The organism is Streptomyces sp. NPDC029041 (assembly GCF_040637515.1).
In the GTDB taxonomy this organism is placed as follows: domain Bacteria; phylum Actinomycetota; class Actinomycetes; order Streptomycetales; family Streptomycetaceae; genus Streptomyces.
Genome location: NZ_JBEZWO010000016.1, coordinates 56015 through 113685, shown reverse-complemented (window position 1 = coordinate 113685; position 57671 = coordinate 56015). Strand labels below are relative to the sequence as shown.

General features: G+C 75.2%; 28 protein-coding genes (2 of these 28 running past the window's edge). 6 read left to right on the top strand and 22 right to left on the bottom strand.

Translation table 11 applies throughout. The features are described 5' to 3' along the window. From AB0F04_RS32735 to AB0F04_RS32710, 6 genes are all read right to left on the bottom strand, one after another. A protein-coding gene (locus AB0F04_RS32735) for an FAD-dependent monooxygenase (protein ID WP_362048324.1) crosses the window boundary here: on the bottom strand, positions 1-1010 show its 5' portion. The gene continues 343 nt to the left of window position 1, outside the view; 1010 of the gene's 1353 nt are visible here — the first part of the coding sequence; its start codon is at positions 1008-1010; its stop codon lies beyond the left edge, outside the window. 3 nt (positions 1011-1013) lie between these two features. Next, the gene (locus tag AB0F04_RS32730) at positions 1014-1277 is read right to left on the bottom strand and encodes an acyl carrier protein (RefSeq protein WP_362048321.1); all 264 of its coding nucleotides are present in this window, start codon (positions 1275-1277) and stop codon (positions 1014-1016) included. A 65-nt stretch (positions 1278-1342) separates the two neighbouring features. Then, the gene (locus AB0F04_RS32725) at positions 1343-2593 is read right to left on the bottom strand and encodes a ketosynthase chain-length factor (RefSeq protein ID WP_362048318.1); all 1251 of its coding nucleotides are present in this window, start codon (positions 2591-2593) and stop codon (positions 1343-1345) included. Beyond that, positions 2590-3855 carry a beta-ketoacyl-[acyl-carrier-protein] synthase family protein gene (locus AB0F04_RS32720; RefSeq protein ID WP_362048315.1) on the bottom strand — a complete coding sequence of 422 codons (1266 nt, stop codon included), beginning with the start codon at positions 3853-3855 and terminating at the stop codon, positions 2590-2592. The genes AB0F04_RS32725 and AB0F04_RS32720 overlap by 4 nt, the downstream gene beginning before the upstream one ends. Before the next feature lie 10 nt (positions 3856-3865). Next, the gene (locus tag AB0F04_RS32715; RefSeq protein ID WP_362048312.1) at positions 3866-4624 is read right to left on the bottom strand and encodes an alpha/beta fold hydrolase; all 759 of its coding nucleotides are present in this window, start codon (positions 4622-4624) and stop codon (positions 3866-3868) included. A gap of 82 nt (positions 4625-4706) precedes the next feature. After that, entirely contained in the window at positions 4707-5528 is an 822-nt protein-coding gene (locus tag AB0F04_RS32710) for an AfsR/SARP family transcriptional regulator (protein WP_362048309.1), read from the bottom strand. 251 nt (positions 5529-5779) lie between these two features. On the opposite strand from AB0F04_RS32710, the gene AB0F04_RS32705 reads away from it, so the two are divergent. The 5 genes from AB0F04_RS32705 to AB0F04_RS32685 all read left to right on the top strand — a co-directional run bounded on the left by AB0F04_RS32705 (position 5780) and on the right by AB0F04_RS32685 (position 10217). After that, positions 5780-6085, top strand: coding sequence for a phosphopantetheine-binding protein (locus tag AB0F04_RS32705; RefSeq protein WP_362048306.1), 306 nt, complete (start codon positions 5780-5782; stop codon positions 6083-6085). A gap of 113 nt (positions 6086-6198) precedes the next feature. After that, positions 6199-7296 (top strand): LLM class flavin-dependent oxidoreductase, encoded by a 1098-nt coding sequence (locus AB0F04_RS32700; protein WP_362048303.1) that lies wholly within the window; start codon positions 6199-6201, stop codon positions 7294-7296. An 11-nt stretch (positions 7297-7307) separates the two neighbouring features. After that, entirely contained in the window at positions 7308-8039 is a 732-nt protein-coding gene (locus AB0F04_RS32695; RefSeq protein WP_362048300.1) for an alpha/beta fold hydrolase, read from the top strand. Beyond that, positions 8036-9184 (top strand): N-methyl-L-tryptophan oxidase, encoded by a 1149-nt coding sequence (gene solA, locus AB0F04_RS32690; protein WP_362048297.1) that lies wholly within the window; start codon positions 8036-8038, stop codon positions 9182-9184. Before AB0F04_RS32695 ends, solA begins: the two co-directional genes overlap by 4 nt. 43 nt (positions 9185-9227) lie before the next feature. Continuing rightward, a complete protein-coding gene (locus tag AB0F04_RS32685; protein WP_362048294.1) occupies positions 9228-10217 on the top strand; it encodes an AfsR/SARP family transcriptional regulator in 990 nt (329 codons plus the stop codon). Between the two features lie 19 nt (positions 10218-10236). On the opposite strand, the gene AB0F04_RS32680 is transcribed toward AB0F04_RS32685, so the two are convergent. The 16 genes from AB0F04_RS32680 to AB0F04_RS32605 all read right to left on the bottom strand — a co-directional run bounded on the left by AB0F04_RS32680 (position 10237) and on the right by AB0F04_RS32605 (position 57182). Then, on the bottom strand, positions 10237-10758 hold the full coding sequence (locus AB0F04_RS32680) for a flavin reductase family protein (protein ID WP_362048291.1): 522 nt from the start codon (positions 10756-10758) through the stop codon (positions 10237-10239). Further along, entirely contained in the window at positions 10755-11609 is an 855-nt protein-coding gene (locus AB0F04_RS32675; RefSeq protein WP_362048288.1) for a 4'-phosphopantetheinyl transferase superfamily protein, read from the bottom strand. The genes AB0F04_RS32680 and AB0F04_RS32675 overlap by 4 nt, the downstream gene beginning before the upstream one ends. After that, a complete protein-coding gene (gene fabD / locus AB0F04_RS32670) occupies positions 11606-12508 on the bottom strand; it encodes an ACP S-malonyltransferase (protein ID WP_362048285.1) in 903 nt (300 codons plus the stop codon). The genes AB0F04_RS32675 and fabD overlap by 4 nt, the downstream gene beginning before the upstream one ends. Positions 12509-12527: 19 nt before the next feature. Further along, the gene (locus AB0F04_RS32665) at positions 12528-20234 is read right to left on the bottom strand and encodes an amino acid adenylation domain-containing protein (RefSeq protein ID WP_362048282.1); all 7707 of its coding nucleotides are present in this window, start codon (positions 20232-20234) and stop codon (positions 12528-12530) included. Between the two features lie 20 nt (positions 20235-20254). Continuing rightward, positions 20255-26374, bottom strand: coding sequence for an SDR family NAD(P)-dependent oxidoreductase (locus tag AB0F04_RS32660; protein ID WP_362048279.1), 6120 nt, complete (start codon positions 26372-26374; stop codon positions 20255-20257). Between the two features lie 34 nt (positions 26375-26408). Next, entirely contained in the window at positions 26409-27185 is a 777-nt protein-coding gene (locus AB0F04_RS32655) for a polyketide synthase (protein ID WP_362048276.1), read from the bottom strand. Further along, the gene (locus tag AB0F04_RS32650) at positions 27182-27916 is read right to left on the bottom strand and encodes an enoyl-CoA hydratase/isomerase family protein (protein WP_362048273.1); all 735 of its coding nucleotides are present in this window, start codon (positions 27914-27916) and stop codon (positions 27182-27184) included. The genes AB0F04_RS32655 and AB0F04_RS32650 overlap by 4 nt, the downstream gene beginning before the upstream one ends. Beyond that, positions 27913-29163 carry a hydroxymethylglutaryl-CoA synthase gene (locus AB0F04_RS32645; RefSeq protein ID WP_362048270.1) on the bottom strand — a complete coding sequence of 417 codons (1251 nt, stop codon included), beginning with the start codon at positions 29161-29163 and terminating at the stop codon, positions 27913-27915. The genes AB0F04_RS32650 and AB0F04_RS32645 overlap by 4 nt, the downstream gene beginning before the upstream one ends. 27 nt (positions 29164-29190) lie before the next feature. Next, positions 29191-30456 (bottom strand): beta-ketoacyl synthase N-terminal-like domain-containing protein, encoded by a 1266-nt coding sequence (locus tag AB0F04_RS32640; protein WP_362048267.1) that lies wholly within the window; start codon positions 30454-30456, stop codon positions 29191-29193. Then, a complete protein-coding gene (locus AB0F04_RS32635; RefSeq protein WP_362048264.1) occupies positions 30453-30704 on the bottom strand; it encodes a phosphopantetheine-binding protein in 252 nt (83 codons plus the stop codon). Before AB0F04_RS32635 ends, AB0F04_RS32640 begins: the two co-directional genes overlap by 4 nt. 23 nt (positions 30705-30727) lie before the next feature. Beyond that, positions 30728-37942 carry a beta-ketoacyl synthase N-terminal-like domain-containing protein gene (locus tag AB0F04_RS32630; protein WP_362048261.1) on the bottom strand — a complete coding sequence of 2405 codons (7215 nt, stop codon included), beginning with the start codon at positions 37940-37942 and terminating at the stop codon, positions 30728-30730. Then, positions 37939-52686 (bottom strand): amino acid adenylation domain-containing protein, encoded by a 14748-nt coding sequence (locus tag AB0F04_RS32625; protein WP_362048258.1) that lies wholly within the window; start codon positions 52684-52686, stop codon positions 37939-37941. The genes AB0F04_RS32630 and AB0F04_RS32625 overlap by 4 nt, the downstream gene beginning before the upstream one ends. 22 nt (positions 52687-52708) lie before the next feature. Then, positions 52709-54715, bottom strand: coding sequence for a thiamine pyrophosphate-dependent enzyme (locus tag AB0F04_RS32620; RefSeq protein WP_362048255.1), 2007 nt, complete (start codon positions 54713-54715; stop codon positions 52709-52711). 221 nt (positions 54716-54936) lie between these two features. Beyond that, positions 54937-55761, bottom strand: a complete 825-nt coding sequence (locus tag AB0F04_RS32615; protein WP_362048252.1) for an AfsR/SARP family transcriptional regulator — start codon at positions 55759-55761, stop codon at positions 54937-54939. Between the two features lie 180 nt (positions 55762-55941). Next, positions 55942-56841 carry a HemK/PrmC family methyltransferase gene (locus AB0F04_RS32610; protein WP_362048249.1) on the bottom strand — a complete coding sequence of 300 codons (900 nt, stop codon included), beginning with the start codon at positions 56839-56841 and terminating at the stop codon, positions 55942-55944. Beyond that, positions 56838-57182, bottom strand: a complete 345-nt coding sequence (locus tag AB0F04_RS32605) for a chorismate mutase family protein (RefSeq protein WP_362048246.1) — start codon at positions 57180-57182, stop codon at positions 56838-56840. Before AB0F04_RS32605 ends, AB0F04_RS32610 begins: the two co-directional genes overlap by 4 nt. A 41-nt stretch (positions 57183-57223) precedes the next feature. Between AB0F04_RS32605 and AB0F04_RS32600 the strand changes: the two genes are divergently transcribed. Continuing rightward, a protein-coding gene (locus tag AB0F04_RS32600) for a prephenate dehydrogenase/arogenate dehydrogenase family protein (RefSeq protein WP_362048243.1) crosses the window boundary here: on the top strand, positions 57224-57671 show its 5' portion. The gene runs 419 nt beyond the window's last position; the window shows 448 of its 867 coding nt (coding positions 1-448); the start codon lies at positions 57224-57226; the stop codon falls past the right edge of the window.

Here is a 57671-nt window from a genome sequence, read left to right as displayed (position 1 = left end):
TCGCCGGACCGCAGCGCCGCCACGAGGACGGGGTGCAGGACGGCCGCGTCCTGCAGCGCGAGGTTGATGCCCTGGGCGCCCAGGGGCCCGTGGGTGTGAGCGCTGTCCCCGACGAGCACGAGCCCGTCGCGGGCCCACTGCGGGGCCCGGGCGGCGAACACGTCGAGCAGCTTCAGATCGGCCCGGCTGGTCAGGTGCTCGGTGATGAGGTCGGCGAACCGGGGTACGGCCGCGGCGAGCCGGTCCTTGACGGCGTCGATGCCGCGGTCGGCGACGGCGGGCCAGGAGCGGTGCGGCAGCGTCCATCCGACGCGGATCCGGTCGGGGTGGGTGTCATGGACGAGGACGGCCGTACCGGCCGCGCGGTGGATGCGCACCCGCCCGGTCGCCCGGCCGGGGGCGGGCAGCGAGAACCACACCACGTCCTGGTCGAAGGCCTCGGTGCGTCCGGCGTGGAGGCCGGCGAGCGCGCGGGTGCGGGAGAACCGCCCGTCGGCGGCGACGACCACCCGGGCGCGCACGGCGAGCCGGCTTCCGTCCGGCCCGTTCGCCACCGCCCCCGTGTACCGGCCGTGTTCCCCGGTCAGCGCCGAGACCCGGTGCCCGTCCCGGTAGGTGAAGCCGGGCAGTCCCCGGCAGGCCGCGAGCAGGGTCTCCAGCAGGTGCCGCTGGGGCAGCGCCAGGAGACGGTCGTAGGGGGCGGCAAGGCGCCGGTAGTCGATGTCGAGCAGGAGGCGGTCGCCCTCCAGCACCTGGAAGCCGTGCAGGGTGCGGTCCCCGCGGGCGCGGGCGGCGGCCAGCACCCCGAGTTCGTTCAGGATCCGCTGGCCGCCGGGCTGCAGGATCTCGCCGTGGAACTCGCGTGCGAAGCGGGTCGACTTCTCCAGGAGCGTGACGCGTACGCCGGAGCGCAGCAGCATCAGGCTCAGGGCGAGACCGGCCGGGCCCGCGCCGACGACACAGACGTCGGTGGTGGCGGTGGCGGTCGGGGCGCCGTCCTGACCGGTCATGACTCAGCCCGCGGTCCTGGCCGCAAGGGCCCGGTTGACCAGGGCGAGGAAGTCCCGCGGGGTCTCGGCCTCGTCGAGCCCCTCCTCGTCCAGGACGGTGCCGTGGTCACGTTCGATGCGTCCGGTGGTCTGCAGGAGCGCGAGCGAGTCGTAGCCGAGTTCCATGAAGGGGACGTCGAGGACGTCGCCGTCCAGGTCGACGCCCTCCTCCTCGCCCGCGCACTCGCGCAGCAGGATCCTCAGATCACTCAGTTCCAGGCGGTCCATGGTCTTTCCCTTCCGGTTTCTCGAGCGGCGGTACGGGGGCGTTCGGCGACGAGGGGGCCGCGCGGTCAGGCGGCGCCGACGACCGCCGCCGAGTTGAAGCCGCCCCGTCCGCGTGCCAGGACCAGCGCGTGCCGCAGCCGTGTTCCGGTGCGGGGGACGGTGACCAGGTCGACGGGGCAGTCGGCGGCGGGCCGCACGGTGCCGGTGGTCGGCGGGATCACCTGGTCGCGCACGGCGAACAGGGCGGCCGCCAGGTCGAGCGAGGCGCCGCCGGCCAGCAGGCGGCCGGTCATCGACTTGGGAGCGGTGACGGGAACGCCGTACGGGCCGAACACCTCGGCGAGGGCGGCCGCTTCGGCTCGGTCGGCCTCCCGCGCGCCCGCCGCGTCGGCGAACACGACGTCGATCTCGTCGGGCCGCACGCCCGCGTCGGCGAGCGCGAGCCGGGCGGCATCGGCGAGGCGGGGGGTGCCGGGGCCGTCGAAGGTGGCGGCATATCCGGCGACGGTGCCGTACGCGCGGGCGCCGCGCGCGCGGGCGAGCGCGGCGTCCTCCAGGACGAACAGGGCCCCGCCCTCGCCGACGACGTGCCCCGACGCCTCGGCGGCGAACGGCAGGTAGGCGGCGGCCGGGTCCTCGACCGTGCTCAGGCCGCCGCCGGCCAGGTGCGCGGCCCAGCCCCACGGGCACAGCCCCGAGTCGACACCGCCGGTGACCATGACCTGCGCGCCCTTGCGGAGCTGACGGCGGGCGTGGGCGACGGCGTCGAGACCGCCGGCCTGTTCGGACACCACCACTCCGCTGGCGCCGCGCAGTCCGTGCCGGATGGAGATCTGGCCGCTGTTGACGGCGTAGAACCAGGCGAAGGACTGGTAGGCGCTGACGTACTGGCCGCCCTTGCTCCACAGCGCTTCCAGCTCGCGCTGGCCGAACTCGAAGCCGCCCGCCGAGCTGGCGGTGACCACGCCGGCGCCGTAGCCGGGCAGGTCGGCCGGATCCGTTCCGGAGTCGTCGAGGGCCTCTTTGGCGGCGACCAGGGACAGCCTGGTGACCCGGTCGGTCTGCGACAGCAGCCGGCTGGACAGATGGTCCTCGTCCACGAATCCGGGCACCTCGCCGGCGATACGCACCGGGTAGCCGGAGGTGTCGAAGCGGGTGAGGGGGCGGATCCCGCTCTCGCCGCGCAGCACGGCGGCCCACCAGGCCCGGGCGCCCAGACCGTTGGGGGCCGCCACGCCGACGCCGGTGACGACGGGCGCCGTGCCGGACGGCGCGAGGGCCCGGGCGGCCGGGCGTTCCAGGGTGGCCGTGCTCATGCTGCCTCCTTCAGTCGCGGCCGGGTCAGGACGATGGCGCTCTGGAAGCCGCCGAACCCGCTGCCCACGCTGAGCACCGTGTCGGTGCGCTGCCGGCGTGCGACGAGCGGGGTGTAGTCGAGGTCGCAGGCCGGGTCGGCCTCGTGGAGGTTCGCCGTCGGCGGCACGGTGTCGTGTTCGATGGCGAGGGCGCTCGCGGCGACTTCCAGGGCTCCGATGGCGCCGAGCGAGTGCCCGATCATCGACTTGATCGAGCTGATCGGAGTCCGGTACGCGTGGTCGCCGAGGGAGCGTTTGAACGCGGCGGTCTCGTGCCGGTCGTTCTGCTTGGTGCCGGAGCCGTGGGCGTTGACGTAGTCGACGTCGGTGGGGTTCAGGCGTGCCTCGTCGAGCGCGGCCCGGATGGCCTCGGCCATCTCCTCGCCGTCGGAGCGCAGTCCGGTCATGTGGTACGCGTTGGAACGCCCGGCGAATCCGGCGATCTCCGCGTACACATGGGCGCCGCGTCGGCGGGCGCTCTCGAGCTCCTCCAGGACGACGACGGCCGCCCCCTCGCCGAGGACGAACCCGTTGCGAGTGCGGTCGAAGGGGCGCGAGGCGGTCGCCGGGTCGTCGTTGCGGGCGCTGGTCGCCTTGATGGCGTCGAAGCAGGCCACGGTGATCGGGGAGATCGGTGCCTCGGTGGCCCCGGTGATCATGATGTCGGCGCTGCCCTCGCGGATCAGGTCGACGGCGTGTCCGATGGAGTCCAGGCCGGAGGTGCAGCCGGTGGACACGAGCGAGACGGGCCCCTGCGCGCCGGTGGCGAGCGCCACTTCGGCGGCCATGGAGCTGGGCACGAAGTAGTCGAAGAGGTGGCCGACGGCCTTGGTGTGGTCGACCTCCCACCTGGTGCCGTTGTCGCTGACCACTCCGTACTCGCTGTCGAGCCCGGTGGTGCAGCCGACCGCGCTGCCGAGGGTGACACCGGTGCGGACCGGATCCCGGCCGGGCTCGATCCCCGCGTCGGCGACCGCTTCACGGGCGCAGGTCAGGGCGAACAGCGCGGCCCGGTCCAGGCGGGCGGCCTCACCGGGGGTGAACCCGTGGGCGGCCGGGTCGAAGTCGGCCTCGGCGGCGATGCGCGAGCGGAACGCGGAGGCGTCGAACAGGGTGATGCCGCGGGTGGCCGTGCGGCCCGCGGTCAGCGTCTCCCAGAACGCGCCGGTGCCCACACCGCCCGGGGCGACGACCCCGATGCCGGTGATGACGACCCGTCTCATCGGTAGCCCCTCACAGTTGTCCTCCAGCAGGTTCGGGTACGAGCGCGATGCGGCGTGCCACGCGGCAGGCGCGCCCGATGAGCCGGGGCAGCTCGGGACCGCGTACGAAGAAGTGGTCGCCCGGCACGGTGCGGCGCACGCAGCGGGCGCTGGTCCAGCGCTGCCAGCCGTCGAGTGCCCGCGGCCCGACCACGGGGTCGTGGCTGCCGCCCACGGCGAGCACGGGGATCGGCAGCCGGCCCCGGGCGCCGTCCTCCATGGCGGCGGCCCGCAGTGCGCGTGCCAGCTTGAGGTCGTCCCGCAGGACGGGCAGGACCGCGCGGTGCCAGACGCTGTTCCTCTCGGCGAGCGCCCCGTCCGGCGCCGAGCCGATGTCGCTGACGAAGCCCAGCAGTTGGTCGTCGGTGATGTCGTCCGTCGCGGCGGCGGGCGCGACGGTGTGCGGGGCCGGGGAGCCGCCGACGGCCAGCAGCCGCGGGCCGGGCAGACCGGCGTCGAGCAGGGCCCGGGCGAGCGTGTAGGCGACCATGCCGCCCAGGCTGTGCCCGTAGAACACGTACGGGCCGTCGAAGGCGGCGTCGGCGATCCCGCCCAGCAGGTCGCCCAGCAGATCGTCGCGTCCGGTGGGGCGCGGCTCACGCCGCCGGGCCTCACGCCCGGGGAGCAGCACGGGGACGACGTCGACGCCGGGCCCGCAGCGCTGCGGCCAGCGGCCGAAGCTCGACACCCCCGCACCGGCGTGCGCGAAGCAGTACAGCCTTACGTCCATGACACCCGAGCCTCGCCGACCTCTCTGGAGAACGGCTCGAACCCGCCACCGGGAGGCTTCGCGGCGGGCACCGGGTGGCCCCTCAGGCGGCGTACAGGTCGAAGGTGGAGGAGCGGCGAGGCCCGCACAGGATGTCGAGTTGCGGGTCGACGGCGAGCATCGCCTGGTGCAGGCGCTGGAGCTGGGGGGCGGGCTCGACGCCGAGTTCCTCGATGAGGCGGCGCCGCAGCCGGTGGTAGACGTCGAGCGCCGTGGCCTGCCGGCCGGAGCGGTACAGCGCGACCATCGCCTGCGAGTGCAGCCCCTCGTGCTGGGGGTGACGGGCGATCAGGTCGGTGAGTTCGGCGATGACCTCGACATGGCGGCCCAGCCGCAGATCCGCGTCGATGCGGCGCTCACGGGTGACGAGCCGGCTCTCCTCCAGGCGCATCACCTCGATCGCCAGGATGGGCCCGACGCGCACGTCGACCAGCGCGGGGCCCTCCCACAGGCCGAGCGCCGTGCGGTAGGCCAGGGCCGCCCTGTCGTCCTCGCCCTCGTCGGAGGCCTGCTGCCCCTCGGCCACCAGACGCTCGTACTCGTGCACGTCGACGGCCTCGGAGGGGATCTGCAGCAGGTAGCCGCCGTGCCGGGTGGCCAGGACGTCCTTGGCGGCGCCCGGCACGCCCGGACCCATGGCCGTGCCCAGCCTGCGGCGCAGTTGGAGGATGTACGTCTGCAGGGTGGTGAGCGCGCTCTGCGGCAGTTCGGTGCCCCAGATCTCCTCCATGAGCGTGGGAACGGGCACGACCCGCCCCGGGTAGAGCGCGAGCAGTGCGAGGATCTGCCGTGGCTTGCCCGCCGTCGGAACGATCGACATCCCGTTGACGTCGGCACTCAGCGGACCCAGAACCCGAATTTTCATGGTCTCCTCCGTACCGGTATCCGATGAGCGTCGATAGTGCGCCGCGGAACGTATGCCTGTCCCGTCCTCACAAGCGTGGAACGAGACGAACCGTAGCCGCCCCCGAGCTTTCCCGGCGGTATCCTCCAGCCGCCTTCGAGCAGTTCTCCACGCCCTGCTTCCTGACACGGCACTGACGCGCACCTGACCCTTTTCAAGAGAACACCGACCATGTCTTCAACACGATCCGCAATGCCATTATTTTCCCCTCCATGGATACCCGTGAAAAGCATGATGTGCCGGCGGGCGCCGATCCGCTGACGCGGCAGCTGCTGCGTCAGATGGTGGCCCGCGCCATGCAGCTCGACCCGTCCGAACTCCCCGGTGACGAGGACGACCTGGTCGACCACGGCCTGGATTCGATCCGTGCGATGCAGTTGATCTCCGCATGGCACCGGCGCGGTATCGAGGTCGGCTTCCCCGAGCTGATGGCCCGGCCCACGCTCGGCCACTGGTGGGAACTGATGTCGCGTGCCGACGGCCCGCACGGTCTCGAGGCGGCGCACAAAGTCCCTTGAGAAGCGCTCGCGTCCGCCCCGCGATCGCTCCCGCTCCGCTTAAGGTCCGATAGCCGAAGAGCTTTCCATGGTTTTCCGGGAAGCCGGAAACGGATCACCAGACGGAGCCCCCCATGAAATTCGGCGTGAACTTCTTCCCGGTCATCGACCCGGCGAAGAAGAGTGCGAGCACCTACTACGACGAAAGCCTCCGGCTGGTCGAGCTGGCCGAGGCGCTAGATTTTGAACACGTCCAGACCGTCGAGCACTACGGCTCCCCGTACGGCGGTTACAGCCCCGATCCGGTCGTGTTCCTGACCGCCGCCGCGGCCCGCACCAGCCGTATACGACTGGTCACCGGTGCCGTCATCGCGTCGTTCGCGCACCCCGTCCAGACGGCGGCGCGCCTCGCGCTGCTCGACAACCTCTCGCACGGCCGCCTCGACGTCGGTTTCGGCCGCGGCTTCCTGCCCGACGAGTTCGACCTGTTCGGCGTGTCCATGGAGCAGAGCCGCACCCGCTTCACCGAAGTGGTCGAGGCATGCGTCGCCCTGTGGAGCGGCGAGGAGGTCCGCTTCGAGGGGGAGGCGCACCGGTTCGGCCCGGTGACCGGCTTCCCCCTGCCCTACCAGCGCCCGCACCCGCCGGTGTTCGTCGCGTCGGCGACCAGCGCCGAGTCCTGTGCGCTGGCCGGCACCCGGGGACACCACCTCCAGGTCGTGCCCTCGGTGACCAGCCGTGAGCAGCTCACGGAGATGACCGCCGCCTATCGCGCCGCGCGCCGCGCCGCGGGCCACGAGGGCCCGGGCCGCATCCAGATCAAGTACACCTGCTATCTCGGCGAGGACCGGGAGGTGGCCCTCGCGGACGCCCGGACCAACGAGCGCAACTACGTCGAGACGATGGCGGACGCCGTCGCCTCCTGGGCGAACGCGCGTTCCGCGCAGTACCCGGGCTATGAGAGGTTCGTGGACAAGGCGCGCGCCTACGACTTCGACACCGCGCTCGCCGGCCACAAGGTGCTGGCCGGGACGCCCGCCGAGGTGCGCGCGCAGATCGGGACGATCCGCGACTGGTACGGCCCGGACATCTGCCTGAGCCTGCAGTTCAATCCCGGACACATGCCCTACGAGCGCGCCGAGCGCGCCATGGAACTGTTCGCCGCCGAGGTCGCCCCCGCCTTCGCCGACACCCACGACGGCGCGGCCGGGCCCGCCGCCGTGGCCGCGTGACGGGGGCCGGCATGCACCAGCCCCTGCGCCTGTACGTCTTCCATCACGCGGGCGGATCCCATCTGCTGTACCGCGACTGGCCCGGCCTGCTGCCCGCGCACTGGGACGTCCGGCTCATGGACGCGCCCGGACGGGGCCGGCTCACGGGCGAACCCCAGATCGACGACGCCCGGGAACTGGCCGGTTTCTTCCTGCGCCGGCTGGCCGCCGACGGGCCCGGCCCGTTCGCCTTCTTCGGTCACAGCATGGGTGCGCTGGTCGCCTACGAGATGGCCCAGCGCCTCGCCGCCGAGGGCCGTGAACTGCCGGTGTGGCTCGGTCTGTCGGCGCGCGGCGCGCCCCGCCCGCAGGGCGAGGCCACCCGCCGCCACGCACTGCCCGACGAGGAACTGCGCCTGCATCTCGCCGCGATGGGCGGCACGCCCGTGGAAGTCCTCCGGGACGCGGACCTGTGGGAGATGTTCTCCCCCGCGATCCGCAACGACCTGAAACTGGTGGAGAGCTGGCGCCCGCTGCCGGACACCCCGGCGCTGACGATGCCGGTCGCGGTGTACGGCGGCACGCGGGACGTGGTCGTGGGGCCCGAGCGCCTCGCGGCCTGGGAGCGGTTCGCCGAACACTTCCAGGGGCTGCGGATGTCCGAGGGCGGGCATTTCTACTTCCAGGCCGACCCGCGCCCGCTGCTCGACCTGATCCAGAGGGACGCGACGGCCGCCCTGTCGGCGGCGGTGAGTCCGTGGTGAGCGGACCGGACGCGGACATAGCCGTCGTCGGTCTCGGCGCCTGGGGGGCGAGCGCTCTGTGGCAGCTGGCCCGGCGCGGCATCCGCGCGATCGGCGTCGAGCGCTACGGCCCGGCCAACATCAACGGTTCCTCCTACGGTGAGAGCCGGATGTTCCGCACGGCGTGCCTGGAGCACCCCGGTCTGGTGCCCCTCGCCCAGCGCTCGCGCGCATTGTGGCTGCAGCTGGAGCAGGAGAGCGGCACCCGGCTGCTCGAGCCGACCGGCGCGATGCTGATCGGTCCCGAGGACGGCCGGATCGTGGGCGGCGCGCTGCGGGCGGCCCGGGAACACGGCCTGGACATCGAGGTGGTGGACCGCGACGCGCTGCGCCGCCGCTGTCCGGCGCACGAGGACCTGTCGCCCGGCCACCTCGCGGTGGTCGAGCCCGCGGGCGGCCTGACGCTGCCGGAGGCGACGATCCGGGCGGCGCTCGGCGCGGCCCGGGCCGCGGGCGCGCGGGTCATCACCGACACCCGGGTCACGGCGCTGGAGACCGAGGGGTCGCGGGTCGCGGTGCACACGGCGGCGGGCCGCGTCCTGCACGTCGGGCAGGTCGTGGTGACGGCGGGGCCGTGGCTGGACCAGCTGGTGCCCGGCCTGCCGCTGGAGGTCGTCCGCATGCCCACCACGTGGTTCACGCCCGAGGCGCCGCACGAGCGGTTCACGCTGCGGCGGCTGCCGGTGTTCATGCGGGAACTGGACGACGGGGACGTGCTGTGGGGTCACGGCACGCTGCCGGGCGGCACCGAGGTGAAGCTGGGCCTGGAGGACGGCGGCAAGCACTTCAGGGTCGTGGACCCCGAAAGCCTGGACCGCTCCGTCTCGCCGGCCGACTGGTCGGTGCTCTCGCGCCGGCTGGCGCGGGCGGTGCCGGGCGTGGGCCGGGAGCCGTCCCGGGCCACCGCGAACATCTACGCACGCACGCCCGACGGCCAGTTCGTCATCGGCAGGCCCCGCGGCAACCCGCGCCTGGTCGTCGCCGGCGGCTGCAGCAGCCACGGATTCAAGCACGCCACGGGCATCGGGGAGGTGCTGGCCGACCTCGTTCAGGGCAAGGAGCCGGTGTTCCCCCTGGGCTTCACCGATCCCGACCGGTTCGAGTGACGCGCGGCGTGACGCGCGAGGAAGATACGAGGGAGAGATGCAGATGCAGTTCCGCATTCTCGGTCCCGTGGAGATCCAGGACGAGCGCACCGGTCTGAGGATCCTTCCGACGGGCGCCAAGCAACGCGCCCTGCTGGGCGCGCTCGTGGTGAAGTCCGGGCACGTCGTGTCGGTGCACCGGCTGATCGACGAGCTGTGGGGGGAACACCCGCCCACCAACGCGACGAACGCGCTGCAGGCGCACGTGGCCCGGCTGCGCCGCCTGCTGCCGGTGCCCGAACCGGGGTCGGGCGAGCCGCACCACGAGTGGATCGTGACGCGCTCGCTCGGCTACGTCCTGCGCCTGGGACGGAGCACGACGGACGCGGACCGGTTCAACGAGCTGGCCACACAGGGCCGGGCCGCCGCCGCGGACGACCCGCAGCAGGCGACCGAACTGCTGCGCGGCGCCCTGGCGTTGTGGCGGGGCCCGGCGCTGGAGGGCAGTGTGCGCGGGGACATCTGCGCGGCCGAGGCGGCGCAGCTGGAGGAGAACCGGCTGACCGCTCTGGAGACCCTGTACGACGCGAGTCTGCGGGCGGCCCGGCACGACGAGATCATCGGCGAGCTGGAGGAACTGACCACGGATCACCCGATGCGGGAGCGGTTCTACGACCTGCTGATGGTGGCGCTCTACCGGTGCGGGCGGCAGGGGGAGGCGCTCAGCGTGTACGACCGGGCCCGCAAGCGCCTGGTGCACGAACTGGGGGTGGAGCCGGGGCCGGCGCTGCGCGGCCGGATGAACGCGATCCTCCAGCACGACCCGGGCCTGGCGGCACCGGGGGTGTCCGGCCAGGTGGCCTCGGTGCACCCGATGCCACCGCCGGCCCGGCCGCCGGGGCCGGCCGGTCGCGCCGGGCCCGACGCGACCGTACTGAGCCTGAGCGGTGAGATCGCCCAGCTGCACCATCGCATCGAGCGGCTCTCCCTGGAACAGGAGGAGCTGATGCGCCGGTTCGACCGGCTGGTCGCGCATCCCGCGGCGGGCCTGTAGGCACGCGGCGGCGCCGGGCTCAGCCCCGGTGCTCGCGTGCCGTGTGGAAGCCGCGCCGGTACCAGAGCAGCGGAGCGGTCGCCTCGGCGCCGTGCCGGAACTCGACCGGGGTACCGAACACCAGGTCGTGGTCGCCGGCGCGGACGATCCGCGCCGTGCGGCAGCGCACGAGCAGCGCCGCGTCCGGCAGACACGGCGTGCCCGAGCCCTCCCACGGCGCGAACCCGCCGCCCGCGAACCGGTCGACGTCCTTTGCCGCGAAGCGCCGCGCGAGGTGCCGGTGCTGCTCGCCGAGCACGTTGACCACGAACTCCGGTGCGGTCGTCAGCGTCGCGTGGCAGCTGGAGGTCAGCGCCACACCCGCCATGATCAGCGGCGGGTCCAGCGAGACGGAGACGACCGAGCCGGCCGTGAATCCGCGCCGGCGTCCGTCCGGGTCGAGGGCGGTGACCACGCTGACCGGCGCGGCCAGCAGCGCCATCGCGTCCCGGAAGGTCTGCGCGGTGATCTCGGGGCGGGTCTTCTCCTCGACTGCTGTCATACGAACTCCTCGATGGTGGGTCGGTCGGCGCGTGGCTGCAGTGCGCGGTGCGGCCGGGGCAGCGGGATGTCGCGAGGCGCGGCGCGGCCCCAGGGAAATCCGTCGTGCACCTCGATCCGCCGGGGGCCGGCACCGTCCGGCCGCCGCTCCACGGCGAGGGACACCAGGACCTGCGGTCGCGGCGCGAGTTCGGTGAAGGACCAGCGGTCCGCGCTGTCGCCGTCCGGCGGGCGGAACCCCACCACACCCTGTTCGTCGTCCAGCTCGAAGGCGAACGAGTCGAACGGCAGCCCGAGGCCGAGCCCGCGGGCCTTGGCGTAGGCCTCCTTCAGCGTCCACAGCCGCAGCGTGGCCCGGTCGCGCCGGCCGCCCGCCGTGAGGCCGGCGAGGTAGGAGCGCTCCTCCGGGGCGAAGGACTCCACGATCCAGTCGAAGCCGCGCTCGCCACCCCGGTCGAGGCGCTCGATGTCGATGCCGACGCGGCAGTCGCGGGCGACGGCGACGACGTTGAAGCCGTGGGCGTGCGAGAGGTTGAAGTCCAGCTCGCGCCCGCCGCCGGGCAGACCGCCGGGCGGCGTCTGGAGGAACGGGCGGCCGCGTGAGGACCGCCACAGGACGGCCTCGGCCTCCGGAATGCCGGTCTCCAGGGACAGCACGCGGCGGACCAGGCAGTGGGCGACGAGGTACTGCCGCCGGTCCCGGTCGAAGAGGAACCGTCCGGCGGTCTCCCGCTCGTGCTCGTCCAGCCAGTGCCCGGCGAGCAGGGTGCTGGTCGCCTCGTCCAGGCCCTCGTTGGGGCAGAACCAGATGCCCACCGTGTCCTGCCCGCCGTCGGGGTGCACAGGGCTCATCGGGCGCCCGCCCCGGTCAGCACCCGGTCCCGGCCCTGGTCCCGCTCCCGGCGGATCTGCCGCAGCAGGCCGGTGAGCACCTTGCCGGTGCCGATCTCGGTGAACTCGGGCTCGGGCCCGTAGGTGCCGTCGAGGATCGACTCCACCGTCTCGTACCAGCGCACCGGCTGGTGGATCTGCTGGAGGAGGGTCGCGCCGAGGTGGTCCGGCACGTAGGGGCGGGCGGTGGCGTTGGCGATCACCGGGAACGCCAGCGGCCCGAAGGAGGTCGCCCGCACCAGGGGCTCCAGGCGCTCGGCGGCCGGGGCCATGTAGCGCGAGTGGAAGGGGCCGCTGACGTCGAGCCGCCGGACCATGCGGGCTCCCGCGTCCTCCAGGATCGGTCCCGCCTCGGCCAGGTCGTCGGCCGGCCCGGCGAGCACGGTCTGCCCGGGGGTGTTGAGGTTGGCCAGGTCCAGGGAGCCGAATCCGGCGCGCAGCAGCAGGAAGCGCAGCCGGGTCTCGGGCAGGCCGATGACGGCGCTCATGCCGCCGCCGGTGACGTCCGCCATCGCCGCGGCCCGCGCGGCGACGAGCCGCAGCCCGTCGGCGAAGCCGAACGCGCCCGCCGCGTGCAGGGCGTTGTACTCGCCCAGGCTGTGGCCGACGGCGAGGTCCGCCCGGTCGCCCCCTTCCTCCAGGTGGGCGCGGTAGGCCAGGGCGCTCACGGCGAAGAGGGCGGGCTGGGTGTAGCGCGTGTTGCCGAGCTGTCCCTCGGGGTCCTCCAGGCAGAGCCGGCGCAGGCTGTAGCCGAGGACGTCGTCGGCCTCCTGCACCAGGTGGGGGAAGCGTGCGAACAGGTCCCGGCCCATGCCGACGCTCTGGGCGCCCTGGCCGGGGAACATGAGGATCCGCGTCATGGTGGTCACTGCTTTCGGCTCAGACGGTCACGGGGGCGGGGAAGGCGCGGTCGGCCAGTTCTCCGAGGTCGGCGGCGGTGAACAGGGTCTCCAGCGGGAGCTCCCGTCCGCCGTCGGCGGCGATACGGGCGGCCAGGCGCAGCAGTTGCCTGCTGGTGGCGCCGAGGGTGAAGAGGTCCTGGTCGGGGCTCAGCCTGCCGACATCGGTCCCGAGTTCGGCGGCGACCAGCGTCGACAGGCGGGTGAAGTGGTCGCCGGCGGGCGCGGCGCCGCCGTCGGACGCCGCCGGAGCCGGCTCCTCGGCGAGGCCGATCCCCCACACCGAGCCGAGCCGGGCGGACAGCGCGTCGGTGGCCGGGGGCGCGGCGGGCTCCGCCTGGGCGGCCAGGGTGGCCGGGCCGGCCGGGAGCGGCGGGCGGGTACGGGTGAGAGGGGTGGCCGGCAGCGCCGCTTTGGACGCCGCGATCGGGGCCCAGTCGACCGGCTCCCCCGCGACCCACGCGAGCAGGGTGTCCCGCTCCCGGGCGGGAGCGTCGGCGGCGGTGTCGACGGCGCCCGCGCCGCGGGTGCGGATGCGGTGGGCCATGGTGCGCAGGGCCCCGGCCGCCGCGGCGGCGTCCGTGACCAGACCCGCGCGCACCGAGCGGTGGGTGCGGCCCTCGCGCAGGGCCCGGGCGACACGGCCGGCTCCCAGGGACGGGTTGCGTTCCCAGACGTCGGCGAGGCTGTCGGCGAGCGCGGCGAGGTTCTCCGGGGTGTCGGCGGACAGCGGCAGCGCCCAGGTGCCCTGGTCGTCGGGGCCGGGCCGCACGGCCGGCGGTTCCTCGACGACGAGGCTGCCGTACGAGCCGCCGCCCGCGAAGCCGTTGACCAGGACGCGGCGGGGCGCTCCGGGGGCGGTGCGCCATCCGCGGTTGCCGTCGGCGGCCAGGGCGACCGGGCCCGCGGCACGGGCGAGCGCCGGGTTCACCGCCGAGGTCAGCAGCGTCGGGTACACGTCGAGGCGGCGGAACTGGGCGATGACCTTGCCGAGCTGGGCGAAGACCGAGGCCGCTTCCAGGTGTCCGGTGTGGGGCTTGACGGTGCCGACCGGGACCGGTGCCCCGCCGGGGCCGTCGTCGCCGAAGAGCCGGCCGAGCGCGGTGAACTCCAGCGCGTCGGCGAGCGCGGCACCGGCCGCGGCGGCCTCGACGTATCCCACGTCGGCGGGCCGCAGCCGGGCGTCGTCGAGCGCGGCCCGCATGGTGGCCTCCTGCCGCTGCGGGTCCGGGATGCCGAACTGGCGGGTCGTGCCGGAGTGCTGGAGGGCGCCGCCCCGCAGCACCGCGTGCACGGGGTCCCCGTCGGCGAGGGCGCGGTCGAGGGGCTTGAGCAGGAGCGCGCCGACGCCCTCGCCGACCAGCCAGCCGCTGGCCCGGTCCGTGAAGGCGCAGGAGTCGCCGTCCTCGGCGAGCAGGCCCATCTCGGACAGGACGTCGAGGTGGTCGGGATGGAGCACCAGGTTGGATCCGGCGGCGAGCGCGGCTTCGCAGCGGCCGTCGGCGACGGCCCGGTAGGCGGCTTCGACCGCGGCGAGCCCGGACACGCAGCCGCTGTCGATCAGCACGCTCGGCCCGGTCAGGCCGAAGGCGTGCGAGGTGCGGTGGGCCAGGCCGCCGCGGGTGGCGTGGGTGCCGTCCTCGGCCCGCCCGTCCGCGCGGGCGGCGATCCCGTACAGCGCGTGGTCGTGCCACATCGATCCGACGAAGACCCCGACCCGGCCGCCGAGGCGGTCCGGGGTGAGCGCGGCGTCCTCGAAGCAGCGGCGGGCGACGGACAGCAGGAGGCGTTCCTGCGGGTCGATGGCGCCGGCCTCGTCCTCGGGGATGCGGAACTCCTCCGCCTCCAGGGCGAGTACGTCGTCGAGGTAGCCGCCGACGGCCGCCCCGGAGCGCCGCGCCCGTGAGCGCAGCGGCGCCCACCGTTGGGCGGGAGCCGGCCCGGTGGCCGGGGCGGCGGCGGTGAGCAGGCCGTCGAGTTCGTCGAGGGTGCGGGCGCCCGGCAGGTCGGCCGCGAAGCCGACGACGGCCACAGCCCGGCCGGACCGGTCGGCGGGCTGGTCGGCGGATCGGTCGGCGGGCTGGCCGGCGGGCCGCGGGAGCCCGGTGGCGGTGTGGGTGAGCGCGGCGCGGCGGGCGCGCGTGTCCTCGGTGAGCGCGCCGCCCCACAGGGACAGCAGCAGCTCCTGCTCGTCGGTGACGCCGAAGTCGGCGCGCACCGCGTCGAAGTCCATCTCGCCGACCGCGCACAGCCCGAGTCCGCGCTCCGGCGCCCCGGTGAGCAGCAACTGGGCGATGTGCCCGGCCTCGATGGTGGAGAAGCGGGTGGCGTTGCGCTCGCCGTAGGCGGGGGCGATGGCGGCCGGGGTCGAGACCAGGAAGACGCCGAAGCCGGAGCCGTCCACGAGCGCACGGTTGTGGTGGACGTGCAGGTCGGTGCCGTACCGGGCGTCGGGGGACAGCGCGACCAGGGCGCGTTCGGCCGGGTGCAGGTAGTACAGGCCGGGGGCGAGGTCCTGTACCGCGCCGGGGGCCACGTACACGTACACCTGGACCGGGTAGAAGCCGCCGCCGGAGGGATAGCGGCGCTTGGCGCGGCCGTCGAGTTCGCCCCAGGTGACGGTGGCGAGGAGGGCGAGCAGGTCCCCGGCGGGCAGCGGGCCGTCGGCGAACTCCCGGAAGGAGGCGGCGTCGAACAGGGCACGGGTCTCGTCGGGGTCGGCCGGCGGGACGGGGACCCGGCGCAGGGACGCGGGCAGCCGTCGCTCGGCGACCCTGGCCTCCTTGAAGGCGGCCTTCGCCCGGGGGTCCAGTGCGATGCGGACGTCCGTGCCGGTGGCGGGCGGGGGCGTGGCGGTGGTCGTGGCCGGCGGGGCGACGCTCTGCGCGATGGAGCGCGGGGTGGGGCTCTGGATGAGGACGTCCACGGGGATGTGTGCCCCTGTCGCCGCCTCGATCTCCTGGGCCAGCCGGATCATGGTGAAGGATGTCGCGCCCAGGTCGAACAGGTCGTCGCCCACCGCGACCTGTTCCACGCCCAGTACCTCGGCCGCCCGGCGGGCGACGTACTGGGCGGTGAGGGCCGGGGCGCCGCCGGCCGTGGCCGCCTCCTCCGGTGCCGGCAGGGCGGCCGCCGTGAGCGCGTCGAGTGTCGGCCTGCTGATGAGGGCGTCGACGGGCAGCGCGGTGCCGGTGAGACGTTCGATCTCCTGCGCGATGCGGATCATGGTGAAGGAGGTGGCGCCGAGGTCGAACAGGTCGGCTCCGTCGTCGACTTCGGCGACCCCGAGCACCTCGGCTACGGCGGCGCGGATGCCGGCCCGCAGATCGGCGGCGACTCCGGCGACCGGCGCCGGGGTGGAGACGGGGGCCGGCGCGGCGGGCGTCACGGGATCCGGCCGGGACGCCGGCCCGGCGCCCAGGAGCCGGGCGGCGGCCGGGCGGTCCAGTTTGCCGTTCGTCGTCAACGGAAGGTCCTCCACGAAGCAGAAACGGCTGGGCACCAGATAGGCGGGCAGCACATCGCCCAGGGCGCGGCGGATCTCCGGCACCGCCGGGGCGTGGCCGGGTGTGCGGGACACGCAGACGGCGGCCAGGACCTGTTCGCCCGAGGCCGGGTCGTCGACCGGGAGCACGCGGGCCTCCGCGACACCGGGCACCTCGGCGAGGGCCGCCTCGATCTCCTCCGGCTCGATGCGCAGCCCGCGCAGTTTGAACTGGCCGTCGATCCTGCCGAGGTAGCGGATCTCGCCGTCCTCGCCGACCAGTCCCAGATCCCCCGTGCGGTAGAGCCGCGGCGACGGGTCGAGGTCCGGGAAGGGCGAGGTGACGAAGCGTTCCGCCGTCAGCTCGGGCCGCTGGTGGTAGCCGAGAGCGACCTGCCGGCCGCCGATGAGGATCTCCCCCGCGACGCCGGGGGCGACCGGGCGCAGCCGGTCGTCCACCACGTGGATGCTGGTGTGGGCGACGGGGCGGCCGATCGGCACGGTCGGTTCGTCCCAGTCGGGGCGGCACGCCCAGTGGGTGACGTCGATGGCGGCCTCGGTGGGCCCGTAGAGGTTGTGCAGTTCGGGGCCGCCGACCTGCGGCCCCGGCGCGTCGAACACCTCGTAGAACCGCCGCATGGTGGCGACCGGGAGCGCCTCACCGCTGGTGAACACCAGGCGCAGCGCGGTGCCGTCGGCGGCGCCGGGGTGGCGCAGGAACATGCCGAGCACGGACGGCACGAAGTGGGTGACGGTCACCCGCTCCTCGCGCAGCAGCCGTGCGAGGTAGGCCGGGTCCACATGGCCGCCGGGCCGGGCCACCACGATGGACGCGCCGGCGATGAGCGGCCAGAAGAACTCCCAGACGGAGACGTCGAATCCGTACGGCGTCTTCTGCGCGACCCGGTCCGCGGGGGTGAGGCGGAAGCGGTCCTGCATCCACAGCAGCCGGTTGGCGACACCCTGCTGGCTGTTGCGGCAGCCCTTGGGCCGGCCGGTCGTCCCGGAGGTGTAGATCGTGTAGACCGGGTCGTCGGGGCCCACCGAGACGGCCGGCGGCGTGTCGGGCAGCGCGTGGAGGGCGGCCCGGTCGGCCTCCCGGTCGGGGCAGACCACCACCGCGCCGGCCTGTGCGGGCACAGCGGCGAGAGCGGCGTCGGCGACCACGACGCGGGCACCGCTGTCCTGCAGCAGGTACCGCACGCGCTCGGGTGGGTTGGCCGGGTCGACGGGCACGTACACGGCGCCCGCGCGCACGATGCCGACCAGCGCGGCCACCAGGCGTTCGGAGCGGTCCATGTGGACGGCGACGTGGTCGCCGGGGCGGACGCCGAGGGCGTGCAGGTGGCGGGCCAGCCGGGCGGTGCGCCGGTCGAGCTCGCCGTAGGTCAGGGTGTGCCCGGCGTAGTGGACGGCGTCCCGGTCGGCACGCCCGGTGAACGCGGCCTCGAGCAGTTCGACGAGGGTGGGGGCCGGTGTCGTGGCCCGGTGGTCCGCGGGCCCGACGACGACCGGGCGGTCGTCGACGCGGGCGCCGGCGGGCGCGTCGGCGTCCGGCCCGACGGCCGGGCGCCGGGCCGGCTCGCGCTCGCGCTCGCCGACGACGAACTCCCGCACCCGTCGCGCGTACCGCTCGAACATCGCGGTGAGGCGGTCCGGTGCGAGGGAGCCCTCGGCCGCGTCCCACTGCCCCACCAGGTCGTCGCCGACGAGCAGCGGCACGTGGTCGAGCGCCACCTGGGCGGTCTGCGACTGGCTGGTGCGCAGTTCCACGTCCCGGGGATGCAGAGCCGGGTCGATCTCCGGTACGCGGGTGAAGACGACGGGCAGCCGCAGTGCGCCGCCGGAGCGGAACACACGCGTGCGCAACTCGGTGAGACCGGGCACCAGTTCGGCCCGCTCCAGATCGGCGCGGACCCGGTCCCACAGGGCGCGGGCGCGGTCGGCGAAGGCGTCCGGGAGCGTGGCGTCGACGGTGACCCAGGCGAGCTGGGTGAAGTCGGCGACCATCGCGTCGGCGTGCGCGAGCCCGCCGGGGCGGTCCCAGGAGACGACGGTGACGGTGAAGGGGCCCGCGTCCCCGAACTCGGCGCGCAGTTCGTCGGTGTAGGCGGTGAGCAGGACGATGTCGGCCGGAACACCGATGGCCGCCGCGCGTTCGGTGAGGGCGCGCCACGAGCCGAGCGGTGCCCTGCGGTGGGCCCGCGCCGCGCCGGGAGCGGGCTCGGGCAGAGCGGGCCCGGGGGGCAGCGCGGCGAACTTCTCGCGCCAGACTTCGCGGGCCTGCCGGCCGGCCTCGGTGGACCGCAGCCCGGGCAGCGCGCGCAGGTGCGCCGTCGGGTCGGCGGGGGCTGCCGGCATCCGGTCGTCGCCGTCGTGCAGGGCGAACAGCTGACCGAACAACAGTGCGAAGCTGCGGGCGTCGGCGAGGAGGGCGTCGAGGACCACGTGCAGCACGACCGTCCCGTCGGGCAGCGTGCTGGCCTCCAGGGCGTACATGGGGCTGCTGCCCAGCGGGAACGTGGTGTCGCGCAGCCGCGCGGCGGTCTGCGCGAGCGCGGCCTCGGCGTCGGCCGCCGCGCTGAGGTCGTGGCGGGCGATGCGGTACGGGGCGGCGGCCGGCGCGACGGTGAGCGTGCCGTCCTCGTGGACGGCGGCGCGCAGCATGGGGTGGTGCGCGACCAGCCGGTTCCAGGCGTGCTCGAGCCGGTCGACGTCGTGCCGGCGGAGCAGGAACTCCTGGTACACCCGCGTCTCGGCGTCCCCGCCGAGTCCGCCGATCCGGCCGACGAGGTAGGCGGACTGAACCTCGGTGAGCGGGATGGGCTCCGCCGTCCCTGCGGCGGCCGGGTCCTGGCCCGCGGCGGGAGGCGCGGCGGGCAGTGCGGCGGGCCGGGCGAAGGCGGCTGCGCCCTCGTCCGCGATCCGCTCGAGTGCCGTGCGCAGCGCGCCGAAGGCGGCCCGGGTCCGCGTCTCGTCCACGGCGGTCGGCGCGAAGTCCCACGACACCAGGAGGGCGCCGTCGCGTTCCTGGACGCAGCTCTCCAGGTGGACGCCCGGGGTGAGCGTCGCGGAGGCCTCCAGGTCCACCCGCGCCGCCCAGCTGTCCGGGTCGTCGCCCAGCGCGGTGAGGCTGCCGAGGAGGCTGGTGAAGACCATCGGGACCGAGCTGCCGCGGCGTCCCGGTTCGTTCCTGGCGCGTTCGCGCAGCGCGCGCACCCCGCTGACGGCCGCGTGTTCCAGGTCGCTCCACAGCCGGGCGCGCACCAGTTCGAGGCGTTCGCCGGCCGTGCCCGTGGCGGGCGGCGCGACGAAGACGGACGTCGAGATGAAGGGGCCGACCAGGCGCGGCACATCGGGGTGCACCCGCCGCCGGTTGTACGTCGTCAGGACGACGGGCAGCGCCGCCGGGTCGCCCTCGGTCCCCTGCACCGCGGCCGTGCACAGGGCGAGCAGCAGCGCGGTGGGCGTCGCCCTGGCCTCCTTCGCCGCGGCCTTCACCCGCTCCCAGCGCTCGGGCTCCAGGCGCAGCGCGATCCGCCGGTGCGCGGGACCGGACGCCGAGCCGCCCGTCAGCGGCAGCGGCCGGTCGAGGTCGACGTCCGCGAGCTGCTCGCGCCAGTACGCCAGGGAGGCCCGCGGCACCTCGGCGCCGGCGCCGGCGGCGCAGTACTCGCGGAAGGTGAGCGCGGGCGCCGTGACGGCGGTCCCCCGCGCGTACCGCTCGTACCACTGCTGCAGCAGCAGGGACACGCTCGGTCCGTCGGCGATCAGCTCGTCCACGGTGAACAGCACCCTGGCCCGGCCGCCCGCCAGGCGGGCGACGCGGATCGCGAACAGCGGCCAGCGGTGCGGGTCGAAGCCGGCCAGCGCCTCGCTGCGCAGGCGCGCCAGTTCGGCGTCCCGGGCGGCGGGTTCGAGGGTGCTCAGGTCGGCCCGGACGAACCGGTGGGCGGGCACCTGTGCGCGCACCACCTGCCGGGCGTCGGGCAGGACGTGGGCGCGGAGCATGTCGGTGGCGGCGACGACGTCGTTCCAGGCGGTCTCGGCGCGGTCGGTGTCGAAGTCGTCGGCCTCGAACTCCAGGTGGATCTGGGTTCCGGCACCGGTACCGCCGTCGAGCGTGCGGCCCACGTAGAACGACTCCTGGACTTCCGTGAGGGCGAACGGCTCGAACCGGTCGGTGGGGTCGGTCTGCGGCATGGCTGGTTCTCCGGTTCCCTCTACTGGCTCTGCAGGGCGGACAGGTGGGCGACAAGTTCGTCGACGGTGAACTCGCTGAGCATCCGGAGCGGCAGCGTCCGGCCGAACCGCTCGGTGATCTCGAAGCGCAGGTTCATCGCGCCGATGGAGTCCACGCCGAGTTCGACGAGGGTCCGTCCGGTGTCGAGGGGGCCCTCGGCTCCGGGCCCCGCTGCCAGTTCGCCGACGAACGCGACGAGCTGGTCGAGCCGGGGGTCGGCGGCGGGCCCGGGTGCGGCGGACGGCGCGGGTGCGGCGGGCTCCGCCGGTGGGGTGAGCGGCTCTGCCGGATCGGTGTGCGGCTCCGCCGGTTCGACGTGCGGCTCCACCGGTCCGGTCAGCGGCTCCACCGGTTCGGTCAGCGGCTCCGCCGGTTCGGTGTGCGGCTCCGCGGGCCGGAGGGCGGCCTCGGGCTCCTCCTCGGCGAGCCAGTAGCGGCTCCTGAGGTACGCCGACGGCGGCAGGGACACGATGCGTCCCCGCTCGGCGTCGGGGGCCGTTCGGTCGATCCGCCAGCCGGCCACCCACAGGTCGGCGATCTGCTCCAGGCGGCCCGCCCGCCACAGGGCGGCCACGAGGTCGTCGGTCTCGGGAGCCTGGCCCCGGGCGGTGCTGGCGGCGCCGGTGCGCAGCGCCTCGGAGGCCGTGCCGTCCTCGGCGAAGCGGGCGAGTTCCGCGGCGAGCCCGGGGCCGGAGTCGGCGACGACGGCGAGGCGGTGTTCGTGGAGCGCTCGCCCGCTGTGCAGGGTGTGGGCGATGTCGGCGAGCGGGGTGTCCGCCCCGGCGCCGGTCAGCCACCGGGCCAGGCGTGCGGCGGTGGCGGCGAGGTGGGCAGCGCTCGGCGCGGACAGGACGACGAGCTGCCGCCCGTCCGGCCGTGGGGCGCTCTCGTCCGCCGCCGGGCGTGGCAGGTGCTCCTCGACGATGACGTGGGCGTTGACGCCGCCGGCGCCGAACGAGCTGACGCCGGCGCGGCGGGGCAGTTCGCGGCCCGCGGCATCGCGCAGCCGCGGCCAGGGCGCGGCGTCGTGCTGGAGCCGGAAGCGTGTGCCGGCCAGGTTCAGGTCGGGGTTGACGGGTTCGGCGTGCAGCGTGGGTGCGAGGGTGCCGTGCCGCAGCTGGAGCAGCACCTTGGTGAGCGCGGCGATGCCCGCGGCGGACTCCCCGTGGCCGATCGCGGACTTGACCGAGCCGAGAGAGCAGGGCACCTCGACGGCCGGACCCCGGCCGTACGCCTCCTGCAGCCCGGCGAGTTCGACCGGGTCGCCGAGTGCGGTGCCCGTTCCGTGCGCCTCGATCAGGTTCACCGTGGCCGGGTCCACGCCGGAGCGGCGCAGGGCCTCCCGCAGCACCCGGGCCTGGGCCCACGGGCTGGGCGCGGTGAAGCCGTTGGTGCGGCCGCCGTGGGCGACGGCGGTGCCGCGGATCACGGCGTGCACGGTGTCCCCGTCGGCGAGGGCGCGGGCCAGTGGCTTGACGACGACGGCCCCCGCGCCCTCACCGGGCCCGAACCCGGCGCCGCCCGCGCCGAAGCTGCGGCACAGGCCGTCCTCGGCGAGGAACCCCGACTGCCGCAGCATGCGGAACCGGGAGGGGTGCAGATAGAGGTTGACGCCGCCGACGAGCGCGGCCGCGCACTCGCCGCGCCGCAGCGCCTCGACGGCCTGGTGCAGCGCGACGAGCGAGGACGAGCAGGCGGTGTCGACGGGCTGGCTGGGGCCGCGCAGGTCGAGCAGGTACGACAGCCGGTTCGGCAGCGACCAGTAGTGGCCGGAGGGCATGTCCCGGTGGCCCGCCGCCCAGCGTTCGGCGCCGAGCAGCGGGTAGTCGGCGGAGGTGATGCCGGCGAAGACACCGACGCTGCGCGGTTCGCCGTCCGGCGCGGTGAGGGCGTCGAGACGGGCGCCGGCGAGCCCGGCGTCCTCCAGGGCCTCCCAGGCGACCTCCAGGAAGAGCCGCTCCTGGGGGTCGGTGAAGGCGGCCTCCCGGGGCGACAGGCCGAAGAACGCGGGGTCGAACGCCTCGACGCCGTCGAGGAAGTGTCCCTTGGCGCGGACTCCGCCGGTGTTCTGCCAGCGGCCGGTGGGCAGGTCGGCGACCGTGTCCTTGCCGACGAGCAGGTTCTCCCAGAACGCCTCGGGGTCGTCCGCTCCGGGATAACGGCCGGCGAGGCCGACGATGGCCACGGCGTCCTCGGCACCGGAGTGAGCACCGGGGTCCGCGCCGGGTTCGGCACCGGAGTGAGCACCGGGGTGCGGCGCATTCCCGGGGGCCGGGACGGCGGGCGTCGTGGGCGGCGGCGCGGCGGGCGTCGTGGGCGGCGGCGCGGCGGGCTCCCGCGCGGGCGCGAGGCGGGCCAGGTGGTCCGCGAGCTCGGTGAGATCGCGCAGGCCGAAGAGCATTTCCGGTCCGACGGGCGCCACGTGCGTGCTCAGCTTCGACGCCAGCGTACGGATCATCACCGAGTCCAGGCCGAGCGCTTCCAGGGACGTGTGCGGGCCGACGGCGGCCGGGTCGTGGCCCAGGGTGTCGGCGACCGTGCGGCAGACCCGCTCCAGCAGGCCCTCGGGGGCCGCGGCGGCCGAGGAGGCCGGCGGGGGCGGGGCCGAGGCCGGGAGCGCACCCGGAACCCGGACCGGTGCAGAAGCCGAAGCCGGGGCCGGGGCGGGGGTCCGGCGACGGGGCAGCAGGTGCAGGTCGGCCAGGTTTCGGTGCCAGGCGTCCGCGCGGCCGTGGAAGAGCGACACGACGCACGGGCCGTCCGCGCCGAGCAGCCGTTCCAGTGCCCGCAGACCCAGGTCCGCGGGGAGCGGGACCATGCCGACGCGCTCCTCGACCACCTCTCGCACCGGGTCGGGAATCGTCATCCCCGGCACGTCCCACAGCGGCCACTGCACCGACAGGGTCCGCCCGTGCCGCTCCCCCGCGGCGACGAGATCCGCACGGTGCTCGGCGAGGGCGTCCAGCACGCCGTTGGCGTAGGCGTAGTCGGCCTGGCCGATGTTGCCGCCGAGCGCGGCGACCGAGGAGAACAGGACGAAGACGTCGAGCGGCAGCCCGGCCGTCGCCTCGTCGAGGGCAGCGGCACCGACCGTCTTGGGGGCGAGCACGGCCGCCACGTCGTCGGGGGTCTTGCGCAGCAGGTACGCGTCGCGCACCACACCCGCCGCGTGGAACACGCCGTGCAGGGCGCCCTCGTGGCTGAGGATGTCGTCGACCAGCGCCCGGGCGCCGTCCGGGGCGGTGACGTCGGCGCGTACGTAGCGGATGCCTCCGGAACCGTCCGCCGGCGGGCGCTCGGCCGGATCCAGCTCGTCCCAGGGGGTGCGCCCGCACACGACGACGCGGGTGCCGGGGCGCGCGGCGAGCCGGCGGGCCAGTACGCGGCCGATGCCGCCCATGCCGCCGGTGACCAGGTGGACACCGTCGGGGCGGGGGACGAAGCTCTGTCCGGGCAGGGCGGCGGGGCGCAGCACGCGGCGGGCCCGCCGGCCGTCGCGCACCTCGGCGAGGTGGCCCCACTCCGCCTGCGGAACGGCCAGTTCGCCTCGGACGGCCGGGGCGGCGGCCAGGTCGTCCGCGACGAGCAGGGCCCGCCCGTCCAGCCGCGGGTTCTCCTGGCGCAGTGTCTGTACGAGGGCGCGGGCGGCGTCGGCCTTCAGCGCGTCGGCGGTGACGAGGAGGACGGTGAGCCGCTGCGTGCGGAAGGCGGCGAGCGCGGTGCGCAGCGCGGCGAACGCGGCGGTGTCGGCGTCCGGTTCCGGCCCGAGGCGCACCACGAGGGTGACGGCGTCCGGGTTCGTGGCCCGCACCGTGTCGATCGCGTCGAGGCCGGTGCCGTCGAGCGCGGTGACGAGGTCGCCTTGGGGGTCGTGCACGAGGAGCGGTCCGCCGGCGGGCTTCGGCGCCTCGGCCGGCAGGGGGTCCTCCTGCCAGCCGGGCGTGTACAGGACGAGGTCGTCCAGGCCGGACCGCTGGTCCTCGCCCGGCGCGGATTCCGCCGCCGTCACGTAGTGGCGGTCGCGGGCGAAGGCGTAGCCGGGGGCCGGGATGCGCCGGTGGCGGCCGGGCGGGCAGAGCCGGGTGAAGTCGACGTCGTGGCCCTCGGTGTAGAGCCGGGCGAGTTCGCGAAGGTGCCCGGGGTGGCCGGGCTCGTCGGCGGCCCGGTCGAGGAGGCGCTCCACCTGGGCGGCGCGGGCCCGGCGGGCCTCCCGGTCCACCTCGCGCGTCTCGGCGGCCGGCCCGTCGATGCGCCGGTCGTCGCTGTCGCCCGCCGTCAGCCGGTCGAGCGCGTCCAGGAGTTGGGGCCGGTCGGCGACGAGCAGGGCGGTCCGGTACGGGTGGTGGTCACGGGCGCAGGACAGGGTGTGCGCCAGGTCCGGGAGGGCGGCGTCGGCGCCGCCGGGCGAACGCAGCCAGCGGGCGAGTTCGGCGGCGCGGTCGGCGATCGCCGCGGGGCGGCGGCCGGACAGCGGTACGAGGACCGGGCCGTCGGGCGCCGGGGTGTGCGCGACGGGCGGGGCCTGCTCGACCACCACGTAGGCGTTGGTGCCGCTGAAGCCGAACGAGCTGACGCAGGCGCGGCGCGGCCGGCCCCCGGTGCCGGGCAGCGTCTGCCGTTCGGTGGCGACGGTGAACGGTCCGTCGGCGAAGGGGATGCCCGGGTTGAGCGTGTCGGGCGAGCAGTGCAGCGACGGGGGCACCTGTCCGGTCCGTACGACGCCGATGGCCTTGAGCAGTCCGGCGAGGCCCGCCGCGGCGGAGGTGTGCCCGACGTTGCCCTTGACCGAGCCGATCGGCACGCTGCCCGCGGGGCGGCCGGCGGGGGCGAAGACCTGGTTGAGGGCGGTGACCTCGATGGGGTCGCCGAGCGGGGTGCCGGTGCCGTGGCACTCGACGTAGTCGATGCCGTGCGGGTCCAGGCCGAACCGGTCGAGCGTGCCGCCGATGAGGCGGGCCTGCGAGGCGGCGCTGGGCGCGGTGATCCCGTTGGTCCTGCCGTCCTGGTTGAGGCCGCTGGCGCGGATCACCGCGTGCACGGGGTCGCCGTCGGCGCGCGCCTTCGACAGGGGTTTGAGGACGACGACGGCACATCCCTCGCCGGGGACGATGCCGTCGGCCGACGCGTCGAAGGGGCGGCAGCGCCCGCCGGGCGAGAGCATCCCGGCGCGGCTCATGAACACGTGCGGCAGTTCGGTGAGGTAGAGGGTGACGCCGCCGACGAGCATCATGTCCGCGTCGCCGAGCCAGAGCGACTGGCACGCCTGGTGGAGGGCGACCAGGGACGACGAGCACGCCGTGTCGACGGTGACGGCCGGGCCCTTGAGGTCGAGGTGGTAGGCGATGCGGGCGGCGAGCAGCGAGTTGGAGTTGCCCTGCATGACCTGGGCCAGCCGGGTGTGTGCGCTCTCCCGCTCGATGAGGTCCTGGTAGTCGTTCATCATGACGCCGGCGTGTACGCCGACCCGGGCTCCGGCGAGCGAGCCGGTGCGCTGCCCGGCGTGCTCCAGGGCGCGCCAGGCCTCCTGGAGGAAGAGGCGGGCCTGCGGGTCGGTGAGTTCCGCCTCGCGCGGCGTCATCCGGAAGAAGTCGGCGTCGAACCGGTCGACGCCGTCCACGAAGGCGCCCCACTTGGAGACCGACTTGCCCTCCGCGCCGGGGTCGGCGTCGTAGTGCTCACCGACGCGCCACCGGTCGGCGGGCACCTCGGTGACCAGGTCGTCCCCGTCCAGGACCCGCTGCCAGAACGTGTCGGCGTCATCGGCTCCGGGGAACCGGGCGCTGTAGCCGACGACGGCCACGGGCTCGAACCGGTGAGCGGACCCGGCGGGGGACGGCGCGGGCGCCGGACCCGGAGCCTGAGCCGCCGCCGGGGGTCGGGACGGGCCCGGTCCGGCCCCCGCCCCCGTCGCCGTTTCCGGTGCCGGTGCCGGTGCCGGTGCCTGGGCCTGGAGCGCCGCGGCGCGCAGGAGCGTTTCCGCGGTGGCGCGGTCCACGCCCGCGGGAGGCTCGGGCGGGCTCGGGGCGCGCAGCAGCGCGGCGGCGGACGCGGCGTCCAGCGCACCGGTCTTGACTCGGGTCAGGATCTCTTTCGCGTCCATGCCGTCCTTCGGTTCCTTCGTTGCCGGTGCTCGGTCAGTGGGCTTCGGCGCCGTACGCGCCGACGATGCGTTCCATCACCTCGGGCAGCCGGAACGAGGTGCGGTGCAGCGCCGCCTCGCGGGCCACCGCTTCGCCCGTCGCGGCCAGCAGCGGCGCGGCCAGCTCCCGTTTGAGCAGCTCGAGCGAGGCCCGCGGGGCGTGTGTCATGGACTGCGCCAGTTCGCGGGCGGTGCCCGGCACCTCGTGGTGCGGCACGACCCGCACCGGCGCGCCCCGATCGCGCAGTTCGGCGCCCCGGTAGGTGCGGGCGGTGAAGAGCATCTCCGTACCCAGCTCGCGCCCGAAGCGGCTCGGGAACAGGTGGGTGGCGCCCATGCCGGGCGTGAAGCCGTACTTCATGAAGTTGCCCGCGTACAGGGACCGCTCGCTGAAGACGGCGAAGTCGGCGTAGAGCGCGAGCACGAGCCCGCCGCCGATGGCATGCCCCTGTACCGAGGCGATCACGGGCAGCGGGCACCGCGCGAACACCCGGAAGAAGTCGTCGGTGTCGAAACTCCCGTTGCCCCGCGCGAAGTTGATCAGCTCGCGCTGGGTCCCGCCCGCGCAGAACAGTTCGGGCCTGCCCTCGATGACGACGGCCCGGGTCCGCGGATCGGCGGCGGCCCGCTCGATCGAGTCGACGAGCCCCGTCGTCAGCCCGGCCGAGAAGGTGTTGCGGCCGTCCGGGTCGTCCAGGGTGACCACGGCGACAGGCCCCTGCCAGGCCAGCCGGACCACGGAGGAACCGGCGGGAACAGTCGGTGCGGTCATGCGGCACGCTCCGCGATCAGCCGGTGCACGGCGGGGTCGGCAAGACGGTCGAGAAAGGCACGGCCCGCGTCGCGGCCCAGCCGCTCGTCGCGGGGGAAGAGCCGGGCACGGTACTCCTTGAGCGCGCCGGCGGTGGCACGGTCGACCCTGCTGAGGCCCACGAGGACGCGCCGCAGGGCGTCCTCGGCGTCGTCGGCGGCCGTGTCGGCCAGCCCCACGGCCACGGCCGCGGCGGCGTCCAGCTCCTCGGCGAGCAACGTCGCCGAGAACGCCCGCTGCTCACCGGTCCTGCGGGCCACGAACGGCAGTGCCATGGCGGGTACCAGGCCGACGAGGGCCTCGGTCAGCCGGAAGCGGGCCCGCGGCCCGGCGATCACCAGGTCGCAGGCGGCGGCGAGCCCTACGCCGCCCGCGGTGGCGGCACCGTCGACGAGGGCGACGGTGACCACGGGAGTGCGGGTCAGCCGCTCCAGCAGGGTCCAGTACGGCAGTTCGTCCGCGTCCGGAGCGGGCACCTCGGCGGGGACGCCGTCCGACAGGTCGGTGCCGGCGCAGAAGTCCTCGCCCCGTGCGCGCAGGACCAGAACCCGGCAGTGCGGGTCCGCCTCGGCGCTGTCGACGGCCGCGCGCAGGGCGTCGAGGAGCGCCGGGGTGACGGCGTTGCGCAGTTCGGGCTGGTCGAGCCGGGCGTGGACCACCCCACGGGCCCGGGTCAGGGTGACGGCGGTCATCGCTGCTCGCCTCCCAGCCACACGTACTCGCGGTGGTAGTCGCGCACGCCGCGCAGGACCAGGCGTCGGCCGGCGTCGAAGCGCGCCTTGGTGATCTGCGGGAAGCGGTCGAGGTCGAAGGTGAAGTCCTGCGTCCCGAACTTCAGCTCGGCGGTCGCGGTGAGCAGTTCGTCGTACTCCTCGATGCTCAGCGGGTACCGCGCGTCCAGTGCCTCGCGGATGCCCATGGCCCGTACGGCACGCTGCGACGCGGGGTCGACGACGGCGCTGTAGAACTCGGAGGCGCAGCCCGATCCGTAGGAGAAGACACCGATCCGGCGCTCGCGGTCGATGACGGCGTTGTCGATGGTGGACGCCAGAGCGAGGAAGACGGTGCCCGCGTAGATGTTGCCGACCTGCTGCGGGTACCGGATGGCCGCGCCGAGGCGGTCGGTGAAGTCGTCCTCGATGGCCTGCGGGGACAGGCCGCGCTTCAGCTTGCGCAGCGCGGCCCGGTGGGCGCCCTTGACCATGCCGGGGAAGGGGGTGTGCATGGCGAGCAGGTCGAAGGAGTCGACGAAGTCGGCCCCGTCGACCTTGCTCGCGTAGTCGGTGAAGGAGCCCTTGAGGCATTCGATGTAGGTCAGCAGGGACAGGTCCGTGTCGCCGGCCTCGCGCTCCGGGTCGGGGCGGCAGGTGTCCATGACCTCGTAGCTGTGGAAGCCGTTGGCACCGTGGTCGAAGGCGGCGACGACCGGCTTGTCGCTCACCAGCATCGCCATGGCCCCGGCGCCCTGGCTGGGCTCGACGTAGGTGTGCGGCACCGGGCGGGCGACGTCGCTGCTGATGACCAGGGCCTTGGCGCCTTCGAAGGGGCTGGCGGCGACGACGGCGGCGGCCATCTGCAGAGCGGCGGTGCCGCTGTAGCAGGCCTGCTTGGTCTCGAACAGGCGGCAACTGCGCGACAGTCCCAGGTGGTCGTGGACGTAGGTGGCCAGCGACTTGCCGAAGTCGACCCCGGACTCGGTGCCGACGATCAGCAGCTCGATGGAGTCGCGCTCCTCCTCGCTGAGGGCGTCGACGAGGGGCTTGGCGGCGTTCACGGCGAAGGACACGGCGTCCTCGCAGTGCAGCGCGACGCTCTTGCGCGCCATCATCAGGTTGCCGATCCGGCTGTCGTCGAGGCCGCGGGCCGCGAACAGGGTCGGGACGTCGATGTAGGTCTCACCGCAGTAGGCGTTGATGGCTTCGATGCCGACCTGCTTCATGGTCTTCTCCGTAACTACAGGGCTGCTTCAGGGCTGGACGCGGATGACGACGGAGGCATTGATGCCGCCGAACGCGAAGCTGTTGCTGAGGGCGGTGCGCAGCGGCCGCCGCTCGGCCGTCCGGCCGGCCCACGGCAGGTCCGCGACGGGGTGTTCGAGGTTCGGGTTGGGGTGTACCGACCCGGCCCGCAACTGGGCGATCGTGGCCACGGCCTCGACGAGACCCGCCGCGGTCAGACAGTGGCCGGTCAGCGGTTTCGTGGAGTTCACGCGCAGGCCCGTACACCCGCCGAACACCTTCTGCAGCGAGGCGGCTTCGGTCTCGTCGCCGAGCACCGAGCCGGTGCCGTGGGCGTTGACGTAGTCGATGTCGCCGGGGGCGAGGCCGGCCGTCGCCAGGGCGGCGCGCATGGCCGCCGCCTGCCCCTCGGCGTCCGGTTCGGTGCCACGCCGGGCGTCCAGGCGCTGGCCGTGCCCGGCGATCTCCGCGAGCACCCCGGCGCCGCGCTCCCGGGCCGCCTCGGCCCGCTCCAGGACGACGGCCGCCGCCGCCTGGCCGCGGACGAAGCCCTGGCGGTCGCGGTCGAAGGGGCGGCACATCCGGGTGGGTTCGGCTCTCAGGTGCTCGTGGGCCAGCGCGCCGGTCCGCCGGAAGGACTCGGCTTCCACGGGCGACAGTTCGGCGGCCGGCGCGACGACCAGGACTCGCTCGGCCCAGCCGGCGGCGATGGTGCGGGCGGCCTGCACCAGGGCGAGCGTGCCGCTGGCGGAGGCGCCGCCCAGCGTCCAGCCCTCACCGCGGATGCCGGTCAGCTCGCTGACCACGCCGACCACGTCGACGTCGAGATGGGTGAGGGCGTACGAGGCACGCAGCCGGCCCGGCGCGCGGTCGTGGCCCAGGACGGTCTCGGCCTGGTGGGCCAGGGCGAGGTTGCTCCCGGCGACCAGCAGGGCGGTGCCGTCCGCGAGCCGGTCCCGGCTCAGTCCGCTGTCGCGTACCGCGCGCAGCGCGACGCACGCGGCGGTGCGCGCGGGCAGCGCGGCGCGGCCCGCGACCTTGCGCAGCCGGGCCGTCGTGGCCGGATCGTCCGGCAGGTGCCGCCGCGCCCAGTCGGCGAGGGCGAACCCGTCGAGCGCGGCGACGGGCAGGCCGCTGCCGCCGCCGTCCGTGGGCGGCAGCCGCACGGCACTGCGGCCGGCGAGCAGCGCGGCGGTGAAGCCGTCGAGGTCGTCGGCGAGCGGGCTGAGGACCGAGGCGGCGGTGACGGCCACGGCGCCGGGTATGTGTGTCACGCGTGGGCGCTCGCGTGCGCACGGAACACCGCGACCAGGGAACGCAGGTCGTTCGCCCGGGTCAGCTCCGCGTTGGGCACCTTGATGCCCAGCTCGTCCTGGGCGGCGATGACGACGTCCATGCGGTCGATGGAGTTGGCGCCGAGGTCGCGCATGCTGTGGTCGAGGGTGATCTCGATGTCGGCCGCCTCGGGCAGGACGTCGACGATCTGGGCGCGGAGCACGGCGAATATCTCTTCGTCGGTCATGAGGGGCGGGTCCTTTCCGGAGCTCAGGAGTGCTGGGGCAGCAGGGCGAGCGCCTGCTCCACGGTGAGCCGGCTGCCGCGTACGGCGCCGAGCAGGGCTTCGAGGTCTGCGGCGCTGATCTGGCCGGCGGCCGGAGCGGCCGGGGCCTCGGCGGTGGGCGCGGAGGCGGCGGTACGGGCCGCGACATGCGCGGCGAGGGCCGTCAGGCTCGGGTGGTCGTAGAGCACCCCCGCCTTCTCGTCCAGGCCGTAGGCGTTGTTGAGGAACGCGACGAACTCGACGCCGAGGATCGAGTCGAGGCCCAGCGTGTTGAAGGTGGCGTGCACGTCGATGTCCCAGACCTCGCAGTACAGCGTCTCGGCGAGCTGCTCACGCAGGGTCTGCAGCACGGCGGCTGCGCGGTCGCCGTCGGCGCGTGCGGGGGCGGGGGTCTGCGCCACGGGAGCCGGGGCGGGGGTCTGCGCCACGGCAGCCGGAGCGGGGGCGGCAGCAGGAGCGGTCGGCTGTCCGCCGGTGGCCCTGGCGGCGACCTGTCGCGCGAAGGCGCTCGGTGTGGGGTGGTCGTAGAGTTCGGTGGCCTTCATGTCGGTGCCGAACCGGGCGTTCACCAGCGCCACGAACTCCACGCTGAGGATGGAGTCGACGCCGAGCGTCTGGAACGTCTGCTCCGGGTCGAGGTCGGCCGGGTCCATGTAGAGCACTCCGGCGAGCACGTCACCCACTCCCTCGGCCACCCGGTCCCTCTCGGCGCCGTCCCGGGCCGCGGCGGGAGCGGCGGCGGGAGCGGCGGCCGGGGCAGGGGCGGGCTCGGGCGCGGGCACGGGAGCCGGAGCCGGGGCCGCGTCCAGCGGCCTGAGGGCGATCTTGCGGTCACGAGTCATGGAGGACGTCTCCTGGGGCGTGGTCGTGTTCGTCACGGGCACCGCCGCGTTCGGCTGACGGGGCACGGACGCGGGCGCGGGGGTGAGCACAGGGGCCGTCTTTGCCGGCGGCGGAGCGAGTGCCGCACCCGTCGGCGGCGGAGTGGGGGTGGGCGGCGTGCGGCCGAAGTCGCGCAAGTGGCCGCGGTCCGGCACCGGTTCGGGGCGAGCCGTGCCGAGGCCCTGGCGGTGCAGCCGTTCGATCTGGAGGTCGTACCAGCAGCGGACGCGTTCGAAGGGGTAGTGCGGCAGCGGTACGCGCCGTGCCCGCCTTCCGGCGCCGCAGACCTCGACCCGGTCGATCCGGCCGCCGTCGAGCCACACCCGTACCGGATCGTCGGCGGTGACCTCGGTGCGGCGCCACGGGCGGGGGCGGCCCGCCGCGACCGCCGCGAGGCCGGACAGCAGTTCCGGCATCGACCCCGCCGCCACCGCGGCCCTGCGCTCCAGGTCGGCGCGCCCCGCCGCGAAGGTGTACGCGACGTCGGCGATCCGGACCGGCGTGCCGCGCTCCGCCGCCGCGGTCAGGTTCTCCCGCAGCGCGGAGGCGTAGGCCGCCAGGGCCGTGTCGGTACGCGCGGACAGGAACACCACGAAGGGTCCTGGTTCCTCCGCGGGGCGGGGGTCCTGCGGCGGCGGTCCCTCGACGACGACATGGGCGTTGCCGCCGCCGGCGCCGAAGGAGCTGATGCCGGCGCGCAGCGGCCGGTCCACGCCGTCGCGGGTGGTCCAGGGCGCGACCTCCTGCTGGACCGAGAACGGCACCCGGTCGAAGTCGATCTCCGGGTTCGCGGGGGTGGCGTGCAGCGACGGGACGAGTGTGCGGTGGCGCATCTGCAGCAGCACCTTGGCCAGCGCGACCGCGCCGGCCGCCGATTCGAGGTGCCCGACGTTCGACTTCACGGAGCCGATCGGCACCTCACCCGCGCCCTTGACACCGTCCCGGGAGAACGCGGCGCTCAGGCCGCGGATCTCGATGGGGTCGCCGAGCGCGGTGCCGGTCCCGTGGGTCTCGACGTAGTCGAGGTCGCCGGCGCGCAGACCGGCGTCGCGCAGCGCCTTGGTGACGAGGTCGGCCTGGGCCCGCGGGTTGGGGACGGTGTAGCCGTTGGTCCGTCCTCCGTGGTTCGCGGCGGTCCCCCGGATCACCCCGTGGATGTGGTCGCCGTCCCGCACCGCGTCGGCGAGCGGTTTGAGGACGAACGCGCCGACGCCCTCGCCCGGCACATAGCCGTCGCCGCCCGCGCCGAAGCTGCGGCAGCGGCCGTCGCTCGCCGCGAACCGGCCCTGGCCCAGCATGAAGTACTTGTTGGGGTGGATCAGGACGTTGACGCCGCCCGCGATGGCCACCTTCGAACTGCCCGCGCGCAGCGACTCGACCGCGAGATGGACGGCGGTGAGCGCGGACGAGCACGCCGTGTCGACGGCGGTGCTCGGGCCCTGGAAGTCGAAGTAGTACGAGACGCGGTTGGCGATGGACCAGTAGGCGCTGTTGGCGAGCACGTGGTTGCCGCGCAGCCGTTCCTCCGCCTCGTGCAGCTGGTACTCGCCGTACATGGCGCCCACGAAGACCCCGACGTCCTTGCGGTGCACGGGGTCGGCGGCGGTGACGAGGGTGTCCGGGGTGTAGCCGGCGTCGTCGAGGGCTGCCCAGCAGGCCTCGAGGAACAGGCGGGCCTGCGGGTCGACGGTACCGGCCTCGCGCGGGGAGATGCTGAACAGCGGCGCGTCGAAGTTCTCGACGCCCTTCACGAAGCCGCCCCACTTGGTGTACGTGCGGTCGACGCGGGACTTGTCCTGGTCGTACAGGGCCTCGGCGTCCCAGCGTTCGGACGGCACCTCGGTGATGCTGTCGCGGCCGGCGAGGAGGTTGGTCCACAGCTCGTCGAGGCCGTCCGCCTGCGGGAAGCGTCCGGCCACGCCGATGATGGCCACCGCGCGGGCGTCGATGCCGGTGTGCGGGCCGGGCGCCCGGGAGGCCGGCGCCGGTTCCTCGCGGCGGCCGGCGTCGAGCGGCGCGGTGGACGAGGCGGGCGGCTCGGCGGTGACCGTGGCGGGCGCGGTGCCGGTGGTGCCGGTGAGGTCGGCGCACCGCTCGGGGAACTCCTCGACGAGGTGTTCGGCGAGTTCGGCGACCGTGCGGCACTCGAACAGCAGTGTCTTGGAGAGCCGGCCGAAGTCGGGTGCCAGGAGCTCCACGACCCGGATGGCGAGGAGCGAGTCGATGCCGAGGTCGTCGAAGGGCCGCTCCGGCGTGATCTGTTCGAGGGGGGTGCGGGTGGCCTCGGCGACGACGGCCCGAAGCCTCTCCTCCAGCAGGCCGCGGGCGGGTTCGACGGCCGGGACGGCGACGGCTGGGGCGGGCTCGGGCTCGGCGGCCGCCTCGGGCAGGGGGCCGGCAGCGGGCCGCCGGTCGAGGAGCGGGAACGACTCCCGCAGCCGGTCCAGGTCCCCGTACAGCACGACGGGTGCGCTCTCCTCCCCGTCCCGCTCGGGTGCGCCGAGCAGCGCTTCCAGCACGGCGATCCCGGTGGCGGAGGGCATCGGACGCATGCCGAGCTCCTGCAGTTGCTGCTCCGCGTCCGCACCGGCCCGCATGCCGCCCCCGGCCCAGTACGGCCAGCTGACGGAGAGCGAACGGCCGCTGCGGGAGGCGGACGTGACGCGGCGGGCCCGGCGGGCCACGAACGCGTCCACGGCCGAGTTGGCGAATGCGTAGTCGGCTTGGCCGGGGCTGCCGAGGGCCCCGGAGACCGAGGAGTAGACGACGAAGAAGTCGAGGGCCCAGTGGGCGGTGGCCGCGTCGAGCGCGGTGGCCGCGATCAGCTTGGCCGCCACCACGGCGGCGGCGTCGGCGGACTCCTTGCGCAGCACGTAGGCGTCGCGCAGGGTCCCCGCGCAGTGCAGGACACCGTGGACGGGTCCTTCGGCGTGCAGCCGGTCGGCGAGGGCGCGCACGGCCGCAGGGTCGGTGCTGTCGAGCCGGTGGTAGGTGACCGATCCGCCGCTGCGCGCGGCGTGTTCCGCGAGCCGGGCGATCTCGGCGCCGCGCTCCCCCTCGGCCGCGGAGCGGCCGGTCAGGACGATGTGGGCGGCGCGGGTGTCGAGCAGGTGGCGGGCGAGGAGCGTGGCGAGTGCGCCCATGCCGTTGATCCAGTACCGCCCGCCGCTGCGGAAGGCGGCGCGGCCGGCAGCCGGGGCGTCCGTGCGGCGCAGGACGGACGTGGTGAGCGTGCCGTCGCGGGCCACGCCGAGCCACCGCGCCGCCGGGGGCCGGGCGACGGCCGCGCGCACGGCGGACGCGAGGGCGCCCGGCCCGGCTTCCGCGTCGAGGGCGAGGGCCGTCAGTTCGAAGCGCGGGTTCTCCCCGGCGAGCGAGCGGCCCAGGGCGGCGACGCCGTGGCCGGTGACGGCCGCCGCGTCGTCGAGGGCGTTGGCAGGGAACGGGACGAGGATCCGGGCGCCCCGCCGGGACAGCGGGCGCAGCAGGGCACGGAGGAGGGCGAGCAGGCGCAGGGCGTCGGCCGCGGAACCGGTGGCGCCCTGGGCGAGCGGCCACACCACGACGGGCGGGGTGGTGCCTTCGCCGAGGCGCGCGACGAGTTCCTCGCCGGCGGCGGCGGCCCGCTCGGCGTCCTCGGGGTCGGCCAGCCGCACGGCGGCCCCTTCGAGGGGGGCGTCGCCGATGACGACGAGCGAGGCGGTCTCGCTCCCGTGCCCCTCGGCGACGTCGAACGGGACGCTCACGGGCGCGAAGAGGTGCACATCGGCGGGGAGTCCGGGGCTCGCGGGCCTCTCGTCCGGGGTCCGCTCCCCCGCGCCCTCCGTCAGGTGTCCGGCGGCCACGGGGCCGGTGGCGGCGGCCGGCTCGGTGGCCTCGCGCGGGACCGGGCGCAGCGCCAGGCCGGCCAGGGTGAGCACCACGGCGCCGTCCGGGCCCGCGACCGTGACGTCGTACTTGCGCACCCGTCGCCCGCCGCCGGCGAGCCGGGCGGGACGGACCCGTACCCACGCCTCGCGGGGCAGCGGGCCGTGCAGCGTCAGTGTGTCGACGGCGAACGGGATGAACGTCTCGCCGCCCAGGTCCTCGCGCAGCACACATCCGATGACGGTCTGCAGCGCGCCGTCCAGGACGTACGGGCACAGGGTGTCACCGCCGGACGGGCCGTCGGCCTCGACCCGGGCGAGCGCGCCCTCGCTGCCGTGGCGCAGTTCGCGCAGCACCTGGAAGGCGGGGCCGTAGACGACACCGTGGTCGGCGAAGTACCGGTACAGCGCAGCCGGTTCGGCCGTGTCCGGGTACGCGGCGCGCAGTGCGGCGGGGTCGAGTCGCTCCGGGGCGGCCGGGGCGCCGGCCATGAGGCGTGCCTCGGTGTGCGCGGTGTCGGACAGGACGCGGACGGTGTCGCCGGTGACGGCGGCGCGCAGGGTCACCGGTTCGGTGACCTCGACCGGCCGGTGGAAGGCGATGTCGGCCAGCCCGGCCGTGGCGGGGGCGGTGCGCCGGGCGGCGGTGAGGGCGAGGTCGAGCTGGGCGGCGGCGGGCAGCACGGGCCGGCCCGCCACGACGTGGTCGGCGGCGACCGGGTCCTGCGGGCGCACGGTGCGGGCGGGGGCGGCGCCGGGCCGGGGCCAGAGGGTGCGGGCGAACGGGTAGCCGGGCAGTCGCACCCGCCGGGCCTGCGGTGCGTGCTGTTCGGGCAGGTCACCCGCGCCCGCTGCCCATGCCCGGTACTCCTCCGGCGCGGTGGGGGCGACCAGTTCCGCTCCGGCCGCGACCTGCCTGAGCGCACCGGCCAGTTCGGTCACGGAGGTGGCGCCGAGCACCGCACGGACCCGGCGTCGGCTCCGGCCCGTGCGCAGGGTGTGCGCCACGTCGGCGAGCGAGTGCGCCGGCACGGCGTCGGCGAGGTCACCGGCGATGTCGCGCAGCGCGGCCTCGGTGTGGGCGGACAGCACGAACCACCGCGGGCCGTCCGCGTCGCCGTCGGTGTCCTGCGCCCCGGTCCCCGGGACCGGCGGGGCCTGTTCGAGGACCACATGGGCGTTGGTCCCGCCGATGCCGAAGGAGCTGACGGCGGCGCGGCGGGGCCCGTCGGGGACGGGCCAGCCGCCGGCCACGACGTCGCCGTCGGCGATGCGCAGGTGGCCGGCGCCGCGCAGCGCGCGGTTGGGCTGCGAGAACGGGGTCTGGCGCGGCACGGTGCCGTGCTCGAGCGCGAGGACCGCCTTGACGACGCCCGCGATCCCGGCGGCGGTGTTGAGGTGACCGAGGACCGCCTTGACGGAGCCGACGGCGGCGGGGTGCGGGCGCTCGCCCCCGTAGACCCGTTCCAGCGCGGCGAATTCCACCGGGTCACCGAGGTGCGTGCCGGTGCCGTGGGTCTCCAGGTAGCCGACCGAGTGCGGGTCGGTGCCCGCGACGGCCAGGGCCTCGCGGATCACGGCCTCCTGCCCCTCGGGGGACGGCGCGTGGTAGTCCATCTTGCGGCCGCCGTCGTTGTTGACGGCGCTGCCCCGCAGCACGGCGCGCACCGGGTCGCCGTCGCGCACCGCGTCGGCGAGACGGCGCAGGACCAGGGCCCCGCCGCCGTTGCCGAAGAGGGTGCCGTCGGCGGTGTCGTCGAAGGGGCGGCACTCACCGCTCGGGGAGAGGATCATGCCGGGTGCGGCCAGGTATCCGGCCTGCGGGAAGTGCAGGGAGGCGGCGGCCACCACGGCGAGGTCGCACTCGTGGCCGAGCAGGCCCTCGGCGGCCAGGTGCACCCCGACCAGCCCGCTGGAGCAGGCGGTCTGCACGGTGAGGCTGGGGCCGGTGAGACCGAGCTTGTAGGAGAGGCGGGTGGCGGCGAAGTCCTTGTCGGAGGAGGAGAAACGGATCATGCCGGCCGCGTCGAGTTCGGTGATGCCCACGGGCGGCTGCACCGGCTGGCCCACGGAGACGTAGGCGGCTGTGCGCAGCCCGGTGCGGTCGGGGGCGAAGCCCGCGTCCTCCAGGCCGTGCCAGGCCACCTCCAGGAGGAGGCGCTGCTGCGGGTCCAGCCACTCCGCGTGCTGGGCGCTGTAGCCGAAGAACTCGGCGTCGAAGGCGTCCGCGTCGGCCAGGACGACCCCGGCGGGCACGAACTCCTCGCGTGCCACGGTGTCGGGGTCGTGCCCCAGAGCGATCAGCTCGGCCTCGCTGTAGCGGCGGATGCCGGACCGGCCCTCCTCGAGCAGCCGCCAGAGCCGGCCGACGGAGGTCGCGGGCCCGAACCGGCAGGCCATGCCGACGACGGCGATGGCGTTGGGGTCGAGGTCGGGGGCGTCGTGGGTCATCGTTCGTCTCCGAGTCGGAACGCGCGCCGCAGCTCACGGCGGGAGGGTCGGTCGGGTGCGGCGGCGACGACCTCGACAGGCCCCGGCGGGCCGGCGCCGAGCCGTGCGGCGAGGAGGCCGGCCATGTCGTCGACGGTCGGCCGGGCGAACAGGTCGGCGAGTTCGATGCCGGTGTCCGGGTACGCCTCGTCGAGGCGCGCGAACAGCTTCCCGAGCAGCAGGGAGTTCCCGCCGATGTCGAAGAATCTGCGGTCGCCCGGAACGTCGTCGGTTTCCAGTACCTCGCGCCACAGGGCGAGGACGTGGTCCCGCAGCCGGGCCGTGTGCTCGGCCGGGGCGCCGGTGGGTGCGGTGGGCGCGTCGGGGGCGGGCGTCCGGAGCGTCTCGGGGTGCCTCCTCGGCGGGAGGTCCCGCGTGGCCCGCCGGACGGCTTCCTTGCGGTCGACCTTGCCGTTGGGCGTGAGCGGCAGCGTCTCGGCCGCCTCGAGCCGGTCGGGCAGCATCCACAGCGGCAGTGTCGCGGAGGCGAAGTCACGCAGTTCGGCGAGGCTGGGCAGGGGCGTGCCGGCCCGGGGCACGGCGATCACCAGCAGACGGGCCGAGGAACCCTCGCCGTGTACGGCCAGGACCGCGCGGGCGAGCGCGGGGTGCGCGCTCAGCACCGCCTCGATCTCGCCCAGTTCGACCCGGTGGCCACGGATCTTGACCTGGCTGTCGGCCCGGCCGAGGAAGAGCAGCCGCCCCTCCTCGTCGCGGCGCACCAGGTCCCCGGTGCGGAACCAGCGTCCGCCGCCGGCCGCGCGGACCGGGTGTCCGGTGAAGCGCTCGGCGGTGAGGCCGGGCTGCCGCCAGTACCCGTGCGCCACGCCCGCCCCGCCGATCCACAGTTCGCCCGGCTCCCCCGGCGCCGGGGTGCGGTGCCCGTCGACCTCGGTGAGGACCAGTTCCGTCGCGCCGATCGGCTCGCCCAGGTGCACGGGCCCCGCGTGGGTGACGCGCGCGATGGTGGACCAGATGGTCGCCTCGGTGGGGCCGTAGACGTTCCACAGGGTGCCGGTGCGTTCGACGAGGGCGGTGGCGAGGTTGCGCGGCAGGGCCTCGCCGCCGCACAGCGCGATCAGTCCGCTCGCACCGCTCCAGCCGCCCTCGACGAGCAGCTGCCAGCCGGCCGGGGTGGCCTGCATGGCGGTGATCCCCCGGGTTTCGACGAGCCGGGCCAGTCGCCGGGCGTCGACGACGTCGGCGCGTTCGGCGACGACGACGGTGCCGCCCACCAGCAGCGGCAGGAACAGCTCCAGGACCGAGATGTCGAAGCACACCGTGGTGACGGCGAGGAGCCTGCCGGGCGCGCGCTCGTCGATGCCGACGGTCGCCGCGATGGCCTCCAGGGTGTGGACGACGTTGCCGTGCGTGACACCGACCCCCTTGGGCGTGCCGGTGCTGCCGGAGGTGAACATCAGGTACGCGAGATCGGTGGGCGCGGCAGGGGTGCCGGCCGGCGCCGTGGGGTCGGCGTGGACGTCCGCCGGGTCGACGATCGTGAGTCGCCGCGGCAGCAGCCCGGCCAGGTCCCGGTCGGCGAGGGCGACTTCGCAGCCGGCTCCCTCGACGACCATGGCCAGCCGCTCGCCGGGATAGGAGTCGTCCAGCGGGACGTAGGGGCGGCCGCTCTTGAGGATGCCGAGCAGCACGGCGGGCAGCCGCGCGGAGCGGTGCATCAGGACGGCGACGGGCTGGTCCGGCTCCGCCGTCGCCTCGACGCGGCGGGCCACGGCGTCGGAGAGGGCGTCGAGTTCGGCGTAGCTGAGGCGCTCGTGGTGGTCCTCGACGGCGGTCGCGTCCGGGCACCGCCGCACGGTGGCGGCGAAGCGCGTCACGAGGGTGCCCGCGGCCGGGTCGAGCAGCTCGCCGACCCGGCCGCCGGCCGTGGCCCGGACACCACCGGCCAGTTCGACGACGGTGCGGCGCAGATCGTCCACGAAGCGGTCGACGGCGGCGCCCTCGAGGACGGCGGTGCGGTGGTTGGCGAGGATCTCGACGCCGTCAGGGGTGTCGGTGACCTCCAGGCCGAGGTCGAAGTGGCCGCGCTGGCCGCGCCGGTGCACCGGCTCCCATCCGTCGGGGGTTCCCGCGCCGTCATGCTCCCAGTTCTGGTAGGCGAGGGTGACGGTCGGCAGGGCGTCGTCGCCGTGGGCGGCGCGGCACAGCGCGGCGAAGCGCGGGTAGGGCAGTGCGGCGTGCCGGAGGGCGTCGCGCACACCTCGGCCGAGGTCCTGCAGCCAGTCGGCGAGCGGGCGTGCGGGGTCGAGGTCGACCCGCAGCGGCACCGTGTTGACGAAACAGCCGACGGTGGCCTCGTCGTGCGCGGAGCCGCGCCCGTAGGTGGGGACGGCCACCAGGAACGAGTGGTGGCCGGTGGCCCGCGCCAGGGTCACGGCGAACGCGCCGAGCAGCGCGGTGAACGCGGGTACGCCGGCGGCGCGCGCGATGTCGGCGAGCGCGCGGGACAGGGCGCGGGGCAGACCGTATTCCCGGTGGGCGCCGGCCGCGCCGGCCCGCTCGCCGCCCCCGGGGAAGAGCACGCCGGCGGGGGCGTCGCCCTCGGCCAGTCGTGCGCTCCAGTGGCGTTCGGCTTCGGCGCATTCGGCGGCCGCGGCGCCGTCCCGTTCGCGGCGCAGCGCCGCGGCCGGCGAGCCGGGCTCGGGCAGCGGAGCCGGCACCCCCTGGCTGTGCGCCGCGTACAGGGCGGCGAGGTCGCGGCCCAGCAGGTCGGCGGAGCGCCCGTCCACGGCGATGTGGTGCGTGGTCAGCTGGAGCACGGGGCGCCGCTCCCCCGCGACGTCCCAGAGAACGGCCCGCAGCAGCGGCTCGGCGGAGGTGCGCAGCCGGCGGTCGGCCTCTTCGGCGAGGGCGCGGTCCAGTGAGTCGGCGTCGACGGTCCGGGTGACGAGTTCCGGGGTGTCGGGGGCGGGCACGAAGGCGGGGCTCGCCTGGTGGGTGCGCACGCAGCAGCCCAGCACGGGGTGACGCCGCACCAGGTCCGCGACGGCGGCCCGCGCGGCCTCGTGGTCGGCGCCGGCGGGCAGCCGCCAGGACAGCGAGATGTTGTACGGGGCGTGCGGCGCGGCGGCCTGGTCAGCGGCCCACATGCCCACCAGACGGTCGGGCAGGGCGACCGGGAAGGTGTCGGCGGCCGCGGGTGCGGCCGAGGGCCCGGTCGCGGGCGCGGTGGCGGCCCCGGCGGCGACGACTGCCGTCAACCGGGCGCTGTGCGACAGGAGCAGTCGTTCGGTCAGGTCGCGCAGGCCGTTGCTGTCCAGGAGCACGGACAGCGGCACCCGGCCGAGGTCGTCCTCCAGCAGGCGTGCCAGGCGCATCAGGGCGATGGAGTCGACTCCGTAGTCGGCGAGGGGTGTGTCCGGGTCGAGTTCCCCGGCCTGACGGCCGACGGTGTGCGCGACGCGTCCGGTGATCCAGCGCAGCGCCGCCTCCGGCAGCCCGCCGGCAGCCGGGGTGGGAGGGGGTGCGGGGGCGGTGGGCGCTTCGTGGTGTACGTCGTGACGTACGCGCAGGGCCCGGTCCCACACCGCGGCGTCGCCTGCCACCAACGCCGCGTACGGTACGGGGGCGTGCGGAGCGGCCTCGTCCAGCAGGGGCCATACCGAGCGCAGGGCCGCGCGGGTGGAGACCGGCTGCAGTCCGTAGTCGGCGGCCAGGTAGGCCAGGGTCTCCGGCTCCGGCGCCATGCCCGCGTCCGCGAGGACCGGCCAGCCGACGGACAGGGTGCGGCCGGGCCGGCCCGCCGCCGTGCGGCAGGCCGCGAAGCCGTCGAGGAACCCGTTGGCGAAGGCGTAGTCCGACTGCCCCTGGTTGCCGACCAGCGCGGCCAGCGACGAGGCCAGGACGAAGAAGTCCAGCGGGTGTCCGGCGAGCGCCGCGTCCAGACGCAGGGCGCCCAGCACCTTGGCCCGGCACACCTCCTCCACCGCCTGGGGCGTCTTGCGGCGCAGGAACCCGTCGCGCAGCACACCGGCCGTGTGCACGACGCCCCGCAGCCGCACGCCCTCCTGTGCCAGCCACCGCACCAGGCCTGCGACATGGTCCGCGTCGGCGACGTCGCAGCGCCGGTAGGTGACCGAACCGGCCCGGCGTAGCTCCCGCAGCGCCGCGTCGTCCGGCTCCGAACGCCCCACCAGCACCAGGCGTGCCCCCGGGACACGTGCCAGGATGTCGGCGGCGACGTGCCGGCCCAGCCCGCCGAGTCCGCCGGTGACCAGGTACGTCGCCTCGGGGCGGAGCGGGGGGCACGCCGCGTCGGGATCCGCCGGGGCCGGGGCCCCGAGCGGGCTCAGCACCGACACCCGGCGCCCCGCGGCCCCCAGGCGCACCCAGTCGGCGCCTTCGGCGGGCAGCATCGCCTCGGCCAGCAGATCCGCTACGTCCGTACCGGCCCCGCCCTCGTCGAGGGTGGCCAGCCGCAGCGCAAAACGGCCGGTCTCGCCGGCGACGGTCCGCGCCAGGCTGTGCAGACCGTGCACCAGCGGCGCGATGCCGCCGTCCGGTTCGGCCCGGGTCACCAGCAGGACCCGGGCGCCGTCCAGGGCGCGGCTGCGGACGAACGCCCGCAGCAGACCGAACACGGGGGCCAGCGTCCGGTCGGCGAACCGGGTCCACTCCCCCGTCACGTCGTCCGGGGACAGCGGCGCGATGCCGAGCCGGCTCGCCGCAGCGCCGTGTGCGAGGTCGACCAGGACCACCCCGGGGGTCCCGGTGCGCCGGGCCGTCGCCGCGAGGGTCTCCTCCTCGCAGGCCTGCCCCCACCCGAGGGTGGCCGCGGCCCCTTCACCCCACCCGGGCGTCGCGTCGCCGACGATCCACAGCGGCGTCCCCGGCGGGGCCTGGGCGGCCTCGTCGACCGGTGCCGGCCGCCAGTCCTGCCGGTAACCGGCGACGGGTACCGGGGCCGGCGCCTCGTCGGCCGTGGTAGCGGCCCGCGGGGCGGTCGGACGGGAGCCCGCCGCCACCCGGATGCGGAAGCCGGTCACCTCGGCGAGCACGTCGCCGCTGTCCGGGTCGATCAGGTTCAGGTCGAAGACGTGGATCCCGGCCGCGTCGTCGCGACGCACCCGGCGTGCGTGCACATAGGCGCGGCCGGTGACCGGCTGGTGGACCGTCAGCAGGCCCAGGGCCAGCGGCCGCAGCGTGCGTGCGCTCTCGGGCTCCTCGGAGAACAGCAGATAGGCGGCCGTCTGGCACGCCCCGTCCAGCAGGGCGGGATGCACGACGTGACGGCCGTCCGGGTCCTCGCCGTCGGTGAGCCGCAGCTCCGCGGTGACCTCCTCGCCCTGCGCGACGGCGCGCCGAACGGTGCGGTACAGGGGGCCGTAGGCGAATCCCCGGGACGCGAACAGCCGGTAGAAGTCCTCCTGGCCGACGTCGCCCAGGTGGGCGTCGAGCTCCTTGGTCCGGTAGGCCAGGACCCGCCGAACCGGCCCGGGCGCCGGGTCGGCCCAGCCCTGGGCGACCACGGTGTCGGCGACGACCGTGCGGAAGCGCCGTGAGCCGCGTTCGTCGGGCTCCTCCAGGACGGTGCTGACCGTCATCGGCAGCCCCTTGGCCGGCCGGGGCCAGACCAGGTCGCGCAGGACGGTGCGGTACGGGTCCTCGCCCGCGCCGAGCAGCGCCTCGTGCACGAGCTGGGGGTGGAAGGCCCCGGGCAGCAGCGGTTCACCGTCCACGACGTGGTCGGCGACCCAGTGCGAGGCGCCGCCCAGGCGGGCGGTCACGGTACGGGAGGCGGGCACCGTCAGGGTGTCGGTGAGCGGCATCGGGGAGGTGGCGGCCTCGGGCAGGGTGCAGCGGACCCGGGCGAACGGCGTGCCGGGCAGCGGGACGCGCCGCCCGCCGGCCTGCCCGGTGTAGGTGCCGTCGGCGACCCAGGCCCGGGCGGCGGCGTCCGCGCCGGGCGCCGCCGCAGCGGTCAGCAGCGCCGGGTGAGCGGCCCCTTCGGCCAGTGCCCGCAGCGCGGCGCGCAGCTCGGCCGGGTCGTGGGCGGTGACGGCGGCCCGGCAGGGGCCGTGGTCGCGGCCCCTGTGCAGGGTGTGGGCGATGTCGGCGAGGTCGAGGCCCTCGATCGCGGCGGCGAGCGCGCGGGCCGTGTCGGCCAGTCGCGCGGCGTCCGGCGCAGCGAGCGGGATCAGGACCGGGCCGGAGGGCCGGGGCGTCGCCGGCGCGGCGGTGTGCCGCCCGGCGTACTCCTCGAGGACGACATGGGCGTTGGAGCCGCCCGCGCCGAAGGAGCTGACGGCCGCGCGGCGCGGGACGCCGGTGCCGCGCTCCCAGGGCTCCGCGGCGGTCTGGATGCGCAGTGCGGTGCCGTCCAGGCCGAGCTTCGGGTTGGGCCGCTCGGCGTGCAGGGTCGGCACCAGGTGCGCGCGCCGCAGTTGGAGGATGGTCTTGGTCAGTCCGGCGATGCCGGCGGCCGCCTCGGCGTGGCCGATGTTGGACTTGACGGAGCCGACCCGCAGCGGGCCGTGGGTGCCCGACTCCTCGAAGGCCAGGGCGAGGGCGCGCAGTTCGACCGGGTCGCCGAGTTCGGTGCCCGTGCCGTGCGCCTCCAGATAGCCGACGCTCGACGGGTCGACGCCGGCGCGGCGCAGCGTGGCGCCGATGAGGGCGGCCTGGGCGCGCGGATTGGGGACGGTGTAACCGCCGGTGCCGCCGCCGTGGTTGAGGCCGGTGCCGCGGATCACGGCGTGGATCGTGTCGCCGTCCGCCTCGGCCCGGTCGAGGCGCTTGAGAACGACGGCGCCCGCGCCCTCGCCGGGCACGAAGCCGTCACCGCCCGCGCCGAAGGCCCGGGTGTGCTCACCGCGCGAGGGCATGCCGAGGGCGCACAGACCGGCGAACCGGTCGGGATGCAGATACAGGTTGACGCCACCGGCGAGCGCCAGGTCCGCCTCGTCGCTCTCCAGTGCCCGGCAGGCCAGGTGCAGGGCGGTCAGCGATGACGAGCACATCGTGTCGACGGTGAGGCTGGGGCCGCTGAGGTCGAAGACGTGCGAGACGCGGTTGGCGACCGACGCGGCGGCCGTGACGGCGTACTCCGGGTTGTCGGCGCCCGCGGCGCGGGCATCGCGCTGGGCGAGCAGGTGGCTGTTGGCGGTGACGCCGGCGAAGACCCCGACGCGCGGCCCGCCCTGGGTGCCCGCGAGGGTGTGCCGGGCGTAACCGGCGTTCTCGAAGGCCTCCTTGGCGATCTCCAGGAACAGCCGCTCCTGCGGGTCCATCAGGGCGGCGTCCCGCGGGGTGAGGCGGAACATCGCCGGGTCGAACGCGTCGATGCCGTCGACGAAGCAGCCCCAGCGGGCGTATCCGCCGCCCAGGGTGCGCGCCGTGCGCCAGTCCCACCGCTCGGCGGGCACCTCGCGTACGGGGGTGCGCCCGGCGTTCAGCAGCTCCCAGAACGCGTCGAGGTCCTGGGCTCCGGGATAGCGTCCGGCGAGCCCGACGACGGCGATGGCGTCGGCGCGGGTGGCCCGGTCGGGGTGCGCCGGGACGGGCGCCGCCGGTGCCACGCGCGGCTGCGCGACGGGGCGCGTGGCCGGCTCGCTCGGTACGGCTTCGGCGCGGCCGGTCACGGTCGGCGCGGGCAGCGGCCGGGCCGGTGCGAGATGGCGTGCCAGTGCCCTGGGGGTCGGGTGCTCGAAGAGCAGGGTCGAGGCGACGGCCCGCTCGGGGAACATGCCGCGCAGCCGCTCGCAGAACTCCTCGTTGAGGAGCGAGTCCACGCCGAGGGCGGGGAAGTCGGTGTCGGGGTCGAGCGGCGCGTCGTCACGAGCGGTCAGTTCGGCGACCAGCCGCAGCACGTCCGTCAGGGGACCGGTCTCGTCGTCGGCTCCGGGCGACGGCGCGGCGGCGTGGGAGGGCGCGGCGGCGTGGGCAGGCGCGGCGGCCGTCGGACCCGTGGCACCGCGCCCGGCCAGCATCGCGGCCAGCTCGTCGACGGTCCGGTGCTCGAACAGCGCGGTCGCGCCCACCGGCCCGTACCGGCGCGACACCGCCTGGACCAGCTCCATGTTGAGCAGCGAGTCCACGCCGAGTTCCTGCCAGGGCAGATACCCGGGCACCTCGGCATCGGCGTCACCGAGCAGGTCGCGTACGACGGCCCGCAGTCCCTCGGCGATGTCCTCGGCCGAGGAGCCGGCCGCGGCGGCCCCGTCGCCGGCGGTGGGGGCGCCGGGCGGCAGGCAGGTCAGCAGCGCCACGCACCCCGGGGCGTCGCGCAGACGGCCGACGTCGGTGAGGCGCCAGCCGTGCTCCTCCAGCAGCGAGCGCCAGCGCGGCACGTCGAGGAGCGGGCCGTGCGGCATGCGCCGGTCGGTGTCGACGTAGCGCCACCAGCCGTCGGTCAGGCCGAAGGTGAGGGTGTAGACGGCGGCCGGGGCCACCATCTCGACCAGCAGCAGCCGTCCGCCCGGGGCGAGCAGCCGGCCGATGTGGTCGAGCGTGCGGGACAGGTCGCGGGTCGCGTGGATCACGTTGCTCGCGACGACGAGGTCGGTGGCGGCGGCGGGGAAGCCCTGGGTCTCGGGGTTCTTCTCGATGTCGAGCAGGCGCGGCCGGACGCGATCGCCGAAGCGGCGGCGTCCGTGCTGGAGGAAGGCCGGGGAGACGTCGGTGTACGTGTACTCGGTGCCCCGCACGCCCCGGGCGTCCAGCGCGGCGAGCGCGGCGCCGGTGGTGCCGCCGACGCCCGCGCCGATCTCCAGGACACGCGGTGCGCCGAGTGTCGCGGCGGCGTCGGCAAGGGCCGCGGCGGCGTCCGCGTTGACCGGGTCGAAGAGCTGGTTGCCGCTGTAGACGGCGGTGACGCCGCTCAGGTCGCCGCCCGGGAACAGAACGGCGGTGACGGGGAGTTCGCCCCGCAGGACGGGCCCGTAGGACTCCATGACCCGGTCGAGGAGGGTGAGGTGTCCGGCCAGGTCGGGGTGGTCGGCGAGCAGGGTGTCGCGAATCCGGTCCAGCTCGGCCCGCGTGGGGACGCCGAGACCCGCCGCGGCGTGCTCCGTGAGGAGTTCGAGGATCGCGGCGAGCAGTCTGCGGTGCTCGGGTACCACCGCGAGCAGCGCGGACGCCTCCTCCGTGCCGGTGCCGGGCCGGGCGGCGAGCGCCGGTGCGAGACCCAGCTGCGTCATCCGATGGGCGAGCGCGCCCCGCGCGTACGCCTCGAGCCGGTGCGCGGCGTCCCGGTCGCCCTGCGGGGCGGCGGGCGCGGGGGGCGCGGTGAGCGGGCGCAGCGGCTCGGGGTCACCGCCGAGCACGAGGGACTGCGGTCGGTTGCCGGACATGCCCGCTTCCAAGGCGGCCACTCCCCTTTCCGGTACGAATGCGGTGATGCCGGGATATTCGCGTGCGACGTGCGCGCTGTAGCGGCGGGCCAGACCGGTGCCCTGCCACAGGCCCCAGTCGAAGGCGCGGACGGCGAGGTGGGGGTCGCCGTCCACGGCGGTGGCGTAGTGGTCGAGGAAGGCGTTGGCGGCGGCGTAGTTGAGGCCGCCGACGCTGCCGAAGAGACCGGCGGCGGAGGAGAACAGAACGAGCGTTGCGGGCCGGCCGGCCGGGCGGGCGCGCAGCGCGCGGCGCAGCGCCAGGACGGCGGTCACCTTGGTCGCGAGGACCTGGTCGAGGTCCTGCGGGCGCAGTTCCGCGAGCCGCGCGGGGCTGATCGAACCGACGCTGTGCACCACGCCGTCCGGCTCGCCGAACGCGGCCCGGCAGGCGGCCAGCGCCCTCTCCACGGCGGTGGGTTCGGTGATGTCGGCGCTCAGGTACCGGGCCTGTGCGCCCAGTTGCGTGAGCCCGCCGAGCAGGGCGGTCGTGCGTTCGTCCGCGGGTGAGCGTCCGACGAGCAGCAGCCGGGCGCGGTACCGGCGCGCGAGGTGCCGGGCCACTTCCGCACCGATGCCTCCGGCGCCGCCGAACAGCAGGTACGTCCCGCCCGTGACGAAGCCCTCGCCGGTGGCGGCGGGGGCGGGGGCGGGCCGGTCGGCGTAGACCTGGCGCAGGCGCCGCCCGCCGCGCAGGGCGATGAGCGGCACGGACCGGGCGCAGGGTTCGGCCAGGGCCGCGGTGACCTCGGACGGCCCGGCGGTGGCGTCGAGGTCGACGGCGGCGGCGGTGAGGCCCTCGATCTCGCCGGGCAGCGTGCGGACGGCGCCGAGCAGGGCCCCCTGGAGCGCCGCGCCGGGCGCCGGGGCGCCGCCGTCGGGGTCGGTGAGGCCGACCGTGACGAGGGTGAGGCGCGCGGCGCCGAGGGTTCGCGCCACGGTCAGCAGGGCTTCGAGCCGGCCGCGCAGCTCACGGATCCCGGCCGTGTCCTCGCCCCAGCGCGAGCCGTCCACGAGGAAGGCGACGTGGTCGGCGCCGCGCACGGCCTCGGCGAGACCGGGTGCGTCACTGCTCACGGTCCGCACGCCGACGCCGTCGACGCGGTGCGTGCCGGCCGTGTCGTGCACGAGCACCACCCCGCCGCCCGCGCCCGCCCCGGACGGGAGCGGTCCCCGCGGCTCCGGGCGCCACTCGGGCACGAGCACCCGGACGCCGTCCGCTCGGGGGGCGGACCCGTCGTGCGGCCCTTGCTCCACGGGCGCGGGCGGGGACGCGGGCGTCACGGCGTGCAGGCGCAGCCCGCGGACGCGCAGGACGGGGCGGCCGTCGGTCTCCGCCTCCAGATCCACGACGGTGTACGAGGCGCCCTGCGCGGTGCGGCGGACCCTCAGGTCCGCCTGCTCCGGGACGAGGCCGGACCACTCCAGCTGCTCGGCCGCCGCGGCGACCTGGGAACCGGAATGGTCCAGCAGAGCGCAGGAGGTCTGCAGCGCCGCGTCCAGCCATGCCACCCGCCGGGTCCGCGCGTCCGTGGTGGCCGGGGCGACGAGCCGGGCGACGGCCTGCGCGCCCTGGCGGCGCACCGCGCGCACGACGTCGTAGACGGGCCCGGTCACGACGCCGTTGCGTGCGAGGGCGGCTGCGAGGTCGACGTCCCTTGCCGGGCCCTGAGGCGGTTCGGCGGACATCGGTGCCGCCGGGCCGCTCGCGCGCACGGCGAGGGCGACGACGGTGCCCTCGTGCTCGACGCTCACCCGCACGGTGCTGCCCGTGTCCTCGGTCGTGCGCAGCAGACGCACCGAGCCGCCGTCGGGCACGGCCACCGGCCGCTGGAAGCGCACCTGCTTCAGGGCGACGGGGCCGCCGTCGGCGAGCGCGTCGATCAGGGCGGCGCCCGGCAGCGTGGTCAGTCCGCCGACACGGTGTTCGGCCAGCGGGTCGCCGTGGCCGACGACGTAGCCGTCGCCCGGGGCGGCGGCCTCGGTGCCGGGCAGCCAGTACGCGTGGCGCTCGAAGGGGTAGGGAACGAGCGGCACGCGCCGCGGGAGCGGGCCTTCGGGCCGTCGCGCCGCCCAGTCCGCGGCGCTCGTGGCGGCGCCGTCGAGCCAGTCGCGCAGCCACGGGTCGTCAGGCTCCGCCTGAGTGCCGTGGGTGGCGAAATCCTCTGCGAGACGGACCAGTTCGGGCAGGTCCGCTACGACGAACAGGGCCCGGTGGGGCAGATGACGGCGGCCGGACTGCAGGGTCCAGGCGATCTCGTCGAGCGAGGGCGCGGCGGGCGCGGCGGCCAGTTCGGCGAGACGGGCGGCCAGCCGGGTCAGCGAGCCGGGCGTCGCGGCCGACAGCGGCACGGCGAACGGCCCGTCCCCGGGGACGTGCGTCCGGGGAAGCTGCGGTGCCTCCTCCAGGACGACGTGCGCGTTGCTGCCACCGAACCCGAACGCGCTCACGGCCGCCCGGCGCGGCGCGGCTCCGGTCCCGGCAGGCCAGGGCACCGGCCGCGCGGCGACCCGGACCGCGGTCCCCTCCAGTTCGATGTGCGGGTTGAGGCGGGTGAAGCCCGGCGTACCCGGTATCAGCCCGTGCCGCAGCACCTGGACCGCCTTGACGACACCGGCCAGTCCCGAAGCGCCCTCCAGGTGGCCGATGTTGGCCTTGGCCGAACCCACCCACACCCGGCCCTCGGGCCCCGCGGCGCGCGGGGGCGTGTCCTGCCCGTCGGCGGTGAGCACCTCGCGGAAGGCGTCCAGCTCGATCGGGTCGCCGAGCGGGGTGCCGGTGCCGTGCGCCTCGAGGAAACCGAGGTCGGCGGCGCGCAGACCGGCCCGGTCGAGCGCGGTGCGGATCAGCCGGCTCTGCGCGCGGGGGTTGGGGGCGGTCAGCGCGGCGGCGCGGCCCCCGTGGTTGACGGCGGTGCCCCGGACGACGGCGAGCACGGGGTCGCCGTCGGCGACGGCGCGGCGCAGCGACTTCAGGACGAGCCAGCCCGCGCCCTCGCCCCGCACGAACCCGTCGGCGTCCGCGTCGAACACCCGGCTGTCCCCCGCAGGCGAGAGCATGCCCGCCCGGCGGTAGGCGCGGGCGTTGAATCCGTTGCTGAGCAGGTTGGCGGCACCGGCGAGCGCGACCTCGCACTCGCCGGAACGCACCGCGGCTTCGGCGAGGGCCAGCGCGGTGAGCGCACCTGAGCAGGCGGTGTCGACGGTGATGCTGGGCCCGGTGAAGTCGTACAGGTGGGAGATCCGGTTGGCGAGGAACGCGGGGAACGTGCCCGTGGTGGCGTATCCGTCGGCCGAGGCGGCCCGCTCCACCAGTCGCTCGCGGTAGTCGTAGCTGCACGCGGCGGCGTACACACCGACGGAGGTGCCCGCGAGGGTGTCGGGGGCGAGCCCGGCGTGTTCCAGGGCGTGCCAGCTGAGTTCCAGCAGGGCGCGCTGCTGGGGGTCCATCGAGGCGGCCTGGCGGGGAGTCACGTCGAAGAAGGGCGCGTCGAACAGATCGATGCGGTCGAGCAGTCCGGCCCGGAACCCCTCGGGCACCTCACCGGCGAGCCGTCCGTCCCGCACGGCCCCGATGTGGCACTCCCCCGCGCTCAGCAGCCGCCAGAAGGCCTCGACGTCCACCGCCCCCGGCACCTTGCACGCCATGCCGATGACGGCGACGGCGTCGGCAGCGACGCCCGTGGCCGTGACGTCGTCCATGGCCGCACCGGACGCGGAGGCCGGGGCGGATACGGACGCGGGCGCGGATACGGACGCGGGCGCGGATACGGATACGGGCGCGGATACGGATACGGGCGCGGATACGGATGCGGGCGCCGGGTCGGACACGGCAAGGACGGACGCGGCCGGGGCCGGTGCGGCATCCGGCACCGTCGCGGCCGGGGCCGGCACGGACGCGGGAGCCCGTTGCTCCTGCTGCGGCCGCCCGGGCAGCTGCGCCGCCAGTTCCCTGAGCGTCGGATGACGCCAGACGGCGGTGGCCGGCAGCTGCGCACCGAAGGTGTCCCGGGCCTCGCGGATCAGGCGCAGGGCCAGGGCGGAGTCGAGTCCCTGCTCGCCGAGCGGGCGGGCGGGGTCCGCGGGATGCCCGAGGACCTCGGACGCCAGGGCGACGAGCCGGTCCAGCACACCGGGTTCAGGGGTCCGCTCCTCGTCGCCGGGCTCGGCCGCCGCGGCCCGCGCCGGCACCTCGGGGGCGGCCGCGGGCCGGTCCGTGGCCTGCCCAGCTGCCGTCAGGGACTCGGTCACGGCGTCCAGGTAGGCGGAGGCGTCACGCCCGTTGAGCACCGTGTGGTCGAAGGCGAGCACCATCCTGCGCACGGCACCCGAACCGGTGTCCTCGACCGCCCCCAGGAACAGCGTCGCCACGGCCGGCGGCACGACCACCGGGACAGCGAGGGTCGGCCCCCGGTCCCCCAAGTGGGAGAGCATCAGAGTGACCCGGCCGTCGGCCTGCGTCCGGCCGTCGAGCGCGTCCTCGACCGCCCGCGCGTAGCGCGCGTCGAAGTCCTCGGCCGGGAGCGCGTCGGCCTGGCGCACCACGGCGACGGTGAGGTCCGCGTCGTCGGTGGCCACGGCGATCCCGAGGTCCACGTGCTCGTACACCCGCAGGGTGCTCTCGTCGAGCCGCCGTGAGCGCAGCCGGGCCGCCTCAGGGGCCGCCGCGCAGCGGGCCGCGTGGTGGGCGAAGGCCTGGAAGAGGGTCGAGAAGCGGGCGCCGCGGTGCTCTCGCAGGGCACGCTGCAGCGTTTCCTCGTCGACGAGCGCGGCGACGACCGCGGGGACCACCTGGTCGCGGGCCTTGAGCAGGGCCCGGTTCAGTGCCCGCTGCCGGTCGGACTGGGTGACGTCGGTGAACCCCTCGTCCGCCCCTCCCCCGTCCCGCTGGGCGACCCAGCGCTGCAGATCGGCCGGCATCAGGCTGGTGCCCGCCGCCGGAATCGTCGGCAGCAGGTCCTCGTCGATGCCGAGCCGGCGGGCGTGGGCCCGGGTGCGCGGAGGAATGCGCCGGGTCCCGGCGGGCTGCCGCCCGGGCACGCCCCGCACGGACGCCCCGCAAGCCGCCGGTTCGTCGGACGCGACCGGCCCGGCCGGGCCGGGCTGCCGCCGGTCCGCCACGATGCGGCCCACGGCGCCGCCGATCGGCACGGTGTCTCCGGCCTGCACGAGCCAGTCGTCGAGGAACCCGGCCACCGGGGACTCGATCTCGACGGCCGCCTTGTCGTGCTCCATCTCGTAGACGACCTCGTCCTTGGCGACCGCGTCGCCCGGCCGCTTGAGGAAGCGGACGATGCGCACCTCGACGATCCCTTCGCCGAGGCGCGGAACGGACAGCACCGTCTCCGTGGTCATCTGCGCTTCCTTCTCTCTGCGGTCAGGCCAGTACGGAACGGACGGCCGCGACCACGTCGTCGGCGGCGGGCAGCACGGCGCGCTCGAGGTCGGGGTGGAACGGGACGTGCACGTCCTCGCGGGTCACCAGCCGCGGCGGAGCGAGCAGCGAGTAGAACTCGTCGTCCGCCGACAGGAGTTCGGTGATCAGTCCGGCGCCGAAACTGCTCGTGCGGTTGTCCTCCTGCACCACGACCAGGCGCCCGGTGCGGCGCACGGAGGCGGCGACGGTCTCCCGGTCCACGGGCACCAGCCAGCGCAGGTCGATGACGTCGGCGGTGACCCCGTCGGCCGCGATGGCGTCGGCGGCGTCCAGGGCGAGTTCGGTGCCGTTGCCCCAGCTGACGACGGTGACGTCGGCACCGGGCCGCAGGGTGCGGGCGCCCAGGGCCGGCGTGGGCCGCGCGGCCGGTTCGCGGCGCTGCCGCATCAGGTGCTTGGGCAGCAGGATGAGCGTCGGGTCGGGGGCGGTGAACGACTCCAGGAAGGCGGCCTCGGTGTCCTCGGGAGTGGAGGGGACGACGACCCGCAGGCCCGGCAGGTGGGTGAACAGGCTCTCGTTGCTCTGGCTGTGCCAGATCCCGCCGCCCGGCAGGTAGCCGCCCCAGGGCGCGTAGATGACGACCGGGCACTGCCACGCGGAGACGGTGCGCCAGCGCAGCGTGGTGAGCTGGGCGGCGATCTGGTTCCAGGCGGGTCCGGCGAAGTCGACGAACTGGAGTTCCACGACGGGCCGCAGCCCTGCGGCGGCGAGCCCCACGGCGGCGCCGACGATGGTGGCCTCGGCGAGCGGCGCGTTGGTCATGCGGTCGCCGGCCACCTCGCCCAGTCCCTTGGTGAAGCCGAAGACGCCGCCCTTGGGATCATCGATGTCCTCGCCGAACAGGACGAGGTCGGGGTGGCGGGCCAGTCCGGTCGCCAGGGCCCGGTTGACCGCGGACACCATGGTGCCGCCGCACGGCTCGGTGAGCGGCGCGCCGGCCGTGTCCGCCCCGGGGGCGGGCGGCTCGGGCTGCCCGGCCGGCGCGAACAGGTGCTCCATGATCGTCTTGGGGTCGGCGGCCGGTTCCGCGGCGACCCGCTCGTAGACGGCCTCGATCTCCTCGGCGTGCCGTGCCCGGGTGCCTTCCAGCCATGCCTCGTCGACGGCTCCCTCCGCGAGCAGCCGCGTGGTGAAGATGTCCACGGGGTCGCGCAGGGCGCTCAGGTCCTCCTGGCTGCGGTAGACGCGGTGGTCGTCGGAGGACGTGTGCGAGTCGAGCCGGTCGAGTTCGCACCACAGGACGCGGGGGCCCTCGCCGCCCCGCACGGCGCTCAGGGCGCTTCGGGCGGCGGCGTGCACGGCGTCGGGGTCCGCTCCGTCGACGACGGTGGTACGCGCGCGCGGCAGCAGTCCCAGGGCCTGGGGTGACATGTGCTCGGTCGGCGTGGAGATCCCGTAGCCGTTGTCGGCGACCAGGAAGAGGACGGGCAGGCCGCGCTCCACCGCGAAGGCGACCGCCTCGAAGAACTCGCCCTGCCGGGTGGAGGCGTCGCCGATGGAGCAGACGACGACCTGCTCGCGATTCTGCAATTGCGCGGCCCAGGCTGCTCCAACGGCCGGCAGGCACTGGCTTCCGGTCGGGCTCGCGACGGAGAAGACATTCCCTTCGCGGTGGCCGAAATGGGCGCTCATATTGCGTCCGCCGGAATGTGAATCGGCTTTGGCCATCAGATCGCGGGCTTGCGCCTCGGGGTCCATTCCACGGGCCAGCAGCAGCGTGCGGTCACGGTAGTGAGGGACGATCAGGTCCTCGGGTCCCAGCAGCTCACAGAGGGCGGCCAACGCCTCGTGCCCGGCTGAGGAGATGTGGAACCAGGCGTGGCCCTGACGCAGCACGAGGCCCGATCTGCGGTCGCATTCACGGGAGAGCAGCATCAGTTCGAGGAAGTCAACCCGTCGGTCGGCGGGTATCCCGGAAAGCCCGGATTCTTTCTTCCGTTTCGTCACAACCGAATGCTGCCTTGTCGCCGTGGTCGCCGCATCGCCCCCAACGACCAACTCTTCGCACCCCCGTGATCCCTCGTGAGAGGGAGTGCCGGTCGATTCGGCTACGGAAAAATAGTGACCCCTCCCTCCCGGGAAGGGGGGGCACCGGGAATCGGTGTCCTGGGAGGGAGGGGTGTCCTGGGCGGGGCGGATGTGCGGGCCGGCCCGGTGAGCGGTACCACTCACCGGGCCACGAGGCGCTCACCGACGGCTTCCGGTGCGGCCGTGACGGCCGGCTCCGGATGCGCCATGAGTATGGACCGCTGGAGCCGGCCCAGCGAGGTCGACGGCTCCAGGCCCAGCTCCCGTACGAGGGTGGTGCGCAGCCGCTGGTAGACGTTGAGGGCCTCACCGCGACGGCCCGAGCGGTGCAGTGCGAGCATGAACTGCCCGTGCAGGCTCTCGTGCATCGGATACCGGTTGACCAGCACCGTCAGTTCGGACAGCAGCTCACGGTGGTGGCCGAGCCGCAGGTCCGCCTCGATGCGCTGGTCGAGGGCGCACAGGCGGGTCTCCTCCAGGCGCCTGACCTCCAGGGCGATCTGGCTGCCGGCCTGGACGTCGGCGAGCGCGGCTCCCGTCCACAGGGACAGCGCGTCGCGCAGCCGCCGGGCCGCACCGGAGTAGTCCTCCGCGTCCATGCAGCGGTACCCGGCGCCCGCCCGCCGCTCCAGCTCCTTGAAGTCGAGGGAGCCGCCGCGGGTCTCCAGCCGGTATCCGCCCGGCAGGGTGACGAGGATGTCCTTGGCGTTGGTCCGCTCGTCGCCGCCCAGGAGCAGCGCCTCACCGATGAGTTCGCGCAGTTGCAGGATGTAGGTCTGCAGCGTGGTGCGTGCGCTGCGCGGCGGGTGCTCGTCCCACAGCTCCTCGGTGAGCATGGCCACCGGTACGACGCGGTCCGCGTTGAGCGCGAGCAGGGCCAGGACCTGACGGGGCTTGGGCGCGGTGGGCGCGATCGAGATGCCGTGCTCCCGCACCGACAACGGGCCCAGTACTTCGATGTCCATCGTTTCTCCCCTGGTCGGTGCAGGCAGGTCGGCACGTACGGGGCCGCCCGCCTCGCCACCGGACTCAGCGTGCTGCGGCATCGTGGCCCTGATGAATAAAAAAACAGCGCGGTTGGTTTGTCAATCGTCCGGGCTGTAATCTCCTCTCTCATGAGCCCGCGCACCTCCCTGGAGCGCCCGTCAGGCCGCCTGGACAGCCCCCTCGCCACGGACCGCCGTCAGGCATCCGTCGTTGCAGGTGGGAAGCGACTCTGCGGTCCTCCAGCGACCCGTCGCGGCGAACAGCGCGGGGACCGAATCCAACTGGTACCGCCCGTGCTCCAGCAGCAGGACCCCACCCGGCCGCAGCAGCCGGCTCGCCGTCCGTTCCATCGCCCGGATCATCTGCAGACCGCCTTCACCAGCCCAAAGAGCCAGTGGCGGATCGTAGTTGAGGACCTCTGGGGAGCTGGTGCGCAGCCCGATGGGGATATAGGGCGGATTGCTCACGACCAGATCGACGGTGCCGTCCAGCTCGGGGAAGGCCTCCCGCGCGTCACCCTGCACGATCCGCGCGCCGGTGCCGCGCGCGTTTCGGATCGCAACGTGTGCCGCCGCCTCCGACAGTTCCACTCCGTACACCCTCGCCCGAGGGAAGCGACGGGCGATCGTGACCGCCATGGTGCCGGGTCCCGCACAGAGATCGACCACCAGAGGCGAAGGCGAGCCCTGCTGAAACAGACCGCCCAGTCTGCCGATCGCGTCCTCGACTATCTCGGCGGTCTCGGGCTTGGGCACGAACACCCCTGGGGCCAGTTCGAAGCGGTGCCCCATGAACCAGGCGTGGCCGACGATGCGTTCGGCGGGCTCCCGGGCGGCCCGGCGCTCCACGTACGCCCAGAAGCCGTCGGGGACCGGCCCCGCCAGCTGTCCGTCGAGCTCGGCGGGGACCACCCGCAGCGCGTGGGCCGCCAGGAGCCGGACGTCCCCGCGGGCCGCCTCCTGCCCGATGCCCGCCTCGACGAGGCGCCCGGCCGCCGTGTCCAGCGCGACGGCGAGGGTGTCCGGCGCGGCCCCGGCAGGGCGGACGTCGGCGCTCACGAGGCGCTCCGCTGCGGCACGTCGGCGTCCGGGCCGCCCGTCGCGATCCACTCGTCCTCCAGGCGGCACGTCTCGGCGATGATCGTGTCGTACAGGCGCCGCAGGAACGCCGGCTCGATGCCGTGTTCCTCGGCGTACCGCGCGGCGCGGCCCTGCACGGTGGCGATGCGGTGCGGCTGCATCATCGCCACGCCGTGCACGCGCTTGTACTCGCCGATGCGCAGGCAGACCTCCAGGCGCTCGCGCACCGCGTCGAGCAGGCCTGCGTCGACCGCGTCGAGGCGGGCGCGCAGCGACTCCAGGTCCTCGGACGCGTTGACGGGTCCGACGCGTAGTGACATGACTACTCCTTCGATCATCGAGTGACGGGCTGGGAGGCAAGGTGTTCGAGCACTGTGTGGTGGCGGGCGGAACCGGCGCGGTGGGGCGGATGTTCGCCGACCGGCTGGCCGAGTCGGGCGCGGCGGTGCTGCGCGTCGACCCGGCCGGGGCGGGGCCGGGCGCCCTGGCCGACGACATCCGCGCGCCGGGTCCCGCCGCGGCCCGGGCCCTGGCCGCGGCCGACCTGGTGTTGCTGGCGGTACCGGAGTCGGTGGCCCTGGACGCCGTGGGTCCCGTGACCCGGCTGATGCGGACCGACGCGCTGTTCGCGGACACCCTGTCGGTCAAGGGCGGCATCGCGGAACGCCTGCGGGCCCGGGCGCCCCGCACGCAGGCGGTGAGCCTCAACCCGATGTTCGCTCCGTCGCTGCCGCTGCCGGGCCGGCCGGTGGCCGCGACCGTCGTCACCGACGGGCCCGCCGTGCGGGCGTTGCTGGCGCTCATCGCCC

Bases quoted from the DNA above. Each gene is read 5' to 3' on its own strand.
- AB0F04_RS32715 (WP_362048312.1), bottom strand. From the start codon at position 4,624: ATGGACGTAAGGCTGTACTGCTTCGCGCACGCCGGTGCGGGGGTGTCG.
- AB0F04_RS32655 (WP_362048276.1), bottom strand. From the start codon at position 27,185: ATGACCGCACCGACTGTTCCCGCCGGTTCCTCCGTGGTCCGGCTGGCC.
- AB0F04_RS32675 (WP_362048288.1), bottom strand. From the start codon at position 11,609: ATGAGCCCTGTGCACCCCGACGGCGGGCAGGACACGGTGGGCATCTGG.
- AB0F04_RS32630 (WP_362048261.1), bottom strand. From the start codon at position 37,942: ATGACCCACGACGCCCCCGACCTCGACCCCAACGCCATCGCCGTCGTC.
- AB0F04_RS32710 (WP_362048309.1), bottom strand. From the start codon at position 5,528: ATGAAAATTCGGGTTCTGGGTCCGCTGAGTGCCGACGTCAACGGGATG.
- AB0F04_RS32725 (WP_362048318.1), bottom strand. From the start codon at position 2,593: ATGAGCACGGCCACCCTGGAACGCCCGGCCGCCCGGGCCCTCGCGCCG.
- AB0F04_RS32605 (WP_362048246.1), bottom strand. From the start codon at position 57,182: ATGTCACTACGCGTCGGACCCGTCAACGCGTCCGAGGACCTGGAGTCG.
- AB0F04_RS32615 (WP_362048252.1), bottom strand. From the start codon at position 55,761: ATGGACATCGAAGTACTGGGCCCGTTGTCGGTGCGGGAGCACGGCATC.
- AB0F04_RS32700 (WP_362048303.1), top strand. From the start codon at position 6,199: ATGAAATTCGGCGTGAACTTCTTCCCGGTCATCGACCCGGCGAAGAAG.
- AB0F04_RS32685 (WP_362048294.1), top strand. From the start codon at position 9,228: ATGCAGTTCCGCATTCTCGGTCCCGTGGAGATCCAGGACGAGCGCACC.
- AB0F04_RS32705 (WP_362048306.1), top strand. From the start codon at position 5,780: ATGGATACCCGTGAAAAGCATGATGTGCCGGCGGGCGCCGATCCGCTG.
- AB0F04_RS32730 (WP_362048321.1), bottom strand. From the start codon at position 1,277: ATGGACCGCCTGGAACTGAGTGATCTGAGGATCCTGCTGCGCGAGTGC.
- AB0F04_RS32680 (WP_362048291.1), bottom strand. From the start codon at position 10,758: ATGACAGCAGTCGAGGAGAAGACCCGCCCCGAGATCACCGCGCAGACC.
- AB0F04_RS32650 (WP_362048273.1), bottom strand. From the start codon at position 27,916: ATGACCGCCGTCACCCTGACCCGGGCCCGTGGGGTGGTCCACGCCCGG.
- AB0F04_RS32625 (WP_362048258.1), bottom strand. From the start codon at position 52,686: ATGACCACGGAGACGGTGCTGTCCGTTCCGCGCCTCGGCGAAGGGATC.
- AB0F04_RS32660 (WP_362048279.1), bottom strand. From the start codon at position 26,374: ATGGACGCGAAAGAGATCCTGACCCGAGTCAAGACCGGTGCGCTGGAC.
- AB0F04_RS32645 (WP_362048270.1), bottom strand. From the start codon at position 29,163: ATGAAGCAGGTCGGCATCGAAGCCATCAACGCCTACTGCGGTGAGACC.
- AB0F04_RS32635 (WP_362048264.1), bottom strand. From the start codon at position 30,704: ATGACCGACGAAGAGATATTCGCCGTGCTCCGCGCCCAGATCGTCGAC.
- AB0F04_RS32720 (WP_362048315.1), bottom strand. From the start codon at position 3,855: ATGAGACGGGTCGTCATCACCGGCATCGGGGTCGTCGCCCCGGGCGGT.
- AB0F04_RS32695 (WP_362048300.1), top strand. From the start codon at position 7,308: ATGCACCAGCCCCTGCGCCTGTACGTCTTCCATCACGCGGGCGGATCC.
- fabD (WP_362048285.1), bottom strand. From the start codon at position 12,508: ATGACGCGGATCCTCATGTTCCCCGGCCAGGGCGCCCAGAGCGTCGGC.
- AB0F04_RS32665 (WP_362048282.1), bottom strand. From the start codon at position 20,234: ATGCCGCAGACCGACCCCACCGACCGGTTCGAGCCGTTCGCCCTCACG.